Consider the following 57,355-nt stretch of genomic DNA (forward strand, 5'->3'; position numbering starts at 1 on the left):
TCTCGCCGTACTGCTCGTCTCCGACCCCCTTCCCGTGATCGACGAACTCGCCCAGGCCAAGGTGAAGTTCGCCGTCGCCTTCGCCTCCGGCTTCGCCGAGACCGGTGCGGATGGCTCGGCCGCGCAGCAGCGGCTGGCCGCCGCCGTGGCCCGCGCCGACGGCCTGCGGCTGCTCGGCCCCAACACCAACCTCAACGCCTTCGAGCGCTTCCGCGACGATCTCGACGGTCCCGCGATCGCTCTGATCACCCAGTCCGGCCACCAGGGCCGCCCCGTCTTCTCCCTCCAGGAACTCGGTGTCCGTCTCTCCCACTGGGCCCCCACCGGCAACGAGGCCGACCTGGAGACCGCCGACTTCATCTCCTACTTCGCCGAACGCCCCGAGGTGGGCGCCATCGCCTGCTACATCGAGGGCCTCAAGGACGGCCGCGCCTTCCTCCTCGCCGCCGACCGGGCCGCCCGGCGCGGCGTCCCCGTCGTCGCCGTCAAGGTCGGCCGCACCGAGACCGGCGCCCGCACCGCCGCCACCCACACCGGCAAACTCACCGGCGCGGACGCCGTGGTCGACGCCGCGATGCGCCAGTTCGGCGTCATCCGCGTCGACGGCCTCGACGAACTCCAGGACACGGCGACACTGTTGGCCCGGGCGGCTCGGCCGACGAGCCCCGGCGCCCGCTCACTCGCTGCCGGCGCCCACGGTGACGGTGTCGTCGTCTATTCGATCTCGGGCGGTACGGGCGCGCACTTCGCGGATCTGGCGACCGAGGCCGGGCTGTGTCTCCCCACGCTGTCGGAGGCCAAGCAGGCCGAGCTGCACCAGTGGATCCCGGAGTATCTGAGCGTGGCGAACCCCGTCGACAACGGCGGGCACCCGGTGGGCGACTGGCGTGGCCCCCGCATCCTGGACGCGATTCTCGACGACCCGGCGGTGGGGGTGCTGATCTGCCCCATCACCGGGCCCTTCCCACCGATGAGCGACAAGCTCGCCCAGGACCTGGTGGACGCGGCGGAGCGGACGGACAAGCTGGTGTGCGTGGTGTGGGGGTCGCCCGTGGGCACCGAGGCGGCGTACCGCGAGACGCTGCTCGGGTCCTCCCGGGTGGCGACCTTCCGTACCTTCGCCAACTGCATCACGGCCGTCCGCGCCCACCTCGACCACGCCCGCTTCACCGCCGCCTACCGCTCCCCCTTCGACGAGGCCCCGCGCTCCCCCTCGCCCTCCTTCCGCAAGGCACGGGCGCTGATGCGGCCGGGACAGCAGCTGAGCGAGCACGCGGCGAAGCAGCTGTTGCGCGCGTACGGGATACGTGTGCCGCGCGAGCAGTTGGTGACCAGCGCGGCGGCGGCCGTGCGCGCGGCGAGCCTCGTCGGCTACCCGGTGGTGATGAAGGCGTCCGGCGCGCGGATCGCCCACAAGACGGAGCTCGGCCTGGTGAAGATCGGGCTGACCTCCGCCAGCCAGATCCGCGACGCCTACCGCGAACTCACCGACATCGCCCGCTACGAGGACGTCTCCCTCGACGGCGTGCTCGTCTGCCAGATGGTCGAGCGGGGCGTGGAGATGGTCGTGGGCGTCACGCACGACGACCTCTTCGGGCCCACGGTCACGGTCGGGCTCGGCGGTGTCCTCGTCGAGGTGCTGCGCGACTCCGCCGTACGCGTACCGCCCTTCGGTGAGGACCAGGCCCGCGCGATGCTCGCCGAGCTGCGCGGGCGGGCCCTGCTGGACGGGGTCCGCGGGGCTCCCCCGTCCGACGTGGACGCCCTGGTGGAGGTCATCCTCCGGGTGCAGCGCATGGCGCTCGAACTCGGGGACGAGATCGCGGAGTTGGACATCAACCCGCTGATGGTGCTGCCGAGGGGGCAGGGGGCCGTGGCGCTGGACGCGCTGGCGGTGTGCCGCTGAGCACCACCGCACACGCAGAACGTCCATCCACACACCGAGGACATTCATCACTCCCCGTGAGAACAGGAGCATCCACATGTCCGCTTCCCCCCTTGAACCTCCCGAAAAATCCCGTGACTCATTGATACTGCACGCCACTGACAACGCCGTCTCGTGGATCACCCTCAACCGCCCCGAGGCGATGAACGCCATCACGCCCGACCAGCGGGAACGCCTGATCCGGCTGCTCTCGGACGCGTCCGCCGACCCCGCCGTACGCGCCGTCGTGATCACCGCGACCGGCCGCGGCTTCTGCGCGGGGGCGGACCTGCGCGGCGCGTCAGCCGGCACCGATGACCGCGTCCCCGGTGACGTGGCCCGCACCATCCGTCTCGGCGCCCAGCGCCTCATCTCCGCCGTGTTCGACTGCGAGAAGCCGGTGATCGCGGCGGTGAACGGCACGGCGGCCGGCATCGGCGCGCACCTGGCCTTCGCCTGCGATCTCGTACTGGCGGCCGAAGAGGCCCGCTTCATCGAGGTGTTCGTACGCCGCGGCCTCGTCCCGGACGGCGGCGGCGCCTACCTCCTCCCCCGGCTGATCGGCCTCCACCGCACCAAGGAGCTGATGTTCTTCGGCGACGCCCTGCCCGCCGCCGACGCGGAACGCCTCGGGCTGGTCAACCGCGTCGTCCCCGCCCAGGACCTGGAGAAGACGGCCCGCGACTGGGCCGAACGCCTCGCCACCGGCCCCACCCGCGCCCTCGCCCTCACCAAACAGCTCGTCAACGCCTCCCTCGACACCGACCGCGCCACCGCCTTCACCGCCGAGGCCGCCGCACAGGAGATCAACATGACGACGGCGGACGCCCGGGAGGGCGTGGCGAGCTTCGTGGAGCGCCGGACCCCGCGCTACGAGGGCCGCTGAGTCCCGTCCGCCGTCCCCGAACTCCATGACCACCGACCGCTTCACTTCTGACGCATCGTCAGTTTCAATGGGCGGTGTGATGGGACATGCGGGAATGGCAGCCGCCGCCGTGCGCTACCTCAAGGCGGACCGGGGTCGCGGTACGGCCGCGAGGCCGGTCGTCGAAGCGCTGCCGCGCCCCGAGCTGCGATGCGTCGGCGAGGACGAGCGCGCGCCGGTCGACCAGGCCGAGTTCCGCCGCGTACTGGGCAACTTCCCGACGGGCGTCACGGTGATCACCGCCCCGGCACCCGACGACGCCGACGGCCACCCCCACGGCCCCTCCGGCAGCCATTCCGACGGCGGCGGCGACAACCACCCCGCCGGCTTCGCCTGCCAGTCGTTCTCCTCGCTGTCCCTGGACCCGCCGCTGGTCGTGTTCATGGTCGGTCGTACGTCGACGACCTGGCCGCGCATCGCCCGTGCCGGTGTCTTCTGCGTCAACGTACTCGGCGCCCACCAGAGCGAGTTGTGCCGCCGCTTCGCGGTGAGCGGCGCCGACAAGTTCGCCGGCGTCGACCACACGCCGGCCCCCGCCACCGGCTCCCCACGCCTCACCGGCGCCACCGCCTGGATCGACTGCGCCATCCACGCCGTACACACCGGCGGCGACCACCTGATCGTGGTGGGCCGGGTGGAGGCACTGGGCACGGACGACGAGAACACCGCCCCGCTGCTGTTCCACCGCGGTCGGTTCGGGGAGCTCCGGCCCTGACGGATGGTCGCCCTCAGGCCACCATCACCCCGCCCACCACCATCACGCACACCACCGCCAGCCCACCCCACGTGAGGATCGCCCCGCAGGGCTGCACCGGGCGGCCCTCGTTCGCGCGTACGAGGGTGAAGTGGGCCGCGAGGGCCGGGGGCAGGACGGTGGCGTAGAGGGCGAGGGCCGGGAGGTGCCAGGAGGGGACGGCAAGGATCGGGAGGACCCAGAGCGTGGCGGCCGGGGGCACCCACCACCAGCCCGTACGGCCCGTGAGCTGCCGTCCGGTCCAGTGGGCCAGCATCAGGGCGGGCAGGACGTACGCGACGGTCAGGACCGTGCCGGCGAAGAGGACGAGCAGGAGCAGCAGCGGGGCCAGTACGAGCGTCGCGAGGGCACCGCCGTCGCCCCCCGGGCCCAGCCGGGCGTCGTACCCGACGACGAACAGCACCGCGCACGCCAGCGCGCCCTCCACGGACAGCACCGCCATGGACACGGCCGACGGCTCGGCGCCCTTGCGGACCGCCTCCCCGCCTCCGCTCCCGCCCGCGCTCGGCACACTCCCCGCCGCCATGTACATCACCAGAAATCCTCCCCGCCCACAGAGAGCGTTCCCCGGCGGGGAAGGTTGCACTTCGGGGCCCTCGGGTTGCCCATCCTCAGCCCCTCGGGCTGCGGATGCCCGGATCCACCGGGCACCCCGGTCAGGCCGTCGCCACTGTCCCCGCCGGCCGCCTCCGTATCACCAACGCCATCAGCGCCGCCGCCGCGCACAGCGCGCCCGAGGCGTACCAGACCACGTCGTAGGAGCCGAAGGTGTCGCGGGCGAGGCCGCCGAGGAAGGCGATGAGGGCGGCGCCGACCTGGTGGGCGGCGAGGACCCAGCCGAAGACGATGGCGCTGTCGTCGCCGTAGTGCGCGCGGCACAGGGCCATGGTGGGCGGGACGGTGGCGACCCAGTCGAGGCCGTAGAAGACGATGAAGAAGACCATCGGGAGGTGTACGGCGGGCGCCAGGAGGATCGGGAGGAACAGCAACGACAGGCCCCTGAACGCGTAGTACACGGCCAGCAGCCGCCGCGGTTCGAAGCGGTCCGTGAACCAGCCCGAGGCGATCGTGCCGAGGACGTCGAAGACACCGATGACGGCGAGGAGCGAGGCCGCCGCGGTGATGGGCATGCCGTGGTCGTGGGCGGCGGGCACGAAGTGGGTCTGGATGAGACCGTTCGTCGAGGCGCCGCAGATCCCGAAGGTGCCGGCCAGCAGCCAGAACGGTCCCGTCCGCATCGCCGAGAACAGAACCTTCACCGCCCTGGCCGCCGCCCCCGGCACCGGCGCCGGCTTCGGTACGAACTCCGTCGCCCCGTACGGCTTCAGCCCCACGTCCGCCGGGTGGTCACGCAGCAGCAGCCAGACGAAGGGGACGACGGCCAGCGCGGCGAGGGCCACGGTGACGGCGGCCGGGCGCCAGCCGCGCTCCGCCACGATCCACGACAGCAGCGGCAGGAAGATCAGCTGTCCTGACGCCGAGGCCGCCGTCAGGACGCCCGACACCAGGCCCCGCCGCTCCGTGAACCAGCGGTTGGTGACCGTCGCCGCGAACGCCAGCGCCATCGAACCCGAGCCGAGGCCCACCAGCAGACCCCAGCAGAGCATCAGCTGCCAGGCCGACGTCATCCACACCGTCGTACCCGCCCCGATCGAGATCACCGTCAGCGCGACCGCCACCACCCGGCGGATGCCGAAGCGGTCCATCAGCGCGGCGGCGAAGGGTGCCGTCAGGCCGTACAGCGCCAGGTTGATCGACACCGCCGAGGCGATCGTGCCGCGCGACCAGTGGAACTGCTGGTTGAGCGGATCGATCAACAACCCCGGCAACGAACGGAAGGCCGCCGCCCCGATGATCGTCACGAAGGTGACGGCCACGACGAACCATGCGCGATGGATACGCGGGCGCCTGAGACGAGGGGTGCGGCGGGACTCGGTGGGCTCCTGGTCGGTGGTACGGACGTCGGCGGTACGGGCGTTGGTGGTGCGGGCGTCAGCGGTACGGGCGTCGGCTGTCTGGCTCATGTCATCAAGCGTCCGACCTGCGGTCATCGCAAACGAGTGGCCGGAAGGACAGCATTCGTTAGGATCGGGCCATGGGCACTGAGCGAGCCGACCGAGCCAGCCGAGCCGACCGACCCGACCGAACCGACCGCCGCCGCCGGCTGGGCCCTGCTTCCGATCCCGGACCGGCACTCCACCGCGTCGTCGTGCTCGCGCTCGACGGGCTGCTCCCCTTCGAACTCGGCATCCCGCAGCGGATCTTCGGCAAGGCGCGGGACGCGGACGGTAGGCGGTTGTACGAGGTCGTCACCTGCTCGATCCGGCCGCCCGGCCCGGTCGGGACGGACGCCGACTTCGACATCCTCGTCGAGAACGGCCCGGAGGCCCTCGCCACCGCCGACACGGTCGTCGTCCCCGCGTCGTACGAACTCGGCCCGGTGTACGAGGAGGGGGTCCTCACCCCGGAACTGGCCGCCGCCTTCGCCCATGTCCGCCCCGGCACCCGGCTGGTCTCCATCTGCACCGGCGCCTACATCCTGGCCGCCGCCGGTCTCCTCGACGGCCGCCCGGCCACCACGCACTGGTACCACACCGAGCACTTCCAGCGGCTCTTCCCGAAGGTCGAGGTCAACGCGGACGTCCTCTTCGTCGACGACGGCGACGTCCTGACCTCCGCGGGCGTCGCGGCCGGGATCGACCTGTGCCTGCATGTCGTACGACGTGACCACGGCACCGGGGTCGCGAACCGCGTGGCCCGGCGTACGGTGGTGCCGCCGCACCGGGACGGGGGGCAGGCGCAGTACATCCAACGGCCGCTGCCGGAGCCGCAGTCGGCCACCACGACCGCCGCCCGCGCGTGGGCGCTCGGGCGGCTCCACGAGCCGATCCAGCTCCGGGACATGGCCGAGCAGGAGTCCATGTCCGTACGCACCTTCACGCGCCGCTTCCGCGAGGAGGTCGGCGTCAGCCCCGGCCAGTGGCTCACCCAGCAACGCGTCGAACGGGCCCGCCACCTCCTCGAATCCACCGACCTCTCCATCGACCAGATAGCCCACGCCGCGGGCTTCGGCACGGCCCAGTCGATGCGGCAGCATTTGCAGGGGGCACTTGGCGTGACGCCGACCGCGTACAGGCGAACCTTCCGTACAGCGGCACCCTGCACGCGCCGGTGAGCGGAACCCCGCCCGGCCGGCACCAGCCCAGGACGCCGAGGAACCCCGGCCCTGTCAGAACGTGAGTACCGCCCGCGCCACCCTCCCCGCCTCCGCGTCCGCCCGCGCCTTCGCGAAGTCCTCCACCGGATACGTGGCCGTGACCAACTCGTCCAGCAGCAACCGCCCCTCCCGGTACAGCTCGGCGTAGAGGGCGATGTCGCGTTGCGGTCTCGACGATCCGTACCGGCAGCCGAGGATGGACTTGTCGAGGTAGAGGGAGGAGACAAGGAAGGACGCCTCGGCGGTGGCGGCCGGAACACCGAGGAGCACCGCCTGGCCCCGCCGGTCGAGCAGATCGATGGCCTGGCGGATGAGTTCGACGCGACCGACGCACTCGAAGGCGTGGTCGGCACCGGTGGGAAGGACATCCCGCACGCCCCCCACCGACGTCAGGAAGTGCGTGGCCCCGAACCGCCTGGCCACCGCCTCCTTCTCCGGATTCGCGTCCACCGCGACGATCCGCACTGCCCCCGCGATCCGCGCCCCCTGGATGACATTGAGCCCGATCCCCCCGGCGCCGATCACCACGACACTGTCGCCCCGGTCCACCCGCGCCCGGTTCAGAACCGCCCCCACACCCGTCAACACCCCGCACCCGATCAACGCGGCGGACGGCAACGGAATCTCCTTCGGAATCCGCACCGCCTGCACGGCCTTGACCACGGTCCGCTCTGCGAAGGCGGAGTTGGCGGCGAACTGGAACAGTCCCCCCGTACCCCGCTCGCCACCGGTGGTTCCCTCCCCCCGTGCGAACGGCCGTTCCGGGCGACCGATCGCCCGGCGGCACATCGTCGGCCGGCCCCGGCCGCAGTCGGCGCAGGTCCCACAGTTGGCGAGGGTGGACAGCGCCACATGGTCACCGGGCCGGACATGGGTGACCCCGGCCCCCACCGCCTCGACAACCCCGGCTCCCTCATGCCCCAGCACCACCGGCACCGGGAACGGAATCGTCCCGTCCACCACCGACAGATCGCTGTGACAGAGTCCGGTCGCCGCAATGGCCACCAGCACCTCACCGGGCCCCGGATCCCGTACCACCAGGTCATCGACGACCTCGACCCGAGCACCGTCGAACACCACACCTCTCACACCCGCACCCCCTCAGCCCTTCGGCTCTCCCGGCCCTCGCGGACCCCTCGGCCCTCTCGGCTCCTTCGGCAGACCGAGCACCCGCTCGGCGATGATCGTGCGCTGCACCTCGTCCGAACCGCCGTAGATGGTGTCGGCCCGGCTGAACAGGAACAGATGCTGGAGCGGGTCGAGCCGGTACGGCTCGGTCGGCGACCAGTCGGCCGGCCCGACCGCCGCCCGCGCTCCCCGTACCTCCATGGCCAGCTCCCCGAGCCGCTGATGCCACCGCCCCCACAGCAACTTGGCCACGCTCGGCGCGCCGGGCTCCTCCGGACCGCCCAGCGTCCGCAGGGCGTTCCACCGCATCACGCGCAGCTCGGCCCACTGCCGTACGAGCCGATCGCGTACGACGGGGTCGGCGGCGGCACCGCTCTCCACAGCCGTACGCGTGACCGTACGCAACTCCTCCGCGAAGCCGATCTGTTGGGCGAGGGTCGACACCCCGCGCTCGAAGCCGAGCAGCCCCATGGCGACGCTCCAGCCGTTGCCCTCACCGCCCACCACGTGCTCCACGCGCGCGTGCGCCCCGTCGAAGAACACCTCGTTGAACTCGCTGGTCCCGGTCATCTGCCGGATCGGCCGTACCTCGATGCGGCCGGGCTGGTCCATGGGGACGAGCAGGAACGACAGCCCGTGGTGCCGCGTGGACCCGGCCTCCGTACGGGCCAGTACGAAGCACCAGTCGGCCTCGTGGGCGAGCGAGGTCCAGATCTTCTGCCCGGTGATCCGGTACGACCCGTCCCCAGCGCGCTCGGCCCTGGTGCGCACCCCGGCGAGGTCCGACCCGGCGCCCGGTTCGCTGTATCCCTGGCACCACAGCTCCTCGCCCCGCGCGACCGGCGGCAGAAACCGCCTCTTCTGTTCCTCCGTCCCGAACGCGATCAGCGTCGGCGCCAGCAGCTTCTCCCCGATGTGTCCCGACCTCGCCGGTACGTCGGCGCGGGCGTACTCCTCGGCCCATACGACCTGCTGGATCAGGCCGGCGGTGCGGTTGCCGTAACCGGCCTCACCCCAGCCGAGGCCGATCCACCCGGCGGCGCCGAGGGTCCGCTCCCAGGTACGCCGGTCCTGGCCGCCCCCCGCATGAGCGGCAAGCCAGGCCTTGACCTCCGCCCGGAACCCCTCGTCCTCTTCGCTGAACCCGAACTCCATGCGTGCCGCCCTAGGTTGGCCGACTGGAACCTTTGCCCTGAACGTTGTCGCCCCAGCGGCACGACTGCCCGCAGTGAAGCGGGACTTGGAGCCGCCGGATACCAAAGGGGCGCGGGACGGCACTGAATCCGCGGCTACCGCCGCGCGGGCGCGACCAGCCACACACCACCCGCAGTCGCCGATTCACCCGTACCCCCGAGCCATCAGGCGTTCGGTCGTTGCCCGGTCGCCGCCGCCCGGGCCATCTCCTCCACCCGCTCCAGCATCGGCATGGGATCCACCCCCACCACCCCCGGCAACGCCTCCGCGATCCGCTCGGGCGTCCACCCTCCGTCCGCGTACGCCGAGCGCAGCTCCCGCGGCTGCGCCCACACCGCGATCTTCGGCCCGGCAACCGTGTACACCTGCCCGGTGATCCGCTCCTCCCGAGCCCGATCCGACAGCAGGTACACCACGAACGCGGCCACATCCTCCGGCTCACCGATCTCGGTCAACTCGACCGGCACACCGGCCGACATCCGCGTACGGGCAACCGGCGCCACCGCGTTCGCGGTCACCCCGTACCGATGCAGCCCGAGCGCGGCGCTCCGTACGAGCGAGATCACCCCACCCTTGGCGGCGCTGTAGTTGGCCTGCGAGACGGACCCCTGGTGATTGCCGCTCGTGAACCCGATCAAGGTTCCGGCCCGCTGCTTCCGCATGACGGCGGACGCGGCCCGGAACACCGTGAACGTGCCTTTCAGATGTGTGGCGACGACCGGATCCCACTCCTCCTCGGTCATGTTGAAGAGCATCCGCTCACGCAGAATCCCGGCGACGCACACGACCCCGTCGATCCGCCCGAAGGACTCAATCGCCGTGTCGACGACCCGCTGCCCACCCGCCATCGTCGACACGTCATCGGCCACGGCGACCGCCTCGCCCCCGGCCGCCTCGATCTCCTTGACCACCGTCTCGGCGACGGAACTGGTCGGTTCGGAGCCGTCGACGGACACCCCGTAGTCGTTGACGACGACGCGCGCGCCCTCGGCCGCCGCGCCGAGGGCGACCGCGCGGCCGATCCCCCGCCCCGCGCCCGTGACGGCGACGACCTTGCCTGCCAAGAAGTTTCCCACCCCGGCCCCTTCCCCTCATCGCGGTTTCTGACGGACCGTTAGATCTGCACGCACGGCGATTCTACGACCCGTCAGATACACCCACACAAGCCCCGGGGAGGGCCGATGTCACCGCCCACCGAGTTCGCCGCGTTCACCGATATCGCCAAGCGCGTGAACAACTGGGGCCGGTGGGGAACGGACGACGAGATCGGCACGCTCAACCTGATCACCGACGAGGTGGTACGAGAGGCCGCCGCCCGCGTCCGCTCAGGGCGCCGCGTCCCGCTCGCACTCCCTCTCCAGCAGGACGGCGTGCAGACCGGGATGATGCCGGGCCGGGTCAACCCGCTGCACGTCATGGTGCAGATCAACCAGGAGATCTTCGGCCCGGGCACGGTCGCGTGCAGCGACGACGCCGTGACCATGGGGCTGCAGGCGGCCACCCACTGGGACGCCCTCACCCATGTCTCCCACTCGGGCCGCGTCTACAACGGCCGCCCGGCCGGCACGATCACCCCGCACGCCGGCGCCACGTTCGCCGGCATCGACAAGGCCCGCCACATCGTCTCGCGCGGCGTCCTCCTCGACGTCCCCCGAGCGCTCGGCCTGTCGTCCGGCGACCGTCTCCCCTCCGATCACGCCGTCACGCCCGAAGACCTCGACGCGGCCGAGGAGTTGACGGGCACCCGCGTTCGCGCCGGCGACATCGTCCTCGTCCGCACCGGACAGATCCAGGCCTACCTCACCGGCGACAAGCACGCGTACGCGTACCCCTCGCCCGGCCTGTCCCTGCGCACCCCTGAGTGGTTCCACGCACGCGATGTCGCCGCCGTCGCCAATGACACCCTGACCTTCGAGATCTTCCCACCGGAGATCGAGGACCTGTGGCTACCGGTGCACGCGCTCCATCTGGTCGAAATGGGCATGCCACAGGGTCAAAACTGGAATCTCGAAGAATTGTCCACAGCCTGTGGACAATCCGGCCGCTATGACTTCCTGCTCTCCGCGATGCCGGAACCGTTCACAGGCGGCACGGGAACCCCGGTGGCGCCGGTGGCGATCCTGTAACCCGTACGACTCTGCGTTCCCCTGGGATTCCGGGTCGGCTGGCGGCGCGCCTCTGCCCGCCCCGAGCACGGCACCGCGCGCCGCCATCCGGCTTCGGCGTACCCGCCCTGCTTCCCGGGCCCAGTCGGGAGCCGACGCCGAAACACGACCCACACTCGTCGAGGGCCTGCGTCACCGAAGCCCTCGTCGTCCCCTCACGGCGAATCGATGAACACAAGCGTGATCAAATGGACATGGCGCGTCAACACCCCTTCGGGGATTTACCGTTCGGCAGCTGCGCCGCGGCGCCGCGTACAGAAGCACGCGGCGGCGCACTCCGCCCCGGGCTCCGCCGACCCCATGCCACAACGCGCCGTACGCCGACGCCGCGCGCCGCCAAGTAGCTCGGGGGTACGGGTGATTCGGCGACTGCGGGTGGCGTGTGGCCGATCACGCAGCTCCCCGCGCCCACATAGCTGCGGGCAATCGTGCCGCTGGGGCGGCACGGGTGGGCGCAGCGGCACCCTGCACGCGCCGGTAAGCGAAACCCCGCCCCGGCCGGCACCACCCCCGGGCGCCAAGAAACCCCGGCCCAACCGAACCCAACGCCCAGCCGAACCCCGGCGGCGGCTACACCACCTCGTACGCCAACCCTTCCCGCACCGCAGCCCACCCCTCCCGGGCCAGCTCCTCGCGGGCCGCAGCCGCCACGCCGGTGACCGCACTGCCCGCCGGATGGACGACCGGCGTCACCACATCCCCCGCACCGGACGCACCGACCACCCCCGGCACCACCCGATCCAGCTCGCACCAGATCCGCTTGCCGGCGCCCTCACGACTCCACCCCCACCGATCGGCGAGCCCTTCGACGAGGGCGAGCCCCCGCCCCCCGGTCTCGTCCCTGTCGGCACACCGCGGAGCGGGAGCACAGGCACAGTTGTCGGCGACCTCCAACCGAACCGTGCCGATGGTCCCGTCCCGCCGCCCGGACATCAACAGCCGCAGCACGGCCGGACGACCGGTGTGCACCACGGCGTTGGTGACCAACTCGGAGACAAGCAGGATCAACGTCTCGGCCAGCGGCTCATCCGCCCCTATCCCGAACCCCGCGAGCCGTGAACGGGCCCATTTCCGGGCCCGACCCACCTCCGCGGGGTCGGGCCGGATCTCCAGCTGCACTTGAAGCACCTGCACCGCTCACACCATCCGAACCGGCGGACACATCTCCGCACGCCCCTCAGGGGCCACGATCGTGGTCATCTTCCGTCTGGCCGACTCCACCGTCGTCGGCACCGGAATCACGGAACGTGATTCCCTTAAAAGACAGCATGGTTGACGTACAGTCACCCCAACAAGCGCTTCGGGCATATTCCAGCGCGAAGGAGTACGCATACGGCATACTGTGCGACGCTCATCGCGGGGAGTCGAACAGACCGGAGCGACGAGGCTCCGACCCACTTCACCTGCGGCGCGCATCGCCGATCCCGGGGTCACCACAGGGGCAACACCGGACGGGCTCGACCTCGGAACCGCTCGCATCCCCCAGAAGGTACCGGAGCGGAACTCCGACTCCAGGCCGTGACAAGTCACACCTAGGACACAACCCGGTATCAACGCTCGGTAATTCCGGTATGCCACATTCCGCGGCACTCGGGCGATGCCGTGCCACACACTTCCAAGACGGCCCTGGTCAGCGACGATCGCCCGCCTCGATCAACAGTTCCCCCGCCAGCAACTCCTCACTGTCCGTGATCGATCCGCCACATTCTGCCCGTACCCACGCACGTTTCAGACACAGATGTACGTCGGCCTCCCAGGTGAACCCCATTCCGCCGTGGACCTGAAGACAGTCGCGGGCCCCGCGCACCGCGGCCTCGTCGGCCAACAGCCGGGCCGCCGCGATGTCCACGGGGTCGGCCGTCACGGCCGCCGCGTACACCGCCGCCCGAGCCACCTCCACGCGTACCAGCAACTCCGCGCACAGATGCTTGACCGCCTGGAACGCCCCGATGGGCCGCCCGAACTGCTCCCGGGTCCGCGCATGTTGCACGGCCGCCTCACAGCACCGCACGGCGGTACCGAGCTGTTCGGCGGCGGTCAACAGCACGAAGAGGGGATCCGGCTCCCCCGAGAGGCCACCCCCCGGCACCCGATGCAACGGCGTCAACGGATCGACCGACCGCAGCGGTACGGCCCCGCCCGCGTCCCCCCGTACGACATCCGCCGCGTCCAACCACGCCACCAGTCCCCCGGGCCCGACGACGGTCACCACGACCTCCCCGGTGGCCGCCCCCGGCACCGCGCCCGCCGCGAGATGCGTGGCCACCAACGGCCCCGGCACCAACGCCCGCCCCACCTCCTCGAACACCAACACGGCCTCGGGCAACCCGAGCCCCACCCCACCGTCGGTCTCAGGCACGCACAGAGCGAAAACCCCGGCGGCCCCCAACTCCCGCCAGAGCGCCCGGTCCAGTCGACCGGACTCATCGACGGCCGCCCGCAACGCCTCCCGCCCGAACCGGCGGGCCAGCAGCCCTCGGACGCCGTCCCGCAACGCCCGCTGATCCTCGCTGAGTTGAAACCGCATGACGAAAGAGCCCCTTGTCAGTGCCGAGTACGACCGCGCGCCCCCAACGAACCGTCACGTCACCCCTTCGGCAACCCCAAGATCCGCTCCCCCACGATGTTCCGCTGAATCTCAGAGGTGCCCGCAGCGATCGTGTACGACAACGAACCGAGCCGATCCAGCACCCACGGCCGCTCGAGATCCAGCGAGGCCGGCCCGAGAACATCCGCCGCCACGTCGTACAGCTCCTGACGCGCGCGCGAGTACCTCAGTTTGAAAACCGAACCCCCCACCCCCGGCACCCCTCCGGAGGACTCCGCCTCGCTCACGTTCCACTGGGTCAGCCGCCACAACGCCCGGAACTCGGCGTTCAACCGCCCCAGCCGCCGCCGTACGGCAGAGTCGTCCCAACGCCCGTTCGCCCGCGCCTCCCGCGCGACCTCCCCCAACACCCGTCCGCAGGCGACCACTTCACCCACGAAGGCCGTGCCCCGCTCGAACGACAGGGTCACCATGGTCACGCGCCAGCCGTCGTTCTCGTCCCCCACCCGGTTGGCCACCGGCACCCGTACCTCGTCGAGGAAGACCTCGGCGAACTCGGTGGACCCGGCGAGGGTGCGCAGGGGCCGTACGGTGACGCCGGGCGCGTTCATGGGCATGGCCAGCCAGGAGATACCGCGGTGCTTGGGGGCGTCCGCGTCCGTGCGGACCAGCAGCTCGCACCAGTCGGCGACTTCGGCGTGGGACGTCCAGATCTTGGACCCGGTCACCACGTACTCGTCGCCGTCCCGCCACGCGCGCGTGCGCAGCGCCGCGAGGTCGGAGCCGGCGTCCGGTTCGCTGAAGCCCTGGCACCAGACCTCCTCCCCGCGCAGGATCGGCGGCAGCCAGCGCGCCCGCTGCCCGGCCGTGCCCTCGGCGGCGATGGTGGGCCCGGCGTGCAGCAGCCCGACGAAGTTGGCGCCGACGTACGGGGCGCCCGCCTTCTCGGTCTCCTCCAGGTAGATCAGGTGCTGGGTGGGGGTGGCGCCCTGGCCGCCCGCGTCCACGGGCCAGTGCAGGCCGGCGTACCCGGCGTCGTACAGCATCCGCTGCCAGCCGAGGTCGTACGCGCGCCGTCCCGGCCAGTCGTCGGGCGACGGCTTCGGCGGCAGCGACGGGAGCGCCTTCGCCAGCCACTCCCTCAGCCTCGCCCGGAACTCCTCCTCCTCGGGCGTGTACGCGAGATCCATGACAGCCGACCCGCCCGGGGCTACTTGTCGAAGTCCAGGTCGAGCATGCGGATCGCGTTGCCGCGCATCAGCTTGTAGACCGTCTCGTCGTCGAGGCCCTTCACATGGTCGAGGGCGACCTCCTTGGTGTGCGGGAAGGTCGAGTCGACGTGCGGGTAGTCGGTCTCGAAGGTCGCGTTGTCCCGCCCGACGACGTCCAGCGAGGCGACCCCGTGCTTGTCGCGGAAGAAGCAGCAGAACATCTGCCGGTAGTAGTACGTCGACGGCGGCTCGGGGATCAGATCCCGCACCCCGCCCCAGGCGCGGTGCTCCTCCCAGACGTCGTCGGCGCGTTCGAGGGCGTACGGGATCCAGCCCATCTGCCCTTCGCTGTAGGCGAGTTTGAGGCGCGGGTACCGCACCAGGACCCCGCTGAAGAGGAAGTCCATCATCGAGGCCATCGCGTTGTTGAAGGACAGGGACGCCTGGACGGCGGGGGGTGCGTCGGGCGAGGCGGCCGGCATCTGCGAGCTGCTGCCGATGTGCATGTTGATGACCGTGCCCGTCTCCTCGCAGACGGCGAAGAAGGGGTCCCAGTAGCCCGAGTGGATGGACGGCAGCCCGAGGTGGGTCGGGATCTCGGAGAAGGTGACCGCGCGGACGCCACGGGCGGCGTTGCGGCGGATCTCCGCCACGGCCAGGTCGATGTCCCACAGCGGGATCAGGCACAGCGGGATCAGCCGGCCGCCGCTGTCGCCGCACCACTCCTCGACCATCCAGTCGTTGTAGGCGCGCACGCAGGCCAGCGCGACCTCCTTGTCGTGCGCCTCGGCGAAGGTCTGCCCGCAGAAGCGGGGGAAGGAGGGGAAGCAGAGGGACGCCTCGACATGGTTGAGGTCCATGTCCGCCAGCCGCGCCTTGGGGTCCCAGCAGCCGCGCCGCATCTCCTCCCGGGTGATCCCCTCCAGCGTCATCTCGTCCCGGTCGAAGCCGACGGCCGCGATGTTCCGCTTGTACGGGAACTTCAGGTCCTCGTAGATCCACCAGTCGGTCGGCTGCCCCTCCGGGTCCATCGTGATCCGGTACTTCCCGGCGATGTACGCGAGCTCACCGATCCCGGCGGTGAGCGGCTGGGGCCCCCGGTCCCGGTACTTCGCCGGCAGCCAGGTCTCGAAGAGGTGCGCGGGCTCGATCACATGGTCGTCGACGCTGATGATGCGGGGCAGTTCGGTCATGAGGTCCCCTCCGCCTGGAGTGCGTACCCGACGGGTACCCGATGACTTATCTGATGGTCCGTCAGATAAGTCTCCTCAAGAAGGCTAGTGGCCCGCCCCTGGACCGACAAGGCGCCCGGCCCTACGCTCTGCCCACTAACTGACACTCCGTCAGCTCTCTTTGGCAGGGGGCCGCCGTGAACGACACCGCCCACGCGCTCAGCGAGTCCCGCACCCTCTGGGAACTGGTCGCCCGTCGCGCCGACCTCACCCCCGAGCGGCCCGTCCTCCTCCAGGACGACCGCACACTGACCTTCGGCGAGCTGCGCGCCCGCGCCGAACGGGTCGCGGCCGGGCTGTACGACAGGGGCGTGCGCCCCGGCACGGTCGTCGCCTGGCAGCTGCCCACCCGTATCGAGACGGTCCTGCTCTCCCTGGCCCTGGCCCGCCTCGGCGCCGTACAGTCCCCGGTCATCCCCTTCTACCGCGATCGCGAAGTCGGCTTCGCGCTACGGGAGTCGAAGGCGGAGTTCTTCGCGGTGCCCGGCGAGTGGCGGGGCTTCGACCACACGAAGATGGCGCGGCGGCTCGACGCCGAGGGGATCTTCGAGGCGTACGACACGCTCCCGGAGGGCGACCCGGACGCGCTCCCCGCCCCGCCCGTCGACGGCACCGCCGTCCGCTGGATCTACTGGACCTCGGGCACCACCTCCGACCCCAAGGGCGTACTGCACACGGACCGTTCGCTCATCGCGGGCGGCTCCTGCCTCGCCCACGCGCTGCGGCTCACCCAGGACGACGTCGGCTCGATCGCCTTCCCGTACGCGCACATCGGCGGCCCCGACTATCTGGTGATGCTCCTGCTGTACGGCTTCCCGGCGGTGCTGTTCGAGCACTTCGCGCTGCCGGCCGCGCTGGAGGGCTACCGCAAGCACGGGGTGACGGTGGCGGGGGGCTCGACGGCGTTCTACTCGATGTTCCTCGCCGAGCAGCGCAAACAGCCGGGGACCCCGGTCGTCCCGACGCTCCGGCTGCTCGCGGGCGGCGGGGCGCCGAAGCCGCCCGAGCTGTACCACTGGGTCGTACGCGAGATGGGCGTGCAGCTCACCCATGGGTACGGCATGACCGAGGTGCCGATGATCACGATGGGCGCGCCGGACGACACGGTGGAGAACCTCGCGACCACGGAGGGACGGCCGCCGGAGGGGATGGAGATACGGATCGTGGACGGGGAGGTGAGGCTGCGGGGGGAGGCCGTCTGCCAGGGGTATCTGGATCCGGCCCAGACGGCGGAGGCCTTCGACGCCGACGGGTTCTTCGTCACCGGTGATCTCGGGCGTCTCACCGAGGAGGGCCATCTGGTCCTCACCGGCCGTCTCAAGGACGTCATCATCCGCAAGGGCGAGAACATCTCCGCGAAGGAGATCGAGGACCTGCTGCACCGCCACCCTGCCGTGGGCGATGTGGCGGTGATCGGGCTGCCGGACGCGGAGCGCGGGGAGCGGGTGTGCGCGGTGGTGGAACAGCCGCCGGGGGCGGCCGGGTTGACCCTGGAGGCGGTGACCTCGTATCTGCGCGCGGAAGGGCTGTCCGTGCACAAGCTGCCGGAGCGGCTGGAGGTGGTGGACGCCCTTCCGCGCAACGAGACCTTGCGGAAGGTCCTCAAGTACAAGCTCAGGGAGCGCTATTCCGGCACGGTGAAGTAGCGGGCGAAGGCCGTCACGATCTCCGTCTCGCTCACCTTGCCGTCGGCGTCGGTGTCGAGCGCGGCGGCGGTGGCGGAGGCGATGTGCTCGGGGACGCCGAGGGCCTTGAGGACCCGGGCGGTCTCCTCGACCGTGACCGCGCCGTCCCCGTCGGCGTCCGCGACGGCGAGGGCCGCGTGCAGGAAGGGGCGGGCGATCTCGGCGAACCGGTCGGGGGTGTCGCGCAGCCGCTTGACCGCGCCGTTCACGAACTCGTCCCGGGTGATGCGCTGGTCGCCGTCCCGGTCCGCTATCCCGGCCATGCCCTGCCAGAAGGCCTCGGCGCCGATGTACAGGGCCTGGCCCTTGTCGGACCGGGCGGTGGTGCCGAACTCGTTGAGTACCGCCTTGGTCGCCGCGCTGAAGTCCTCGCGGTCGATCCAGCCGTTGCCGTCCTGGTCGAAGGTGGCGAACCGGGCGGCGATCCTGCGCTCGTACTCGCTGCTGACCATGTGTTTCGGGCCCGCCTTACGTCAAGTGGGGTGCTTCTCGCCAGGGAGCGTACGACGTCGGAGGCCGGGAGGGAGCACGAAAGCGGCGCTTGTACCAAGACTGCGGGAATTCCAGGACAACAGTGTGGCCACCGGGACATCGTCGGGTGATGGACATCACACCAGCGCGTGCGGGGGACTTGGCGTACGAGGAGCGCGTCACATCGGCAGGAGCCCGGTCACGCCGAGAGGGGGTCGGCCTCGCCGTCGGATGCGGGGGCGACCGCCGAGTCCACGTCCGGGTGGACGTCGAAGAGGCGGCGGACGCCGAGGGCGGCCATGACGCGGTTGACGTGCGCGCCCTCCGCCGGGCCGCCGCCCGCCCTGCCGTCGGCCGGGAGGATCAGACGGAGCCGGCCCTGGCAGGAGCGGATGAGGCGGCGGGTGGCGATGAGGACGCCGACACCGCTGGAATCGCAGAAGACGACCCCCGACAGATCGAGGACGAGACTTCGGCGGCCGTCCGCCACCGCCTCGTGCACCCGTTGGCGCAGGACCGGAGAGGTGACGAGATCCATCTCTCCTGACACACGCAGCACGGCCCACTCACCCTGCTCGCCGTCGGTCACTTCGAACGTCACCGCGATGCCTCTCAGTCGCTGAACCGGAAGCCACAACACCGCTTCCTGCTGCGCGGCTGCCCCGCCGTCGTTCCATGAAACACCCGTATCGCACCGAAAGCGCATGGTAAGCAAGCCATTTCATGGACCTTTTCGGTGCGTTTTCCATCGAGTACGGTCGTACGTGATCACATATTGATCGAGAATGGACCAACAGCATTGCCATGTGGTCGATTTCGCGCAGGGTGGATATCGCACAGCGATGCGAAGAGGCCCGTAAGGGTGGACATGAGGGTGGACAGACGCCCACGTGGGCAGCCGGAAAGCGCTTCGCGGAGGAGCTCGGAGCAGATCCATACCATCTTCGGCCCCGCGGGGGGGCGCACATTGGCATAAAGGGGCGTGCGCGGTCAGCAGTGCCGACTACATTCGAGAAAGCAGTGCACACAGGCTGGACGCAGGCAGGACCGGGGCCGGGTCGATGGCTCGGCGATCAGGAACGGCGCAGGTACGAGCGGGGGCGAGGGGGCCGTATGGCGACGAAGGACGCACCACCCCGCTGGGACCGCAGGATGCAACAACGACTGACGCACGGCGAGGCGGCGGCGCTCGGTGAGCTGTACGACCGGTTCGCGTCCCTCGTGCACGGCCTCGCCCACCGCGTCCTCGACGACGAGCGGGCCGCCGACGGCATCACCCGCGAGGTGTTCGCCCAGGTCTGGGAGAACCCCGAGGCGTACGACCCCAAGGAGGGCCCCCTGCGCTCCTGGGTCGCGGCACTGACCCACCGCCTGGCCGTGCAGCGGTTGCGCGCCACCGAGACCGCCGCGCTGGCCCAGGGCGGCGAGGGCACCACGGAGGACCTGGAACGCAAGGTCCACCGCGCCTCGGTCGCCGCCCGCGCCGACTACATAGTGCAGGCCATGCCCACGCCCCTGCGGGCCGCCCTGGAACTGGCCTACTTCCAGCGCCGCGACTACCGCCAGACCGCCACCGACCTCGGCGTCACCGAGGACGAGGCCCGCCGTCGCCTCCGCCTCGGCCTCCAGCTCCTCGCCACCGCCCACGACACCCGCCTCTCCGGCACCCCACCCGAACACGGGGGTGCCGTGTGAACGGCGGCACCCACAGCTTCGACGCGTACGACGAGGGGCCGGAGGGCACCGACGGCGGGGCCGGGGAGCCTCGGGCGCCTGGTGGTCCGGCGGGTGGCGGCCCTGGGAGCGGCGGTCCCACCGGTGGGGGTCCTGTGAGCGACGGCCCCCTGGGTGGTGGTGCCGCGGGCGATGGCCACACGGGCGGCGGTGACGGCGACGAGCCGAGCAGGCCGCCGCGCATACCGCTGCCGCGAACCTCGGTGGAGGACACGGGACTTCCGCTGCCGGACGCGGTACCGGAAACGGCCCCCGCGCCCGAGGCTGAGTCCGAGGCGGAGGAGATGCCGCCCGCGCCGCCGGCACCTCTCGTACTGCCGCCGCGCATGCCCCACGTACCCCTCGTGCTGGAGCATCCCATACTGAAGGCGCTGCTCGGGGCCTGGGCTCTGACGGCGTGCTCGGCGGAGGAGGCGCTGGCGGTGGAGGAGCACCTCGGGGTGTGCGGGTCGTGTGCGGACGAGGCCCGGCGGCTACGGGAAGCCGTGGGCCTGCTGCAGCAGCCGGAGAGCCTCGACCTGGCCCCCTCCCTGCGCAACCAGGTGCTGGACACCTGTCTGGGCCGCCGACCTCCGCGTATCCCGGTACCGCTCTGGGCGGCCCCGTACGACGCGGAGGCGGCCCGGCTCGACGCGTTGCTCCAGGACATCGACAGCTCGGACTGGCACGCCCCGGTACAGCTGCGCTGGTTCGAGGGCGAGGGGCCGGTGAGCCGTCGTACGACCGTCGCCGGGGTCATCGCCCACCTGCTGAGCGTCGACGGTCTCGTCGCGACCGCGCTCGGCCTGGAGGACCCGCTCGACCAGCTCAAGGTGCCGGTCCCGGACGACCGTACGCCCGAGGCGCGCACCGAGGCGTTCTGGAAGGCGTCCCCCTTCCCGCCGAACCGCTCGATCCGGGGACCGTGGCGGGCGCAGAGCCGTGGCATCGTGCGGACGACGGCCTTCAAGGGCGCCGACGGCGTCGACAAGGCCTATGACACGGAGGGAACCGGTGGGACGGACGGGACCGGTGTTGTCACCGGCCCCGTGAGCGGGTCATGGGGCCCGGGGCGGCTGTGGGTGTCGTACGGCGGTTTCGAACTGCCGTTGCGGGATGCGCTGCTCGACCGCGCGTTCGAGTGCTGGATCCATGCGGAGGACATCGCGGAGGCGGTGGACTACCCGTACGAGGCACCCTCCGGGCGCCATCTGCACGGCATGATCGACCTGGCGGCCCGGATGCTGCCCCTCGTGCTGGCCGAGCGCCGCCGGGCGGGGCTGGCGTCGCCACCGTCCGGCCGCCATCTGACCCCGACCGGTGCGCCCGGCCGTACCCTCCGCCTGGAGATCGAGGGCTCCGGCGGCGGCGAGTGGCTCATCCCGCTCGACTCCCCCGCGGCCCTGGGCTCCGCCGACCACGAGGTCGCCCATGTGGCCCTCGACGGCGTCGAGTTCTGCCGCCTGGCCGCGGGCCACGTACCGCCGGAGGAGGCCGCCGCGGGTCAGCTGGGTGACCGCGCGGCGATCCGAGACGTACTGTTCGCGGCGGCGTCGTTGAGCCGCATGTAGCCACCGGCCACCTGGGCGCCCGGCAGCTTCGGTCGGCCGGGCCCCATCGCCCCAGCGGCACGACTGCCCGCGGCCAAGAAACCACCCGCAGTCGCAAACCCACAACACCCCCCGAGCTGCTAGGCGTTGACACCCCGCAACCCCAGATAGCGACTCAGATGCGTGGCCGCCCCGAGCATGGCCACACCCCGTGCCGTCAGCCTCCGCTGCCAGTCGTCCAGGGCGCTGGACAGGCTGTCCGTACCGCCGACCGTGCGGACCTGCTGGACCACGGTGGCGATGTGATCCAGCGGATACCCCCCGCGCCGCAGAAGGTGGGCCAGCTCGGCGTCGCGGATATCGGCCGCCCGGAACACGCGGTACCCGGTCACGGGGTCGCGCACGGGAGCGAGAACACCGGCCTCCTCCCAGTTGCGAAGGGTCGCCGGCGTGACCCCGAGCCGACGGGCGAGTTCCCCGACGGTTCGGGCGTCCGGCCCCGGCCCTGCCGTCGGGCCCGACGACGCGGCGACGGCATCGGAGGACCCCACCGCCAGATGGCCCACCCCCAGGTGCCCCACCGCCCTCCGCACCGCATCCAACGTCTCCCGATCCCGCAGCAACTGACCGTGCCCCCGGTCGATGATCGTCAACGCACCGTCGAGATCGTCCTCATGAACCGCGTTCATGATCCGGCCCCCGGCGCCATGACCGTACGCCGGAACAAGCGCGAGGAACGCACGCAGCGCCGCCGCGTGCACCTCCGTATAGACCCGGTAGCCACTCGGCGTCCGCTCGGCGGGCGGGATGAACCCGTCCCGCTCGTAGTTGCGGACCGCCTGGGTCGAGATCCCGTGCCCACGCGCGAGGTCGACCGGCCGCAAGCCTCTCACCGGTTTGAAGCTTCACAGCGGCACCAGGACGTTCGTACCCTCAAAGCCCCACGCATCCCACGTATAGCCTTCCCAAAGCCTCAACCGACTTTTCAAAGATACGCTTGAGGCCCATGACCCAGGACATCCGAACCTTCCTGCCCCCGTCATGCGACCTGCTGGGCCTCGGCGAGCCCACACACCTGGAACCGGCCTTCGCCCACATCCGCAACGAACTGTTCGCCCAGCTCGTCGACCACGGCTTCCGATCCATCGCCCTCGAAACCGACCGAGTGGCCGCGCTCACCGTGAACGACTTCGTCCAGGGGGGAACGGGCGACCTCGACACCGTCATGAGCGAAGGCTTCTCCCACGGCTTCGGCGAACTGGCCCCCAACAGGCGACTGATCGCCTGGATGCGCGACCACAACGAGACCCGCCCACCGGAGGAGCGCCTGTCCTTCCACGGCTTCGACGCCCCCATGGAGACGATGAGCGTCCCCAGCCCACGCCCCCACCTCGAACACACCCGCGACTACCTGAAGCGCGCCGACCTCGGCCTCGACGGAAGCGACCTCGCGAGCCTCCTCGGCGACGACGAACGGTGGAGCCGTACGGAGGCGGTCCTGGACCCGGCGATGTCCATCGGCGCCACACCGGAGGCCGACCGGTTGCGTACGATCGCCGACGACCTGCTCACCGCCCTCCACATGTACGCACCGGAACTGATCGCGGCGACATCACAGGACGAGTGGTCGCGGGCGAAGACCCACGCCACCGCCGCCCTCGGCCTCCTCCGCCATCACCGGCAGGCGGCACAACGCGTGCCGGACACCACTCGCTGGACCCGTCTGTGCGCCACCCGGGACGCGCTGATGGCCCAGAACCTCCTCGACATCCGAGCCATCGAGGCCCGCCGGGGTCCGACGCTGGTCTTCTCCCACAACGTCCACCTGCAGCGAAACCTCAGCAGCATGGACATGGGCCACATGCACCTCGTCTGGTCCTCCGCCGGCGCCATCGTGAGCGCCCTGCCGGGCAGCCACTCGTACGCCTTCGTCGCGGGCAGCCTGGGCAAGAGCGAGGCGATAGCCCTCGAGGCCCCCGCCCCGGACACGTACGAGGGCGCTCTGCAGACCCGTATCCCCGCATGGGGCCTGACAACGGCCATCGAGGTCCCGCCCGCCCGGAGCCGCACGGACGCCACCCCGCAACAGGGCTACTTCCCGCTGGACCGGCCGACCATCGACGCGGCGGACGCGATCCTGCACATCAACACAGGGGCAGCAGGCGCTCCGTAGGGGTGCGGGGTCGCTCTACGCGAAAACGACCGTCCGACGCCCGTTCATCAGAATCCGCCGCTCGGCATGCCACTTGACCGCCCGCGCCAGCGCCTGGCACTCCACATCACGCCCGATGGCGACAAGCTCCTCCGGCGTCACCCCATGTCCCACCCGCTCGACCTCCTGCTCGATGATCGGCCCTTCATCGAGGTCGGCGGTGACGTAGTGCGCGGTGGCGCCGATCAGCTTCACACCACGGGCGTGCGCCTGGTGGTACGGCTTCGCGCCCTTGAAGCTCGGCAGGAACGAGTGGTGGATGTTGATGATCCGGCCACTGAGCTGCTTGCAGAGGTCGTCGGAGAGCACCTGCATATAGCGGGCGAGGACGACCAGCTCGACGTCCTCCTCGCGGACGAGCTGCAGCAGCCGTGCCTCGGCGTCGGCCTTGGTGTCCTTCGTCACCGGAATGTGGTGGAAGGGGATGTCGTACGACGCGACGAGCTCGGCGAAGTCGGTGTGGTTGGAGACGACGGCGGCGATCTCGACGGGCAGCGCGCCGATCCGGGCCCGGAAGAGCAGGTCGTTCAGGCAGTGCCCGAACTTGCTGACCATCAGCAGGACCCGCATCCTCTCCTCGGCCCGATGGATCTGCCAGTCCATCTGGAAGGAGTCGCCGATCGCCGCGAAGCTGGCCCGCAGCTTGTCCACGGTCACCGGCGGCTCCGCCGAGAAGTGGACGCGCATGAAGAACAGACCCGTGTCGTGGTCGCCGAACTGCTGGCTGTCCTCGATGTTGCAGCCGGTCATGAAGAGGTAGCTCGACACGGCGTGCACGATGCCCTGCTTGTCGGGGCAGGCGAGGGTGAGGACGTACTGGTCGGCGGGCGCCGCCGCGGCTCGGGTGGACTGCTCGTTCATGCCGGACAGGGTCCCATACGGCCTGCCGATGGCGACAACCGTCCCGAAAGCCGGACCGGGTCGAAAGTCGCCCCCACCCGACCTCGGCTCCCCCACACGGTCCTCAGCTCCCCCACACGGCCCTCGTCATCCCCAGTGGCCCTACGCCGCCCTCGTCATGATCCGCAGCACCTCGAGCGTCCGCGGCGGCGTGTCCGGGTCCTCCCCGTCGCTCGCCGAGAGGCGCACATGGGCCTCGCGGGCCGCGCGGACCGCCTCGGGCCAGGCGGCGTGGTCGAGGTACGCGGAGACCGGCGCGTCGGGGCCGACCTGGTGCATGATCCGCAGGACGCGGAGTACGGCCGTGTCGACGAGGGCCGCCTCCTGGGCGTCGCGGAATATGGTGCCCACGTACTTGTCGGCGGACCAGTTGTCCAGCCAGGTGTCCTCGACCAAGCGGTACACGGCGTCGGTGACGTCACCGTAGCCGTCGACGCCGGCCAGCCAGACGTCCCGCTGGAAGACCGGGTCGGAGAGCATGTGCAGCGCGGAGCGCACATTGCTGCGCCAGCGCCACCACGGCATGTCGTTGAGTGGCATGCCGCCCATGGTGAATGAGCGACGCCCACGACGGGAAGGGGTCTCCGGACCTTGGACGGTCATCGATCTCGCATTCCTCTCTCAAACCTCTCGAATATACGATCGTAGCTTCCTGTAATTCACCTCCCGGTCACCACACGTTGACCATCCGTCACTCCCGGGTTGGTGATGTGACAGAATCGTGCGGAGCCATGACCGGCTTCCAGGCACGACGGAACCCCTTTGCCGAAGGCCTCGCCAGGGCCCTGGCCAGAGCCACCACACTGGCGGTGTGCGCGTCGCTCGCCGTCGGGTGCGGAGTCATCCCTGGTACCACGGGGGGTTCCGGGGACGGCCCCGTCACCGTCATGACCTGGGCGCCGGAGAAGACCGCCGCCACCAACAAGCCCGGCATGCCCGCCATGGCCAAGGCGTACGCCCGCTGGGTCAACGCCAACGGCGGCATCAACGGCCATGAGCTGAAGATACTCACCTGCAACGACCGCAACGACACGGTGACCGCCGCCAAGTGCGCCCGCCGCGCGGCCAAGGAGGACGTCGTCGCGGTCGTCGGCTCCTACAGCCAGTACGGCCGCGCCTTCCTCGCCCCGCTGGAGTCCGCCGGCATCCCGTACATCGGGGGCTACGGAGTCACCGACGACGAGTTCGCGAGCACCCTGTCCTACCCGGTCAACGGCGGCCAGGCCGCGCTCATGGCAGGCCTCGGCGAACAGCTCGCCAAGGCCTGCGGCCCCATCGCCCTGATACGCCCTGACTCCATAGCCGGCGACCTGCTCCCGCTGCTGATGAACTCGGGCCTGCGGGCCGGGGGCCACGACGAGGTCTCCGACCAGCTGGCCGCCGAGGACGCCACCGAGTACTCGAACCACTCCTCCGAGGCCCTGCGGCACGCCTCCACCGACCCGGCCAAGCAGGGCTGCGTGGTGCCCGCGCTCGGCGACCGCACCTCCACCTTCATGGACTCCTTCCGCCGCGACCGCGGGGACTACCCGGACGTGAGCATCGGAACCGTCATCGGCAGCATCGACCAGTCGATCATCGACTCGACCGGCGGCAGGAAGAGCCCCTACGAGGGCGCGCACGTCACCGGCTGGTACCCGGTGGAGAGCGACAAGCGCTGGGACAGGATGAAGGACGTCATCCAGGAGCACGCCTTCGGCGACAACCGCGTCGACCCGGCGGACCCGGGCGTGCAGACCACCTGGATCGCGTACACCGTCCTGACGGCCGCCATCGAGGCGCTCGGCGACGAGGAGGTGACCTCCGCCTCGATCCGCCGCGTCCTCGACGACGGCCTCAAGGTCGACACCGGCGGTCTGACCCCCACGCTGAGCTGGCGCTTCGAAGATCTCATCGCCGCCGCGAAGTTTCCCCGCCTGACCAACCCCGAGGTCACCTTCGAGGTCGTGCGCAAGGGGCAGCTGGTCGCCGCGCGGCGCGGTTTCGTGAACGTGGAGGAGACCCTGGTGGACGCCACCTGAGCGACCACCAAGGGCTGGGCGCCGCTACAGCTGCCCCGCCTGGCGTCGCGTCAGGCCGTACGTGGAGGCGATCGAGTTCCACAGCTCGGCGGCCTTGGTCTTCTCGGTGCTGGCCGTGGTGCTGGCCTTGTTGCCGGCCTGGGTCTGCGCGGTGGTGCGGGCCTGGCCCTTCTTGCAGCCCTTCTTTCCGGCGACCTGGTCGGCCCACGCGGCGTAGTGGTTGTCGGCGGAGGCGGAGGCCTTCCAGGCGTTGGTGAGGGAGGTGGTCAGGGCGGCGTGGTCCGGCAGCTTGTCGACGGACAGCTCGCCGAGCTTGGTGACCAGGTCGTTGCGCTGCTTGGCCGCGTTGCGAAGGTCGGTGGCGGCCTGGCCGAGGTTCTTGCAGCTGCGGATGTTCGAGACGGCCTTGACCACGGTGTTGCGGCTGGCGCCGCTGTCCGCCAGCAGCTTGTCCAGCGCGACGGCCTGCTCCTTCGCCGGGTCCGCCGACGCGGACGCCGACTCCTCGGGCGCGGCCTCGGTCGCCGACACGGGCAGGTTGTCGCTCTGTTGATCGCTCCCGGACCCGGAGCTCATCAGGGCGCCCGCCCCGATCCCGAGCGCCGCGATGACCACCCCGACGCCCGCGATCAACGGCACCCGGGACCTCGGACGACCGCCCCCGCCACCGCCGTCGCGTCTGCCGGAGCCCCGCCCGCCGTGGCCGGGCCCGCCGTGGCCGGGCCCCCGCGGCGGCTGCGGGGCGTCGTACGGCTGCTCGATCCGGGGCATCTGCTGCGTGGCCCCGGCGGCTTCCGGCTCACTCCGGAAGAGGCTGTCGAACACATCCGGCTGCTGGGCGTGCGCCTGGGGCTGCGGCTGCGGAGCCCCGTACGGCTGGGCCTGGGGCTGTGCGGCGACCGGCGGTATGTACTGGGTGGCCTGGGAGTCGGGGTGCATGGGCGGCGCACCGTGCGGGGGCTGCCCCGGGTGCCCGGGGTTCGCCGCGGGCGGCAGCGGCCCGGCACCGCCGTTCGGCCCGGCGCCGCTGTTCGGCACCCGACCCAGGAACGTCGTCGCGTCGGACGGCGCCTCCGGCGGCAAGGCCCCCGGCCCGACCGGCGGCAGATACTGCGTAGCGGCCTCGGCGCCCGGATCCCCCGCCGCCACGGGCGGTATGTACTGAGTGGCCGCGTCCTCCACGGGCTGGACCGGCGGCACATACGGGATGTACTGCGTGGCCCCCTCGTCGACCCCGGCGACCGGCGGCAACGGCGCACCACCCGGAGCCGGCGGCGCCACGTCCGACGGCAGCGACACCTCCCCGGCGACCGGCGGCAACGGCACCCCGAACCCGGCCCCGCCATAGGTCTGGACGCCGTACGAGCCCCCGGGCGTCCCCTCGGGCGGCAACGGCACTCCATGCCCGCCCTGAGCGCCCTGGCCCTCCGAATAATCCGGAAGGCCCTGAGCGCCCTGGCTCCCCCACTCCGGCATGGGAGCAGAACCAGCCCCGTGTACGCCGTCCACGCCGCTCCCGGCGCCCCAGGCATCGCCCGGCGGCTGGGCCGGAGGGGCCACGGCGTCCTGCCCGGCCCCCCACTGCTGTCGTCCCGTCGGCTGAACCGGAGTCGGAGGCAGATCCCCCGGCATCAGCGGCGCACTCCCGTCGGAGGGCAGCACGATGCCTTCGCGCGCGGGCCGCGCCGAGGGCTCCTCGCCCTGTCCACTCTGCGCCACCGAAACTCCTACGAATGAGCGACTTGCGGAATCAACGCCTCACGCTACCGGTTCCCCACAACCGACTGCCACGCAGCACCGCGCCCCCCAAAGGGGGCGCAGGTACCGGACGCCGACCGCGCCCCAAGTCAAGGGGCGCGGGGCCGTATCAATACGCGGCCCCGCCACGGGATCAATACGCGGCTCCGCCCAGGGATCAATACGCGGCTCCGCCGCGGGGCACGAGCAACCACAGACGACCCGCGGCCCGCAACGAACCCCGCCCCCACGGCACATCCCGGCACGGGCCCGCCCCAGCCGACCCGCACGTGCAAGCCGACACCCAGTGAACCGACGCCAGTGAACCGCCGCCCCAAGCGGAGCGCCTACGCCGCTTGCAGTTCCATCCGCGCCCCGAACTCCCGAACCACCGCCTCCTCCCTGAACGGCTCCAACCGCTGCTGGAAGTCCTCCAGATACTCCGCGCCCCGATTCGACCGCAGCGTCCCCAGCAACTCCACGGCCTTCAGCCCCGTACGACAGGCCTCCTCGACCTCCCGCTGCTGAACCTGGGCGGTGGCGAGGAGCACATACCCGATGGCCCGCCGCCGAGCACGGGACTCGGGATGCTTGGCCAGCGACTCCTCCGCGCGCCGTGCCGCAGCCGCGGCCTGCCCCAGATCCCGGTGGCAGTGCGCCAACTCGTCCGCGAGATAGGCCTCGTCGAAGTGCCTGATCCAGGTCGGGTCGTCCCCCGAGGCCGGATCGGCGGACTCCAACGCCGCCACGGCCCGCCCCGCCGCCTCCTGCGCGGACCGCGCGTCGCCCATCAGCGCATGCCCCCGCGCCTCCGCCGCGTAGAACATCGACTCCGCACGCGGTGTCACCCGCCCCCGCGCCCCTTCCTGCGCCGCGCGCGCCAACTGCGCGATCTCGCGCGGGTTCCCGAGCTGCGCGGCGAGGTGACTCATGGACGCGGCGAGCACATAGCCGCCGTACGCGCGGTCGCCGGCGGCCTGCGCGAGCCGTAGCGCCTGGATGTAGTACCGCTGGGCGAGCCCGGGCTGCCCGGTGTCGACGGCCATGTACCCGGCGAGTTCGGTCAGCCGCGCGACCGCGGCGAACAGCTCACGCCCGACCGCCTCCCGATACGACCCGGCCAGCAATCCGGAGACGACACTGTTCAGGTAGTGCACGACGACCGGCCGCACATGCCCACTGCCGTACTGGTGGTCGAGGTCGACGAGCGCCTGTGTCATCGCGCGTACGGCCGCCACGTCCGCCGACCCCACCCGGGGTCCCGCCGAGCGCGCCACCTGCGAGTCCGGCGCGGAGATCAGCCAGTCACGGCTGGGTTCGACGAGCGCGGACGCGGCGACGGACGACCCGGAGAGGAAGTCCCGCCGCCCCACGTCGCTGCGCCACAGCTCGCAGACCTGCTCGATGGCCCCGAGGACCGTCGGCGAGAACTGCAGACCGACACCGGACGCGAGGTTCTTGCCGTTGGCCATGCCGATCTCGTCGATCGTGACCGTACGGCCCAGCTTGCGGCCGAGCGCCTCGGCGATGATCGCGGGCGCACGGCCCCTCGGCTGTTGCCCCCGCAACCAGCGCGCGACGGACGTCTTGTCATAACGCAGGTCGAGTGCGTGCTCCGCGCCGCACATGTTGACCCGCCGGGCCAGCCCCGCGTTGGAGCAACCCGCTTCCTGGATGAGCGCCTGCAGTCGTTCGTTCGGCTGCCTGGCGACGAGCGGCCTTGCGGCCATGGCGTACCCCCTGTGGCTGTGGTGCCTGCCCACGCACCGAGTTGACGTGTCTTCAGCGGCCGAACCCCTTCGCTCACGCGGTCACACGCCACCGGCGCGCACGGCACTCCCGCACCGAACACGCGTACCGAAAAGGCGTGCCCACGTATCGAAAAGATCCGGCCTCGAAGATCAATGCCCCGCCGACATGACGAAGATGCGAGACATGCCAGGATTGCCGGGGTAAACACGCATGCTGTACCCCACACGTGGCTACCCGGCTCACGCCGCGATCCCTCCCGCGCGCCCCCGACGGTGCACCCATGCGCCCCAGCTCTGTGAATGATGCTCTCCCCCGCGCATGTGACATCCGTAACCACTGATGACCGCTAGAGTTGTGTTCATCGTGGAAGAGACCATCGCGGGCCCTGAAGCTGCCCAAATCCCGAAGCAGCGCGGTGAATCGCTGCTGGACACCGCCGTTCGATACGCCGAAGAGCGCCACTGGGACGTTTTCCCGGGCACATGGCTGGAAGCCGTCGACGGGGTGCAGCACTGCTCCTGCGGCAATGCCGCGTGTGCCACCCCCGGCGCGCACCCGGCGCGCGAGGACTGGGCGACCCAGGCGACAGGCAGTGCGACCGTCGCACGCCGACTGTGGTCGAAGCAGCCGACCGCGTCGATCCTCCTGCCGACCGGCCGTACGTTCGACACGATCGATGTTCCCGAGACCGCGGGGCTGCTGGCGCTGGCCCGTATGGAGCGCATGGAGCTGACGCTCGGGCCGGTGACCTGGACGCCGGACCGCCGTATGCATTTCTTCGTGCTGCCCGGCGCCTCGGTCAAGGCCCCCGATCTTGTACGGAAGTTGGGCTGGTCTCCGCTTTCGCTCGACCTCAAGGCGTTGGGGGAGGGCGAGTATGTGGCGGCTCCGCCGACGCGGTATGGATCTCGGGGAGCTGTGCAGTGGGCGCGTCGTCCCACTCCGGCCAACCGGTGGCTGCCGGACGCCGAGGAGTTGATCTCGCCGCTCGCTTACGCGTGCGGTAGGGATGGGCGCCGGTAACGCTCCGGGCGGGGGCTGCGGGTTGGTTTCACGACCGCGGGTCGGTCGTGGTGGCTCGCGCCCCGCGGCGGAGCCGCATATCGGCACTGCCCCGCGCCCCTGAAAGACTGGAGGCTCCATCGACCGGAAGGAGCCGTCGGCTTGAGTGCTGTCGCCGCCGTACGCGTGCACGGACTCTGGAAGCGGTTCGGGGCCCATGTCGCCGTTGCCGGGGTTGATCTGGAGCTGCCCGCGGGGCGGTTCATCGGGCTGGTCGGGCCGAACGGGGCCGGGAAGACCACCACGCTCTCCATGGTGACCGGGCTGCTGCGGCCCGATCAGGGGTCCGTCGAGGTCGTCGGGCACGATGTGTGGCGGGATCCGGTGGAGGTGAAGGCCCGGATCGGGGTGTTGCCGGAGGGGCTACGGCTCTTCGAGCGGCTCACCGGGCGCGAACTCCTCTCCTACACCGGCCGGTTGCGCGGGCTGCCCGGTGCCGAGGTCGATCGGCGGGCCACCCAACTGCTGGACGTACTCGATCTCGCGGGCGCCCAGCACAAGCTCGTCGTCGACTACTCGACCGGTATGCGGAAGAAGATCGGGCTCGCCGCGGCCCTGCTCCACAATCCCGAAGTGCTGTTCCTGGACGAGCCGTTCGAAGGCGTCGACCCGGTGTCCGCACAGACCATCCGGGGCGTGCTGGAGCGGTACACCGCCTCGGGCGCCACGGTCGTGTTCTCCTCCCACGTCATGGAGCTCGTCGAATCGCTGTGCGACTGGGTGGCCGTCATGGTCGCGGGCCGCATCCGCGCGCACGGCCCGCTCGCCGACGTACGAGGCGACGCGCCCTCGCTGCAGAAGGCCTTCCTGGAGCTGGTCGGAGCCGGTGAACGGGACGCCGGCGCGGAGCTGGACTGGCTGGGCGGCGGGACGTCACCGCGATGAGCGCGGCGGGCGGTACGAGTACGGGCACGGGTGCTACGGGTACGGGCGCCGCCTCCGTGACCTCCGTCGTCGTACGGCTGAAGCTGTCCCTGTTGCGCAACGGGCTGCGGCAGTCGGCCGGGCGGCGGGCGGCGTATGTCGCGTCCGCGGTGGTGACGCTGCTGTTCGCGGCGCTCCAGCTGATCGGGTTGATCGCGTTGCGGGGCGACGAGCACGCGGCGTCCGTGACCGTGCCGCTGGTGGCGGTGCTGGCGCTCGGGTGGGCGGTGATGCCGCTGTTCTTCCCGAGCGGCGACGAAACCCTCGATCCGACCCGGCTGGTGATGCTGCCGCTGCGGCCCCGACCGCTCGTACGGGCGCTGCTGGCGGCCTCGCTCGTGGGCATCGGGCCACTGTTCACGCTGTGCCTGCTGGTCGGGTCGGTGGTGGCGGTGGCACGGGGCGCGGTCGCGTACGTCACCGCCGTGGCCGCCGTGCCGCTCGCGCTGCTCGGGTGCGTGGCGCTCGCGCGGGCCGTCGCCGCCGCCAACATCCGGCTGCTGAGCAGCCGCCGGGGGCGTGACCTCGCCGTACTGAGCGGGCTGCTGATCGCGGTCGGCGTCCAGATCGTCAACTTCGGTGTGCAGCGGCTGGGGGCGGCCGGGCTCGGTCAGCTCGACCCGGCGGCGGACGTACTGAGCTGGGTGCCACCGGCGTCCGCGCTCGGCGCGGTGCACTCGATGAGCGAGGGCTCGTACGGCGTCGGGGTGGCCCGACTCACGCTTTCCGCCGGTGCGTTGGTGGTGCTGGTGCGGATGTGGGCGGCGAGTCTGACGCGGTTGATGACCTCGCCGGACGGGTCGACGCTGCTGGATGCCGGGGAGAGCTCGGCGGCCCGGACGCGTTCCAGCGGGCTGAGTCGGCTGCTGCCCGCCGGGCGGACGGGCACGATCATGGAGCGGAGTCTGCGGTACGTCTGGCGGGATCCGAAGACCAAGGCGGCGTGGGTGACGTCGTTGGCGATCGGGCTGATCGTGCCCGTCTTCAACGCGTTGCAGGGCACCGGGTCGATCTACTTCGCCTGTTTCGCCGCCGGGATGCTCGGGATCATGATGTACAACCAGTTCGGGCAGGACACCTCCGCGTTCTGGATGGTCGCCATGACGATCTCCTCCACGCGGGACGCGTATGTGGAACTGCGGGGACGGGCGCTGGCGTTGCTCGTCATCACGTTGCCGTACGCCACGTTCGTGACCGTCCTGACCACCGCTCTCCTCGGCGACTGGGGTGCCCTGCCCGAGGTGCTGGGCCTTTCGTTCGCGCTGCTCGGTGCGATGCTCGCCACCGGTGCCTGGGCCTCCGCCCGCTTTCCGTACTCCATCCCCCAGGAGGGCCACAAGAACGTGGCTCCCGGGCAGGCCGGGCTCGCCTGGATCTCCGTCTTCGGGGGGATGGTCGGAGCGGCGCTGCTCTGCGTCCCGGTGATCGCCCTGCTCGTCTGGCTGAACGTGGCGGAGGGTGGCGGTGCGTGGAGGTGGGTGGCGCTGCCGGTGGGGGCGGCGTACGGGGTGGGGATCACCGTGGCGGGGTTGCGCTTGGCCGCGCCACGGACGGCCAAGCGGCTGCCGGAGATTCTGGCGGCGGTGAGCAGGGCGTAGGTCTTTCGCCCCCGGCGACAAGGATCCGGCACCCGAGCCGGCGCCGGCGACGACGTGGAAGGGCCCCGGAAGCGGCGCATTCCAGGGGCCCCTTTGCTCGGTGCGGCTCCTCAGTCGCTGAAGCCGTCCAGGAACGGCTCTATCGCGGCGCGCCAGGCGTCGGGCTGGTCGTAGTGGACGAGGTGGCCGGCGTCGGCGACCTCGGCGTACTGGCCGTGCGGGAGGACGCGGACCATTTCCTGGGCCTCGGCGCGGCCCAGTTCGCCGTCGAGGCCGCGGACGACGAGGGCGGGGCACCTGACCTGGGTCAGCTCCTCCCAGTGCGCGTCGTACACCCAGGTCTCGCGGGTCTTGAGCATCAGCTCGGGCTCGAAGACGGGCCGCCAACCGTCGGGGCACTCGTGCATGACCTCGGCGTAGAACTCGCCCCGGGACGGGTTGGGGCGCTCCACCCAGGGGTCGTCCTCGCCGAACCACTTGCGCACGTCGGCGAGGGTGGCGAAGGGCAGCGGCCAGGCCTTGAACCAGCTCTCCCACTCACGCTGCGAGGCGGCGCCCAGCGCCGAGGCCCGCATGTCGCAGATGATCAGGCCGCGCACCAGGTCGGGGCGCTTGGCGGCCAGCTGCCAGGCGGTCAGCGCGCCCATGGCGTGACCGATGAGGACGACGGGGGCGAGGCCGAGCTGCTCGACGGCCGCCTCGGCGTCCTCCACGTAGGCCTCACGGGTGTACGCGGCCTCCTCGGGCTTCTGGCTCTGCCCGTGGCCGCGCTGGTCGAGCGCCACGGCGCGGCGCCGCTCGGAGAGCCAGCGGGCGGTGGGTGCCCAGTGCGAGGCGCGGCCCATGAGGCCATGCAATAAGAGCACCCCGGGCCCCGACTCGCTCCCGACTCCGGTCCCGCCGTCGCCGGCCCCCGCTCCGGCGCCGGTCCCGGTGCTGATGCCGGTTCCGCCGCCGGTCGGGGTTCCGCCGGCCTCGTCCCCGGTCTTGGGTGGGTCACCGAACTCCCAGGCAGCAAGGCTCACACCGCCCGCTCCGGTCACGTCGATGCGCCGCACCATTGGCACCCCCCAGGCTCCCGCTCGGACCGCTCGCCGCCGCCTCCCGCTCCTCGCTTCGAGGCGGCCGGTCCTTGTCGTCCTACCGCTGTCGTACCGCTGACCTGCTGTTGCTCCCGCAGTTGTTGCCATCGTGCGCGCCGCTCGGACGGCGAGCACGGTTGTTACAGCGTGCCCATCGGGTGACACGTTACGTATGCGGTGGCTGCGGCGGTACGGATACCGGCGGTAGCGCGCCGGTCCGTACGGGTCGTGCCTCGCCGCACCTCGTCACGCCACCCAGGTTATCGAATATGTATTCGAAGATGCCGTTCTCGGCGACAACACCCCTCGTTCGAGTGACCTCCCCCGAGGATTGCCCGCCGCCGTCGAGGGGAGATCTTCAGCGGGAGGCGGACCGCTCGGGGAAAACGGTCCGAGGGGGATGACCCTGAGAGCTCGGGGCTCCGGGTCAGCACAGGGGAGGACAGGCCCCGGCGCCACACGGCGCCGGGGCCCTCCCCATGTCCACGGCACATGCACATCCACCCGCCCCTTCCCCTGCCGCCACGCGCTCTCCGTCGCGGGCCGCCGAGAGCCCTCAGGTCATATGCCTCACGCGCAAGCCTCGCACGCGAACGGCCCGAGCGCTGCGATTCGGCGTACTGAATCTTGGAGTTGAGGCGGGCACGGCCCCCGCCGACGCACGTCCACACCGGCCGAGCTGGGGGGACGTGGTGGCCGCGCTTGGCGGGGGGGCCGGGCCCTCGGTCGGTCCGGGGGTGGTCACCCTCGGTCGGGGGCCGGGGTGGTCACCCTCAGCGGGGGGCCGGGATGCGGGATCGGCGGCCCGGCCGAGGGCGGCGATTGGTGGCCCGCCGACCACGGGAAGCCGATAGCCGGCGGCCTGCCGCCGACACGGACGCCTGCGGTCGGGTGGTACGCCGACGACCGGGACGCCGATGGTCACGTGGTCGGCCGACGGCACGGAAGCCGGCGGTCGGGTGGCCCGTCGGTGTCAGCGCTTGGCGACGAACACGTGGGAGGCGACGTCCGCGCCCAGTTCCGCGGCCTCGCCGCCGCTGCCCACGAGGACTCCGCCCGCCGCCTCCGTCACGCTCACCACGGAGCCGGGCTGCACGCCGGCCCGCCGCAACGTGTACATCAGCTGCGCGTCCGTCTGGATGGGCTCGCCGATACGGCGTACGACGACGGTCTTGCCCTCCGTACCCGGGTCGAGGTCCGCCAGCGACACCATGCCCTCGTCCAGGAACGGGTCCGCGCCGTCCTTCTCGCCCAACTCCTCAAGCCCCGGGATCGGGTTGCCGTACGGCGACTCGGTGGGGTGCCGGAGCAGTTCGAGCACGCGGCGCTCGACGGCCTCGCTCATGACGTGCTCCCAGCGACACGCCTCCGCGTGCACCTGCTCCCACTCCAGGCCGATCACGTCGACGAGCAGGCACTCCGCGAGACGGTGCTTGCGCATCACACGCGTCGCGAGGCGGCGGCCCTCCTCGGTGAGCTCCAGGTGGCGGTCCGGGGCGACCGACACCAGGCCGTCCCGCTCCATACGGGCCACCGTCTGGCTCACCGTCGGACCGCTCTGGTCGAGCCGTTCGGCGATCCGGGCGCGCATGGGGACCACACCTTCCTCCTCCAGCTCGAGGATGGTGCGGAGATACATCTCCGTCGTATCGATCAGTCCGGACATACGTGCCCCTCGATGAGATTCCGCCGGAAGCGTCGCTGTGGCCCACCGGCATGCGCTGGCCCTGGCCTCAATTCTTACGCATCGGACCGACAACGGGGTTATCGCCGCCGATTTCCGGGGGTTGCCGCCCGAGTACCCCCGCTCGGGGCCATGGGATGGGCGCGGTGCGAGGACATGCGCGGGTTGTATGTGGCTGTTCGCGAGGCTGGATTGATCTGCGGCTCCGCCACGTGGGCGCGAGCAACCACGAACCACGGCCCACCCCATGGCCGTATTGACACCCCACTGGTCCAGACCTCTAACGTGATCCACCGGAACGGACGAAGTGGAGGATCAGGCATGGTCGAGGGCACCCCCGCAGGCCGGCGTTTCTTCAACTCGGCGATCGAACTGCTGGAGCGCGTACGAGACGAGGAGGCCGAGAACATCACCACGGCCGGAAACCTGATCGCGGACACCGTCACCGCCGACGGCCGCCTGTTCGCCTTCGGCGCCGGCCACTCCTCACTCGCCGCACAGGACCTCGTCTACCGGGCCGGCGGCCTCGCACTGATGAACCTCCTGCCCGTACCCGGCGCCGTAGGCGTGGACGTCATGCCCGCGACCCTGGGCTCCGCCCTGGAACGCGTCGACGGCCTGGCGACCGCCGTACTGGACGCGAGCCCCCTGCGCGCCGGCGACCTCCTGGTGATCATCTCGCTCTCCGGACGCAACGCCCTCCCCGTCGAGATGGCCATCCACGCCCGCGAACTGGGAGTGAAGGTCATCGGCGTCACCTCCGTCGCATACGCCACCGAGACGAAATCCCGCCACTCCTCCGGCACCTTCCTCAAGGACCACTGCGACCTCGTCCTCGACTCCAAGATCTCGATCGGCGACGCGGAACTCACCCACGACGCCGTACCCGCGCCCTTCGCCCCGGCCTCCACCGTCGTCACCTCCGCCCTCCTCCAGGCGGTCATGGCCACCGCCGCCACCACCCTCGCCGACCGGGGCATCCAGCCCCCGCTGCTCCGCTCCGGGAACGTCGACGGCGGCCTCGACTGGAACGACCGGGTCATGCGGGAGTACGGCGACCGGATCTTCTACCTGCGCTGACGAGGCCCACGGCGGCTGCGTGCGGCACACACGTGCACAGGGGTACGCAGGGGCGCCCAGTGGTCCATGGAAAACCATGAGGAAGAAATCCGGCGCACAACTGTTTCGTCCAAATCTTGCGGGAAACAGATGTGGGCTGGGTCACGTTCGAGTTGAATGATGGCGAGTGAGCGAACCAACGCGCCGTACATGCCGTACATGCGGACGCAACGCAGCCTGCAGGGGGTTCAGGTGAGTGCTTCCCGGCGTAGTGGGACCACCGACGAACTCGGACCCGACGAGCCCGAGCGGGACGGTCCGACGGACGAGAACAGCGAGAACAACGAAGAAACCGACGACACGGCAGCCGACCCCGAGGACACGGACGGCCTCAAGGACACCGAGGACTCCATGGACTCCGGCGGTTCGGACCTGCTCGCCGCCCTGCTGGACGGGATGGACGCGGCGCTGTGCGCCTTCGACGTCGACGGCGTCGTCACCCACTGGAACCGCGAGGCCGAGCGAATCCTGGGCTGGAGCGCCGAGGAAGCGGTCGGCCGCCGCGGGTTCGCCGGATGGGCCGTACGGACCGCCGACGCCCAGGAGGTCGAGGGGCGGCTGATGGCCGCCATGCACTCCCCCGGACGCCAGGTCCACGAGTTCGCCCTGCTCACCAAGGACGGCGGACGGGTACTCGTACGGACCCAGTCCGCCGCCGTACCCGGCCCCGACGGCAAGCCCGCCGGACTGTACTGCGCCTTCAGCGAGGTCCACGCCCAGATCGACCTCGAACGGTCCATCGCCCTCAGCGAGGCCCTCTTCGACGACGCCTCCTGGGGAGTCGTCCTCGTCGACGCCGACCTGCGCCCCGCCGTCGTCAACTCCCACGCCGCCCGCTCCCTCGGCATCGGCCGCACGGCGGTCCTCGGGCGCCCGCTCGGCGAACTCCTCACCCAGGGCGTCGAGGAACTGGAGAGCGCCCTCACCCACGTACTCGCCGAAGGCGCACCGCCCGCCCCCGCCGAGATCTGGGTCGGCGTCCGCACCCCCGACGGGGAGAAACGACGCTGCTGGCGCAGCGGCTTCCTCCGCCTCGCCTCACCGCTGGCCGAGGAACCGGTACCGCTCGGCGTCGGCTGGCTCTTCCAGGACATCACCGAGGCCAAGCAGAGCGAGCAGGAAGCCGCGCTGCTGCGCTTCCGCGTCAACCAGCTCCACCGGGCCTCGCGCGCCGCCGCCGAGTGCGAGGACCCCGGCGAGGCCGCCACCATCCACCTCGACTTCGCCCTCGCCGGCTTCGCCGACCACGCCCTCATCGACCGGGTCTCCGGCGGCACCCTCATCGACGGCGAAGGCCCCACCCGCCTCGTACGCGCCGCCGCCACGCCCTCCGGCACGCCCGGCCCCAGCAACCTCACCGGCCACGCCGGCCTCCCCGTCCGCTACGGCCAGGGCCACCCCGCCCTGCAGTGCGTGGAACGGGCCGGCTCGGTCCGCGCCAGCGCCGGCGCCGCCACCCCCGAGGCCGCCCGCACCTGGGCCACCGACCGCCAGTGGCCCCCGGACACCGTCCACGCCCTCTGCGCCGTACTCCGCAGCCGCGGTCGCACCCTCGGCGTCGTCACCTTCCTCCGCGGCGCCGGCCGCAACCAGTTCGAACGCGCCGACGCGGTGTACGCGGAGGACGTGGCGGTACGCATCGCCGCGGCCCTGGATCTGGAGGCACTGGAGAGGTCGTCGGACTAGCACCGTCGCAGTACTGGATCCGACCGGATCGGATCCAGATCGGCCCAGGCCGGACCGGACGCCGATGGACCTGCGGCACCGCGCGGGCGCACGGCGACGTACGGGCACACGGCGACGCGCGGGGTCATGGCGCCGCCAGAGGTCTGCGGCGCCACTGGGGCACGGCGCTGTCACGCGTCAGCGGCACCGCAATGGGCCACGCCGCCGTCAAGGTCCCCGCCGCCACCAGGGGTTCCGCATCACCGTCACGGGCACCACCGCCAGGGGCGCCGGCACGGGCCCACGCCGCCGGCATGGACGGATCCCCCGGGGAGGTGGCCGGGCCTCGCCTTAAAGCACTCGCGTCCGTTCATCGGCCCGGCGCAGAATCCCCACCATGGCCCTCATCCACCACACCACCCTCAAGCCCACCAAGCTCGAACTCCTGGCCTCCTGGCTCCCCACCCGCCCGTGGTACGCCGACGGCCCCGGCGAACCCCGGCTCACCAAGGCCGGCGGCTTCCGGCTCGACGACCCCGAGGGCGAGGTGGGCATCGAGTTCATGGTCGCCACCGACACCTCGGGCTCCACCCCGGTCCACTACCTGGTCCCGCTCACCTACCGCGGCGCCCCACTCGACGGCGCCGACCACGCCCTCATCGGCACGATGGAACACGGCGTCCTGGGCAAGCGCTGGGCCTACGACGGCTGCCACGACCCCGTCCTGCTCACCCAGCTCCTGGCCCTCTTCGAGGGCAACGCCGAACCCCAGGCCCAGAGCCTCACCGACACCCCGGACCCCGAGATCACCCGCTCATACACCGGCGACGGCTCTCTGTCCCTGGGCGCCCTCACCCCCGCGGACGACGACAAGAGCACCAAGCTCTCGCTACGACCGGGCACGACCCTCCACCTCAACCGAACCCTCCAGCCCGGCCCGGACACCCTCCCCGAAGGGGCAACGGGACACGTCGCCGGCCACTGGAACCTCCCGGACGACACCCGCGCCCGCGCCGTTTTCGCCGTACTGCGGTAAACCCCTCGAAAAATCGCTTGAGCGCCACGAGAACGGTTCTTAAGGTGTGCGGTACACGAGAAGGGAGGTGGTTCGGCAGATGTATGACAACCGGACGCGTGAGGTGGCTGCGGGCTAGCGGCCTGTCACCACACTCGGTGCGGTGCCGGACCAGTGCGTGAATTGAACGCGCAGCCGGCCCAATCTCAAGCAGTCACCCGACCCGTGGGCTCGCCGGTACGTCCGGCCGGCTTCTCCGTCGTTGAGATGGGGGACCTGAGCTCGCGGGTCGTCTGCGTTTGTGGGGTGGGGAGTGAGGGGGGCCACGCGGGGCTGGTCGGTCCCGCGTGGCGTGAGGGTCGGATTTCGTCAGTGGGCGGCGATGTCCTCGTAGCCCTCGATGTCCCGGGGGTCGCGGGGGCCCGGGCCGATGTAGCGGGCGGAGGGGCGGACGAGGCGGCCGGTGCGCTTCTGTTCGAGGATGTGGGCCGACCAGCCCGCCGTGCGGGCGCAGGTGAACATGGATGTGAACATGTGGGCCGGGACCTCGGCGAAGTCCAGGACGATGGCCGCCCAGAATTCGACGTTCGTGGCGAGGACACGGTCGGGGCGGCGGGCGTGGAGTTCTGCCAGGGCCGCCTTTTCCAGGGCTTCGGCGACCTCGAAGCGGGGGGCGCCGAGGTCGCGGGCGGTGCGGCGGAGGACTCGGGCTCGGGGGTCCTCGGCGCGGTAGACGCGGTGGCCGAAGCCCATGAGGCGTTCGCCCTTGTCGAGGGCTCGTTTGACATAGGCCTCGGCGTCGCCCGTGCGTTCGATTTCCTCGATCATGCCGAGGACGCGGGAGGGGGCTCCGCCGTGCAGGGGGCCGGACATGGCTCCTACGGCGCCGGACAGCGCGGCTGCGACGTCCGCGCCCGTCGAGGCGATCACGCGGGCGGTGAAGGTGGACGCGTTCATGCCGTGTTCCGCAGCCGAGGTCCAGTACGCGTCCACGGCTGCCACGTGCTTCGGGTCGGGCTCGCCGCGCCAGCGGATCATGAAGCGTTCGACGACGGACTGGGCCTTGTCGATCTCGCGCTGCGGGACCATGGGCAGGCCCTGGCCGCGGGCGGACTGGGCGACGTAGGAGAGGGCCATGACGGCGGCGCGGGCGAGGTCCTCGCGGGCCTGTTCCTCGTCGATGTCGAGGAGGGGTTTGAGGCCCCAGACCGGGGCGAGCATGGCCAGGGCCGACTGGACGTCGACGCGGATGTCGCCGGAGTGGACGGGGATCGGGAACGGTTCGGCGGGGGGCAGGCCGGGGCGGAAGGCTCCGTCGACGAGCAGGCCCCAGACGTTGCCGAAGGAGACGCGGCCGACCAGGTCCTCGATGTCGACGCCCCGGTAGCGGAGGGCGCCGCCCTCCTTGTCCGGTTCGGCGATCTCCGTTTCGAACGCTATGACTCCTTCGAGCCCGGGTACGAAGTCGGACATCAGGCGGCTCCTCTTGATGTGTGCGACAGGGGGCGGCTGGTGGATGCGGCCGGAGGGGCCCAACCAGAATGTTCCAGCACCTTACGCCTGAGTGCCAGGTTTGGGGAGAGTGTGCGGCACTCAGTGCCACCAGCCTTCCGGTCGGCCGTCCATGCGGCAGGATGGCCCCGTGAACGATCCCGGTCTCGTACCCATGCCCGATCCCGCTCTGATGCGCAAGCAGTACCGGGCCGACGGGCTCGACGAGAGCGAGCTGGCCGATGATCCGATGGAGCAGTTCGGGCGGTGGTTCCGGCAGGCCGCGCAGGACGGCGCGATGTTCGAGCCGAACGCCATGGTCGTGTCGACCGCCGACGCCGAGGGGCGGTCCAGCTCTCGTACGGTGCTGATGAAGGCGTTCGACGAGCAGGGCTTCGTCTTCTACACGAACTACGGCTCCCGCAAGGCCCTCGATCTCGCCGGGAACCCGTATGTCTCGCTGCTCTTCCCGTGGCATCCGATCGCCCGGCAGGTGATCGTGAGCGGTACGGCGCGGCGGACGGGGCGGGACGAGACGGCGGCGTACTTCCGTACGCGTCCGCATGGTTCGCAGTTGGGCGCGTGGGCCAGCGCGCAGTCCTCCGTCATCGCCTCGCGGGCCGAACTGGACGCCATGTACGAGGAGTTGGCCGCCCGTTATCCGGAGGGCGAGCAGGTGCCGGTGCCGCCGAACTGGGGTGGTTTCCGGGTGGTGCCGCAGAGTGTGGAGTTCTGGCAGGGGCGGTGGAATCGGCTGCACGACCGGTTGCGGTATGTGGCGGAGCCGGATGGGTCCTGGCGGGTGGAGCGGCTGAGTCCATGAGGCCGGGGATCAGCCTGTCCGTGGTCCGAGGATCAATTCGCCGATGGCCGGGCGCGGTCCGAGGATCAGTTCTCCGATGGCCGGGCGTGGTCTGAGGATCAGTTCTCCGATGGTCTGCGGATCGGTTCGCCGACGGCCCGTGCGTGGCCTGAGGATCAGTCCTTCGATCGGTCCAGCGCCTCGTCGAGGAGTGCCGCCCACTGGGCGACGACCTTGTCGCGGCGTGCGGTGTCGTCGGTGAGGAGGTTGGCGAGGCCGAGGCCGCGGGCCATGTCGAGCATGCCCTGGACGGTTTCGCGGACGCCGGGGGCGGTCTCGTCGGCGCCGAGGAGATCGACGGCTATGCGGTGGGTCTCGCGGCCGACGTGGGCCTCCAGTTCGGTGACCCGGGGGCGGAGCTGGTCCTCGTTGGAGGCGGCGACCCAGAGGTGGAGGGCGGCGCGGAAGAGGGGGCCGGTGTAGAGGTCGACGAGGGCGGCGACGACGGCCCGGCGGTCGGTGGCGCCTTCGGGGAAGAGGGCGCGCAGGGCGGTGGAGCGCTCTTCGGCGACGTACTCGACGGCGGCGGTGAAGAGGTCCTCGCGGGTGCGGAAGTGGTGCTGGGCCGCGCCCCGGGAGACGCCGGCGCGTTCGGCGACGACCGACACCGTGGAGCCGGCCCAGCCGTGTTCGGCGAGGCAGGCCACGGCGGCTTGGAGCAGCCGCTGCCGGGTGGCTCGGCTGCGGTCCTGTTTCGGAGCGGCGGCGCTCGGTCCGGCCGTGTTCACAACACCCATTCCGGTTCCCGTCTTTCGAGGAATGCCGTCATGCCCTCGCGGGCGTCGGCGGAGGCGAACAGCCGGGACGAGAGGCGGGTCAGTTCGCCTGCGTCCAGGTCGAAGCTCTCCAGCACCTTAGCCGTGAGCAGGTGTTTCGTCTCCGCCAGGGCCGTCGGGGAGGCTCGGCGGAGTCCGTCGAGGACGGGTTCGAGTATGTCGTCGACGTCGGCGCCGGCGGCGGTGAGCAGGCCGACGCGGGCGGCCTCGGCGGGGCCGAACGTCTCGCCGGTGAGGTAGTAGCGGGCGAGGGCGCGGGGGTCGGTGCGGGGCTGGAGTGTGAGGGAGATGACGGCGGGGGCGACGCCGATGCGGACCTCGGTGAAGGCGAAGGTGGCCTCGGGGCCGGCGGCGGTGATGTCGCAGGCGCCGAGGAGGCCGAGGCCGCCGGCCCTGACGTGGCCGGTGACGCGGGCGACGACGGGTTTGCGCAGCTTGAGGATCTGGCGGAGCAGCTTGACCAGGTCCTTGGGGTCGGGCGGGTCGCGCAGGTCGGCGCCCGCGCAGAACGTGTTGCCGGTGTGGGTGAGGAGGACGGCGCGTGCGTCGTCGTCCTTTCCGCATCGGGTCAGGGCGTCCGACAGTTCGCTCACCAGTGCGGCCGACAGGGCGTTGCGGTTGGCCGGGGAGTCGAGGGTGAGGGTGGTGATGCCGCGGTGGTGTGCGGAACGGATGAGGGGGGCGGGGTCCGTCATGGGGTCCGTCATGGGTGCTCCTGGGTCGCGGCGGGGCTGAGGTCGCGACGGGTTCGCGGTGGGGCTGAGGTCGCGGAGGTTCTTTCTCGGCTCAGTACGACTTGGGCAGGCCCAGGGTCTGGTGGGAGACGTAGTTGAGGATCATCTCCCGGCTCACCGGGGCGATACGGGAGACCCGGGCCGCCGTCACCAGTGAGGCGAGGCCGAACTCGTTGGTGAGGCCGTTGCCGCCGAGGGTGTGCACCGCCTGGTCGACCGCCTTCACGCAGGCCTCCCCTGCCGCGTACTTCGCCATGTTGGCCGCCTCGCCCGCCGCCGCGTCGTCCCCCGAGTCGTACAGGTATGCCGCCTTCTGCATCATCAGACGGGCCAGTTCGAGTTCGATGTGGGACTGGGCGAGGGGGTGTGCGATCGCCTGGTGGGCGCCGATGGGCTGTCGCCATACGGTGCGGTCACGGGCGTATTCGACGGCCTTGGAGAGGGCGTAGCGGGCCATGCCGATCGCGAAGGCCGCCGTCATGATGCGTTCGGGGTTGAGGCCGGCGAAGAGCTGCAGCAGGCCGGCGTTCTCGTCGCCGACCAGGGCGTCGGCGGGGAGCCTGATGTCGTCGAAGGTCAGCTCGAACTGCTTCTCCGCGGCCTGGAGCTCCATGTCGATCTGGCGGTACTCGAAGCCGGGGGTGTCCCTGGGGACGATGAACAGGCAGGGTTTCAGGGTGCCGTCGCGGGCGTCTTCCGCGCGGCCGACGATCAGGGTGGCGTCCGCCTTGTCCACGCCGGAGATGAAGACCTTGCGGCCGGTGAGCAGCCAATCGACTCCGTCGCGGCGGGCCGTGGTGGTGATGCGGTGGCTGTTGGAGCCGGCGTCGGGTTCTGTGATGCCGAAGGCCATGGTTCGGGTGCCGTTCGCCAGCGCGGGCAGCCAGGTTTGTTGCTGGGCCTCGGTGCCGAAGCGGGCGATGACTGTGCCGCAGATGGCCGGCGACACGATCATCATCAGCAGTGGGCAGCCTGCGGCGCCGAGTTCTTCGAGGACGATGGAGAGTTCGGCTATGCCGCCGCCTCCGCCGCCGTATGCCTCCGGCAGGTTGACGCCGAGGTAGCCGAGCTTTGCCGCCTCGGACCAGAGTTCGTCGGGGTGGCGGCCTTCTTTGGTGACGGTTGTGATGTATTCGCGGCCGTAGCGCTTGCCGAGGGCGGAGACTGCGGCTCGTAGGGCCTTGTGTTCTTCGGTTTCGATCACAGGGGACACGGAGGACATGGGGCTCCTGAAGGGGAGGGTGCGTCGGTTCGTTGGAGGGTGCGGGTTTGTGGGGGTTGTTCGCGCCCACGCGGCGGGGCCGCATATCGATACGGCCCCGCGCCCCTTCAGCGGGGGTTGTCCTCGACCATGGCCAGAAGGGCGCCCATTTCCACCTGCTGTCCAATGGCTGCGTGCAGGGCCGTCAGCGTTCCCGCGACCGGGGCCGTGATCTTGTGTTCCATCTTCATCGCCTCCAGCCAGAGGAGGGGGTCCCCGGCCTTCACCGCGGAGCCCGGCTTCAGGCCCTCTGCCACTCGTACGACCGTTCCCGGCATGGGGGCCAGTAGGGAGCCGGGTGCCTGGACGGTGGTCGGGTCGGGGAAGCGGGGCAGGGCTGTGAGCCTGGTGGTGTTCACGTAGCGGGCGTCGCCGTACCTCGCCACCTCGAATTTTCGCCTTACGCCGTCGACCTCCAGTACGACCAAGTGGGCGTCCGCGTGGGCCACCGTCACGCCGTCCGCCTTCAGGCCCCTTCGGGTGTGGCGGTACGTCGCCTCGTGTTCCTCGCCCGCCATCGTGTAGCGCCTGGTCCGGGGTTGTGAGGGGATGTTGCGCCAGCCGCCGAAGCGGGAGTGGCCCTGGGCGTCGGCGAGGGCGGCGGCCAGGGGGGCGTACGGGTCCGGGGTCGGGGCGGTCAGGTGGGGCAGGTGGCGGTCGTAGAAGGCCGTGGTCATGCGGGCCTGTGTGAACTCGTCGTGGCGCAGGGAGCGGATCAGGAGGTCGCGGTTGGTGGTCGGGCCGTGGATCGTCGTGTGCTCCAGGGCGCCGGCGAGGCGGCGGATCGCCTCCGCGCGGGTGGGGGCGTGGGCGATGATCTTGGCGAGCATGGGGTCGTAGTGGACGCCTATCTCGTCGCCGTCGGTGTAGCCGGTGTCCAGGCGGACGGCGTCGGGGGCGGTGAGGCGGTGGAGGGTGCCGGTCTGCGGGGACCAGTCGTGGGACGGGTCCTCGGCGTAGAGGCGGGCCTCGACGGCGTGGCCACGCGCGCGTGGGGGGTCGGTTTCGAGGGCGTGGCCTTCGGCGACGCGGATCTGGAGAGCGACCAGGTCCACGTCGAACACGGCTTCCGTCACCGGGTGTTCGACCTGGAGGCGGGTGTTCATCTCCAGGAAGTGGGCCTTGCCGTCGGCGATCAGGAACTCGACGGTGCCCGCGCCGACGTAGTCGACGGCGTGGGCGGCGCGTACGGCCAGCTCGTGCAGTTCCGTTTCGAGTGCGGGGGGCAGGGCGGGGGCGGGGGCCTCCTCGATGACCTTCTGGTGGCGGCGTTGGAGGGAGCAGTCGCGGGTGCCGAGGGTCCAGACCGTGCCGTGGGTGTCGGCGAGGATCTGCACCTCGACATGGCGGCCGTTCTCGACGTAGGGCTCGACGAAGACCTCGCCGTCGCCGAAGGCGCTGAGGGCTTCGGCGCGGGCCGCGGTCAGTTCCGTGTCCAGGTCCTCCAGGCGGCGTACGACACGCATTCCGCGCCCTCCGCCGCCCGCCGCTGCCTTCACGAGGACGGGTAGGTCGCCCTCAGTGACCTCATCCAGGGGTTCGAGGCCCATCAGTGCCTTCGCGCGCGTCTTGGAGGCCATCGCCTCGATCGCGTCCGGGGGCGGTCCGATCCACATCAGGCCCGCGTCGAGGACGGCGCGCGCGAAGTCGGCGTTCTCGGAGAGGAAGCCGTAGCCGGGGTGGACGGCGTCCGCGCCGGCGGTGAGGGCGGCCTTGACGATCAGGTCGCTCCGTAGATACGTCTCGGAGGGGGCCGCTCCTGGGAGCCGTACCGTCGCGTCGGCCACGCGCGCGTGGAGGGCGTTTTCGTCGGCGTCGGAGTGCACGGCGACCGTTTGGATTCCCCACTCACGGCAGGTGCGGAAGATCCGGCAGGCGATCTCGCCCCGGTTGGCCACGAGGAGTGTCGAAATCATGTGGTCCCTCACATCCGGAAGACGCCGAAGCCACCGCGTGTGCCCTCGTAGGGGGCGGTGTGGATGGCGGACAGGCACAGGCCGAGGACGGTGCGGGTGTCGCGCGGGTCGATGACGCCGTCGTCGTACAGCCGTCCGGACAGGAACATCGGCAGGGACTCGGACTCGATCTGCTGCTCGACCATGGCGCGCAGGGCGGCGTCGGCGTCCTCGTCGTACGGGCGGCCCTTCGCGGCGGCGGACTGGCGGGCGACGATCGACAGGACGCCGGCGAGTTGCTGTGGGCCCATCACCGCCGACTTGGCGCTGGGCCAGGCGAAGAGGAAGCGGGGGTCGTACGCCCGTCCGCACATGCCGTAGTGCCCGGCGCCGTACGAGGCGCCCATGAGCACGGAGAGATGGGGCACGCGGCTGTTGCTCACCGCGTTGATCATCATCGCGCCGTGTTTGATGATGCCGCCCTGCTCGTACTCCTTGCCGACCATGTAGCCGGTGGTGTTGTGGAGGAAGAGGAGGGGGATGTCGCGCTGGTTGGCGAGTTGGATGAACTGGGCGGCCTTCTGGGACTCCTCGCTGAAGAGGACGCCTTGGGCGTTGGCGAGGATGCCGACCGGGTAGCCGTGCAGGGTGGCCCAGCCGGTGGTGAGGCTGGTGCCGTAGAGGGGCTTGAACTCGTCGTAGTCGGAGGCGTCGACGACGCGGGCGATGACCTCGCGGGGGTCGAAGGGCGTGCGGAGATCGCCGGGGACCACGCCCAGCAGTTCCTCCGGGTCGTACTTGGGTGGGGCGGCCGGGGCCGGGTCGGCGTACGCCTTGCGGTGGTTGAGGCGGGCGACGACGCGGCGGGCCTGGCGCAGGGCGTCGTGCTCGTCGACGGCGAAGTGGTCGGCGAGGCCCGACACGCGCGCGTGCATGTCGGCGCCGCCGAGCGACTCGTCGTCGCTCTCCTCGCCGGTGGCCATCTTCACCAGGGGTGGGCCGCCGAGGAACACCTTCGCGCGTTCCTTGACCATGATCACGTGGTCGGACATGCCGGGGATGTAGGCGCCGCCGGCGGTGGAGTTCCCGAAGACGACCGCGATGGTCGGGATTCCGGCCGCCGACAGTCTGGTGAGGTCCCGGAAGATGGCGCCTCCGGGGATGAAGATCTCCTTCTGGGAGGGGAGGTCGGCGCCGCCGGACTCCACGAGGCTGATGCAGGGCAGTCGGTTGGCGAGTGCGATGTCGTTCGCGCGGAGGGCCTTCTTCAGCGACCACGGGTTGCTGGCGCCGCCGCGTACGGTCGGGTCGTTGGCGGTGATCAGGCACTCGACGCCCTCGACGACTCCGATGCCGGTGACGAGGGAGGCGCCGACCGTGTAGTCGCTGCCCCAGGCGGCCAGCGGGGACAGCTCCAGGAAGGGGGTGTCGGGGTCGAGGAGCAGTTCGACGCGCTCGCGGGCGAGGAGCTTGCCGCGTTCGCGGTGCCGTTCGACGTACTTCTCGCCGCCGCCCGCGAGGGCCTTCGCGTGCTCGGTGTCGAGTTCGGCGAGCTGCGCGAGCATGGCCTCGCGGTTCGCCGTGTAGTCGGGGCCGCCCGTGTCGAGGGCGGAGTTGAGGACCGTCACAGGAGGATCTCCGGTATGTCCAGGTGGCGGGAGCGCAGCCATTCGCCGAGGGCCTTGGCCTGGGGGTCGAAACGGTGCTGGGAGGCGACGCCCTCGCCGAGGATTCCCTCGACGGTGAAGTTGAGGGCGCGGAGGTTGGGGAGGGTGTGGCGGGTGACGGGCAACTCGGCTGTCTCCGGGAGGAGTTCGCGAATCCGGTCGACGGTGAGGGTGTGCGCCAGCCAACGCCAGGCGTCGTCCGTGCGGGCCCAGAGGCCGATGTTCGCGTCGCCGCCCTTGTCGCCGCTGCGGGCGCCGGCGACGAGGCCGAGGGGGGCGCGGCGGGTGGGGAGTCCGGTGGGCAGGGGCTCGGGCAGGGGTGGTTCGGGTACGGCGTCGAGTACGAGGGTGTCGTGCGCCGGGGGGACGGGGAGTCGGCGGCCGTCGTGGAGGACCGCCGTATGGTCCACGGCCCCTTGACCTGTGTGGATGGCTTCGAAGACCCCGTAGGGCGTGCCCTTTCCGGGTGGGGCGAGGACGTGGAAGCCGGGGTAACTGGCGAGGGCGAGTTCGACGGCGGCTCCGCTGAGGGCGCGGCCGACCGTGTTCGGGTCGGGGTCGCGTACGACGAGGCGAAGCAGGGCGCTCGCGGTCTCCTCGGTGGGAGCGTCGGGGTGGTCGGTGCGGGCCAGTTCCCATGTGATGTGCGCGGGGCGGGACTTGGTCAGGGCGTCGGTCAGCTGTTCGCGGACGAGGGCGGCCTTCGCCTCGATGCCGAGGCCGGTGAGGACGAAGGTGACCTCGCCCCGGTGCCCGCCGAGTCGGTTGAGGCCGACCTTGAGGGTGGGGGGTGGGGCCTCGCCGCGTACGCCGTCGATACGGACGCGGTCGGGGCCGTCCTGGGTGAGTCGTACGGTGTCCAGGCGGGCGGTGACGTCGGGGCCGGCGTATCGGGCGCCGGACGTCTCGTAGAGCAGTTGGGCCGTCACGGTGCCGATGTCGACGAAGCCGCCGGTGCCGGGGTGTTTGGTGATGACGCAGCTGCCGTCCTCGTGGAGTTCGGCGAGGGGGAAGCCGGGGTGGCGTACGTCGCCTTCGTGGAAGAAGGCGTAGTTGCCGCCGGTGGCCTGTGTCCCGCACTCCAGTACGTGTCCGGCGACGACGGCGCCCGCGAGGCGGTCGTACTCCCCCGGGTCCCAGCCGAAGTGGGCGGCGGCGGGGCCGGTGACCAGCGCCGCGTCCGTCACCCGGCCCGTGACGACGACGTCCGCGCCCTCGCGCAGACAGGCGGCGATACCGAAGCCGCCGAGGTAGGCGTGGGCGGCGAGGCTGCCGGGGTGCCGGGCGGTGAGGTCGTCGCCCTCGACGTGGGCCACGCGGACCGGGATGCCGAGCCGGTCCGCCAACTGCCGTACGGCATCGGCGAGTCCGGCGGGGTTGAGGCCGCCGGCGTTGGTGACGACGCGGACGCCCCGCTCATGGGCGATGCCGAGGCATTCCTCCAGTTGGCGGAGGAAGGTGCGGGCGTGGCCGGCGGTGGGGTCGCCGGGGTTCTTCAGGCGGTCGCGGCCGAGGATCAGCATCGTCAGCTCGGCCAGATAGTCGCCGGTGAGGACGTCCAGGTCGCCGCCGGTGAGCATCTCGCGCATGGCGTCGAAGCGGTCGCCGTAGAAGCCGGAGGCGTTGCCTATGCGGAGCACGCTCACTGGACGGTTCCCTTGGGCGTGCGTCCGGCGCCGGGTGGCCCGGCGAAGGCCTGGGCGATGTCCAGCCACTGGTCGGCGTCCGTGCCTTCGGCGCGTAGGGCGAGGTCGGTGCGGTGGGCGCGTTGGGTGACCAGGAGGCAGAAGTCGAGGGCGGGGCCGGTGACGCGGTCGGTGGCGTCCTCGGGGCCATACGTCCACAGCTCGCCGGAGGGGCCGCGGAGTTCGACGCGGAACTCCTCGAACGGTGGGGTCAGTCCCTGTACCCCGAAGGCGAAGTCGCGGGTGCTGACGCCGAGGCGGACGATGTGCCGGAGCCGGTCGGTGGGGGCGCGGGTCACGCCGAGCGCGTCGGCGATGTCCTGGCCGTGGGCCCAGGTCTCCATCAACCGGGCGCTCGCCATCGAGGCGGTGGACATGGGCGGCCCGAACCAGGGGAACCGCGCGCCCGCGGGCGCGGCGCGCAGCGCGTCCGCCAGGGCCCGGCGCCCGGCCCGCCACTCGGCCAGCAACTGGACGGGCGAGGTGCCGGCGCCCTCCTCGGCGCCGTTGTCCACGAAGTCCCCGGGCTGGAGCAGGGCGTTCTCGACCTCCCCGGCGAAGGCGCCCTCATCGGTGACGGCGAGCAGGGACGCGCGGTCGGTCCAGGCGAGGTGCGCGATCTGGTGGGCGATCGTCCACCGCGGCGCGGGCGTCGCGAGCGCCCAGCGCTCGGCGGGCACCTCGGCCACGAGCGCGTCGAGTTCATCGCCCTCGGCGCATAGATCGTCGATGACGGGCGTGGGGTCGGCCATGGAGGGGAGCTTGGCAGGCGGACCAGAAACAATCAAGCGCGCTTGCATTCTTCACTGCGGCACGACAACCGTCATTGGTCAGTGGCCGATCCACAACGGGCGTTGACCATGATCTGGCCGCCGGCGGCGAGCGGTCGACGATGCCGGACAGACAGGTCACCACACGGGTCATCAACTCGCGGGTGCGTGAGGGTCGGCGACGGAGGGGCGGGCACCCAGGACCTCGATGAGGCGTTCGGCGCCGGCGGTGGCGGCGGCGAGGAGGAGGAGGCCGAGCCGGGCGGGGAGCGGTAGCCGAGGAGGCCGGAGGCGACCATTTGTTCGAGCGGCGTAAGTTGCAAATGAGGTTTACAGGCCTGACAGGGTCCACTATCATGGACTACTCAGCCCACTAGGCTGAACCATGCTCCATGCCTTGGTTCTCCGCTCATCCTGGACGGCCCCCGTGACACTCCCCAGCGCTGACCGACCCGTGCACGCGTCCGCGGCCTCGCCCACGCGCACGACCCCGTCGGCTTCCGCGCGGCGGGGCGCTCTCGGGCCGGTGGGGCTGGTGCTGGCCGGGGGGATCTCGGTGCAGTTCGGCGGGGCGTTGGCGGTGAGTCTGATGCCTCGGGCCGGGGCGCTCGGGGTGGTGGCCCTGCGGCTCGCGGTGGCCGCGTTGGTGCTGCTCGTCGTCTGCAGCCCCCGGTTGCGCGGGCACTCGCGCACCGACTGGGGCACGGTCGTCGTCTTCGGGATCACCATGGCCGCGATGAACGGCCTCTTCTACCAGTCCGTCGCCCGCATCCCCCTCGGCCTCGCCGTCACCCTGGAGGTGCTCGGCCCGCTGGCCCTGTCCGTCCTCGCCTCCCGCCGGGCGGTGAACCTGGTGTGGGCCGGGCTGGCGCTGTGCGGCGTCTTCCTGCTCGGCGGCGGGGGTGGCGGCGGCTTCGGCGACCTGGACCCGGTCGGCGTGGCGTTCGCGCTCTCCGCCGGGGCGATGTGGGCCATGTACATAGTCTTCAGCGCGCGTACGGGCCGACGGTTCCCGCAGGCCGACGGGCTGGCGCTGGCCATGGCGGTCGCGGCGGTGCTGTTCCTGCCGCTCGGGGTGATCGAGTCCGGGACGCGGCTTCTCGACCCGACGACCATGGCTCTGGGTGCCGCCGTCGCCGTACTGTCCTCCGTCCTCCCCTACACCCTCGAACTCCTCGCCCTGCGCCGCCTCCCCGCCTCCACCTTCGCCGTCCTCATGAGCCTGGAGCCCGCCATCGCGGCGACCGCCGGGTTCCTCATCCTGAACCAGACCCTCTCCATGACCGAGTCCCTGGCGATCGCGCTGGTCATCGGGGCGAGCATGGGGGCGGTACGGACACAGGTGGGGCGGGGGAAGGCGAACCGGTGACCCCTCGGCCCCAGACGGGCACGAGGGACGTTCCAGGTGGAAGCCGCGGGACACATCGCCTCCCACGCCCAATCGTTCAGCGGCGGAATTGACGAGTCGGGCCAGGTGGGTGGTGTCGCACTGCGCCGCAGGGGCGAACCGGGACGATACACCCCATGGCTCGCAGGCTGCCGATGACGACGTCCGACGGGTCGTCATCATCGGGCCTGAGACACGGGGTCAATCTTCGACGGGCCCGATGTTGGCCTTGAAGTCCTGATTGCACTCCACGGCCTGAAGGTTGCCGATGACGACGTCGGCCTCGTCGTCGCGCCTGCGGTCATCGTCGGCGCCGGACCCGATCACCGCGCAGAAGCTGCCGATCGCAGGGTTGTCGTCGGCGTGCGACGTCACCGCGCCGCCGAGAGCTGTGCCACCGACCATGATCGCTACGGCCGCGGCCGTCTTGAGCTTGTTCGTCACGTCTCTGATTCCTTCGTGCGCCGGGTCCTTAGCGGACTACATATGGACAGAAAATGTCTGATTACTTACCTATTGGCGCTTTTATACATGATCTGGAGTAACTGGACACTCTGGAACGCCCGGCAGGACGGCAAGCCACCCCGGCGGGCAACACCAAGCGAACGGTGACGGCCGTTGCTCTTCTTTCGGGCGTCGTAGCCGCGTGAGGCGGCCGGGACGACGACAGGAGCCGGCACGAATGGGCTGAGTCCGGCGTCGCCCTCCTGCGGTGCGGGACGCCCTTCGGCGTCATCCGTCTCTCCGCCGAAGTCGTGCACGCGGCGGCCCGGACGGAGGACCCGGGCGAGGCCGAACTCGCCGCCGAACCGCCGGTGTCCGTTCCCGTCGTACGTCACCTGTCACGCGTCGTGCGCGCAGTTCACGACCCTGTCCCGGGTGCGGCAGCGCACGGGGCACCTGTTCGTGCACAGCACCGTCAACAAGCACCCGAACGCCACCCAGTGGCGGGCGGGCGACTTCACCCACCGGGCGCACAGGGCGGCGTTCGGGCCCATTCGTCATCGGTCACGAAAGGGCGCTCCATGACCGGAGCCGGCGGGCCCCGCACGGGGTCCGGGGTCGCACGCAACCCACTGGGCGCCTCGTACCGTACGCGGCACCCGCGCAAGTTCCGGGCGACGGAGGTGACAGACCGTCGCCCGGATGGTTCCTTCAAGCGGATCAGAACCGCAGACCGGTTCATCGACCGCGTCTGCCGCTACTGCCGCTACTGCCGCTACTGCCGCTACTGCCGCTACTGCCGCTACTGCGACAGGATCTCCCGATCGGGGGACACTAGCGCTGCACGCCGCCCGGTACGAAGTGCACCGGGATGTACTGGTCGTAGAGGCGGCTGTTCGTCGCCGTGAAGTCGGCGCGGGTCACGATGGCGCAGCGTACGGTCTGGCCGCACACCTTGCCGTCGGCGATCTCGGGCCGGAGGTTCAGTGTCGTACGGAACCGGCCGCCCTCCTCGTACGGGATGGTGATGCCCGGCGTGCCCGTGCCCGTGTCGGTGATGCGGCGCGACGAGCCGTCCTGGGCCTCACGGCCGCCGAGGCAGGGGCTGGGCAGCGTGGTGTACGTCGAGGGGTCGCCGACCTTGACGCCGTCCGGGATGACGCAGAACGCCAGGAAGATGCCCTGGGCCCGGTTGTATCCGGCGCCCTTGACCTTGACGGTGCCGCCGGTGGCGGGCAGGACGACGGGGCTGGCCTTCAGCCGCAGCCGGAACGTGTCGCCGTCGGCGGTGGTGACCGTCCGCTGGGCCTTGCCGGACAACGGCGTGGCGCCGGCCGTCCCCGCCAGCGGAAGCACGGCGGCGAGCCCGGCGGCGGTGACGGCGAGGGCGCCGCGCAGCAGCGCCTTCCTGGACTTCAGGGGCCTCTTGGTGGGGGGTTTCATGGGGGCGGAGGCCGTCCCTTCGATTGTGTGTTGCTTGAGATCTGAACTTCTTGATCCCATGCCTAGAACACGACTGATCAGTAGGCAACACCGATCAAATCCATTCACAACCTGCCCGCAAGACCACCACAACAACGGGCCCCGCCCACGATCACTCTGGCGTGAACTCGTACTGCAACTCGTACAGATGCCCCGCCTTCACCATCACCGTCGCCTCGATGGGACGTTCGTCGTCGCTGTAGACGACACGGAGGGTACGCAGGACCGGCAGGCTGCTGGGGAGGTCCAGTGCCCGGTACTGGCCCTGGGTGGGGATCCTGGCGGAGACTCGGTCGACGCTCAGCCTGGGTGGGTAGCCCAGGTCCGCGAGGAGGGTGGGGGTCCCGCCCTTGATCTTGCGGTGATCCATCATCGCCGTCCCTCGGGCGATGTCCAACGGGTAGTACGAGTCCACGAGTTCGGCAGGCTCGTCGTCGATCAGGAGCAGTTGCCTGCGGAGCAGGGCGTGGCCACTCTCCGGGAGACCGAGGGCGGTACGGACGTCGACGGGCGGACGGCTCTCCCTCACGTCGAGAAGCTCGCTGCGGGCGCTCGTACCATGCTTGGCCGCTTCCGTGAGCCAGCGGTACGGCTCTCCGGGCGCGGCCGGCGCCATGAAGGCGGCTGGCCGTATGGTGCGCTGACGGTGCTCCCGTACGGTGACTGCGGCACCCGCCCGGCCAACAACCAGGCCTTCGTCCTTGAGGAGTTGGAGTGCCTTCTGCACCGTGGCGTTCGAGGCGTCGAATCGCACCTTGAGGTGGGCGGTGGAGGGCAGCTTGCCTCCCGGCGGGAGTTCGCCGCTCATGATGTCGTCACGCAGGTCGGCCGCGATCCGCTCGTGGAGCGAACGGCGGTCGGGGGCATCGGGTTCGGCCTTGGGCACGGTCAGTCCCGCCCTTTCTCGAGCGTCATCTCGTACCGGAGGCGCTGTCGCAGAGCGGGCATCACCATGCGGTCGACCTGGATCGGCCGGTCGTCGCGATCCAGGGTGACCCTGGTGAGCCGCAGGACGGGTTCGCCCGGTGCGGTCCGCAGGGCTTCGCGCTCCTGCTCGTCCGGGACGTCGGCCGTAACATCCTCCCGGACCCAGGCGCCGACATAACCCAGCTCGGCGAGCAGCGTGACGGCTCCACCGCGGATCTTGGCGGTCCCGGCGAGCCCGGTGCCGCGCGCGATGTCCACGGGGTAGTACGTGTCGGTCAGTTCGTTCGGCTGGTCGTCGAGCAGGATCAGACGACGGCGTACGACCACCGACTCGCCCTCGACGAGCCCGAACAGCCGCGCCACCTCGGCGGGAGCCGGCACTTCACCGGCGTGGAGGATCCGCTGGGTGCCTCTGCGCCCCTGGGCCGCCGCGTCGGCGCCCCACGCATCGCCCTGCTCCTCCCTGCGCGGCGTCAGATACGGCATCGAGGTGCTGGTCCACCTGTTCGCGCTCATGACGTCCTCTCCATACGACCGACGATGCGAGCTTGCCGGTTTACACGGTAAGCGACGCGATGACGGCCCCTCCCAAGAAGAGATCTCTCCGCAATTCGCGAATAGCGGTACGTTGGTCGGGCGCTGGATGGCCTCCGCTGACCTTGCGCTGGGTCTGCAACTCTCATCAGGCCCACGAAATGACATGCGACCCCGCAACGGGAGCGAGCCGTCCAGGTAGGGCGGCCACGAGCCGAACCACAAGGAGTTGCTGACATGACCGATCTCATCCGCCGCCTCGCCACGCGGCTGGGCCTCCTGTCCAAGCCGCACGGCAGGCATCGCGCTTCGTCTCCCGGCTCACGGCCCACGCTCGCGGTCCCACCCCCACCAGCGCCCGACACCTCCCTTCCCACCCACCGCAGCCCTTACGGTCTCGCCACCCCCCTCGACGGCGCCGCCACCGTTGCCGTGCGTCCGTACGTCACCGCACACGAACAGCGTCAGCGGCGTCGTGAACTTGCCATGGCGGCCATGGGGTTGGACATGCCGGGGCCGCACTGGATCCACGGGACGGAGGTCGCGTGATGGGGGCTGGAGCGGACACGGACGCGTTCGAGCCCCGAGGCGATGTACGTCTGCCGCCTTGGACCAGCCTTGAGGGCAAACCCTGCTACGTCGTCACCGACGAGCAGGGCGGACCGGTCTCCCGGCTCGCCGACGCCACCGAAGCCATCCAACTCGGCATGGGCACGGAACTCCTCGCGCACGCCAGGAAGTTGCTCCCGGAAGCACCGCGAGGCGAACTACGGTTCCTCGCCGAGCGGTTGACCAAAGCGCTCGGGGACGCACTTCGTGTGGCCGAGAGCCGTGGACAGCGGTTGGAGAATCCGAGCTGAGTGCGGTCGCCGACGCGCTTTGCGGGCCGCCTGGCCAACCAGGAAAGGTCAGAGGGCGACGTCACGCGCTGGCACAAGACGCACACCAAGTC

50 protein-coding genes are annotated in these 57,355 nt (G+C 70.9%); 20 read left to right on the plus strand and 30 right to left on the minus strand.

Features of this window, described 5'->3' with window-relative positions:
* The 3 genes from STRIP9103_RS41110 to STRIP9103_RS41120 form a co-directional block, all read left to right on the plus strand.
* Positions 1-1,906, plus strand: a 1,906-nt coding sequence (locus tag STRIP9103_RS41110) for an acetate--CoA ligase family protein (RefSeq protein ID WP_009338810.1), incomplete at its 5' end; no start/stop codon positions are given.
* Positions 1,907-1,982: 76 nt separating this feature from the next.
* Positions 1,983-2,810: an enoyl-CoA hydratase/isomerase family protein gene (locus STRIP9103_RS41115; RefSeq protein WP_009338906.1), complete on the plus strand. Its 828-nt coding sequence runs from the start codon at positions 1,983-1,985 to the stop codon at positions 2,808-2,810.
* Positions 2,811-2,889: 79 nt separating this feature from the next.
* The gene (locus STRIP9103_RS41120) at positions 2,890-3,564 is read left to right on the plus strand and encodes a flavin reductase family protein (RefSeq protein WP_181811106.1); all 675 of its coding nucleotides are present in this window, start codon (positions 2,890-2,892) and stop codon (positions 3,562-3,564) included.
* A 13-nt stretch (positions 3,565-3,577) separates the two neighbouring features.
* Here STRIP9103_RS41120 and STRIP9103_RS41125 read toward each other — a convergent pair whose 3' ends face one another.
* Complete coding sequence (locus STRIP9103_RS41125) at positions 3,578-4,135, minus strand: hypothetical protein (protein WP_078614220.1); 558 nt, start codon at positions 4,133-4,135, stop codon at positions 3,578-3,580.
* Positions 4,136-4,259: 124 nt separating this feature from the next.
* Entirely contained in the window at positions 4,260-5,627 is a 1,368-nt protein-coding gene (locus STRIP9103_RS41130; protein ID WP_078614221.1) for an MFS transporter, read from the minus strand.
* Positions 5,628-5,698: 71 nt separating this feature from the next.
* On the opposite strand from STRIP9103_RS41130, the gene STRIP9103_RS41135 reads away from it, so the two are divergent.
* On the plus strand, positions 5,699-6,778 hold the full coding sequence (locus STRIP9103_RS41135; protein ID WP_009338859.1) for a GlxA family transcriptional regulator: 1,080 nt from the start codon (positions 5,699-5,701) through the stop codon (positions 6,776-6,778).
* Between the two features lie 54 nt (positions 6,779-6,832).
* Here the strand turns inward: STRIP9103_RS41135 and STRIP9103_RS41140 are convergent, their stop codons facing one another.
* From STRIP9103_RS41140 to STRIP9103_RS41150, 3 genes are all read right to left on the minus strand, one after another.
* Positions 6,833-7,909 (minus strand): Zn-dependent alcohol dehydrogenase, encoded by a 1,077-nt coding sequence (locus tag STRIP9103_RS41140; protein WP_048821949.1) that lies wholly within the window; start codon positions 7,907-7,909, stop codon positions 6,833-6,835.
* A 12-nt stretch (positions 7,910-7,921) separates the two neighbouring features.
* Positions 7,922-9,103, minus strand: coding sequence for an acyl-CoA dehydrogenase family protein (locus STRIP9103_RS41145; RefSeq protein ID WP_009338909.1), 1,182 nt, complete (start codon positions 9,101-9,103; stop codon positions 7,922-7,924).
* A 203-nt stretch (positions 9,104-9,306) separates the two neighbouring features.
* A complete protein-coding gene (locus STRIP9103_RS41150; RefSeq protein WP_009338874.1) occupies positions 9,307-10,218 on the minus strand; it encodes an SDR family oxidoreductase in 912 nt (303 codons plus the stop codon).
* 105 nt (positions 10,219-10,323) lie between these two features.
* On the opposite strand from STRIP9103_RS41150, the gene STRIP9103_RS41155 reads away from it, so the two are divergent.
* Positions 10,324-11,268 carry a cyclase family protein gene (locus STRIP9103_RS41155; protein WP_009338821.1) on the plus strand — a complete coding sequence of 315 codons (945 nt, stop codon included), beginning with the start codon at positions 10,324-10,326 and terminating at the stop codon, positions 11,266-11,268.
* Between the two features lie 609 nt (positions 11,269-11,877).
* Here the strand turns inward: STRIP9103_RS41155 and STRIP9103_RS41160 are convergent.
* The 4 genes from STRIP9103_RS41160 to STRIP9103_RS41175 all read right to left on the minus strand — a co-directional run bounded on the left by STRIP9103_RS41160 (position 11,878) and on the right by STRIP9103_RS41175 (position 16,259).
* On the minus strand, positions 11,878-12,441 hold the full coding sequence (locus STRIP9103_RS41160) for an ATP-binding protein (RefSeq protein WP_086019393.1): 564 nt from the start codon (positions 12,439-12,441) through the stop codon (positions 11,878-11,880).
* A 496-nt stretch (positions 12,442-12,937) separates the two neighbouring features.
* Positions 12,938-13,834, minus strand: coding sequence for an acyl-CoA dehydrogenase family protein (locus STRIP9103_RS41165; RefSeq protein WP_009338904.1), 897 nt, complete (start codon positions 13,832-13,834; stop codon positions 12,938-12,940).
* Positions 13,835-13,893: 59 nt separating this feature from the next.
* A complete protein-coding gene (locus STRIP9103_RS41170; RefSeq protein ID WP_009338898.1) occupies positions 13,894-15,045 on the minus strand; it encodes an acyl-CoA dehydrogenase family protein in 1,152 nt (383 codons plus the stop codon).
* 20 nt (positions 15,046-15,065) lie between these two features.
* On the minus strand, positions 15,066-16,259 hold the full coding sequence (locus STRIP9103_RS41175) for an amidohydrolase family protein (RefSeq protein ID WP_009338830.1): 1,194 nt from the start codon (positions 16,257-16,259) through the stop codon (positions 15,066-15,068).
* Between the two features lie 176 nt (positions 16,260-16,435).
* Between STRIP9103_RS41175 and STRIP9103_RS41180 the strand changes: the two genes are divergently transcribed.
* Entirely contained in the window at positions 16,436-17,944 is a 1,509-nt protein-coding gene (locus STRIP9103_RS41180) for a class I adenylate-forming enzyme family protein (protein WP_009338845.1), read from the plus strand.
* Here STRIP9103_RS41180 and STRIP9103_RS41185 read toward each other — a convergent pair.
* Positions 17,923-18,435, minus strand: a complete 513-nt coding sequence (locus STRIP9103_RS41185; protein WP_009338900.1) for an EF-hand domain-containing protein — start codon at positions 18,433-18,435, stop codon at positions 17,923-17,925. The two genes, STRIP9103_RS41180 and STRIP9103_RS41185, sit on opposite strands and share 22 nt — an antisense overlap.
* A 218-nt stretch (positions 18,436-18,653) precedes the next feature.
* Entirely contained in the window at positions 18,654-19,061 is a 408-nt protein-coding gene (locus STRIP9103_RS41190) for an STAS domain-containing protein (RefSeq protein WP_048821962.1), read from the minus strand.
* 506 nt (positions 19,062-19,567) lie between these two features.
* Here STRIP9103_RS41190 and STRIP9103_RS41195 point away from each other — a divergent pair.
* Both STRIP9103_RS41195 and STRIP9103_RS41200 read left to right on the plus strand, forming a co-directional pair.
* Positions 19,568-20,149, plus strand: coding sequence for a sigma-70 family RNA polymerase sigma factor (locus tag STRIP9103_RS41195; RefSeq protein WP_009338911.1), 582 nt, complete (start codon positions 19,568-19,570; stop codon positions 20,147-20,149).
* On the plus strand, positions 20,146-21,738 hold the full coding sequence (locus tag STRIP9103_RS41200; RefSeq protein ID WP_009338828.1) for a zf-HC2 domain-containing protein: 1,593 nt from the start codon (positions 20,146-20,148) through the stop codon (positions 21,736-21,738). Before STRIP9103_RS41195 ends, STRIP9103_RS41200 begins: the two co-directional genes overlap by 4 nt.
* A 119-nt stretch (positions 21,739-21,857) precedes the next feature.
* Here STRIP9103_RS41200 and STRIP9103_RS41205 read toward each other — a convergent pair whose 3' ends face one another.
* The gene (locus STRIP9103_RS41205; RefSeq protein WP_009338864.1) at positions 21,858-22,601 is read right to left on the minus strand and encodes a TioE family transcriptional regulator; all 744 of its coding nucleotides are present in this window, start codon (positions 22,599-22,601) and stop codon (positions 21,858-21,860) included.
* A 122-nt stretch (positions 22,602-22,723) separates the two neighbouring features.
* On the opposite strand from STRIP9103_RS41205, the gene STRIP9103_RS41210 reads away from it, so the two are divergent.
* Positions 22,724-23,890 carry an erythromycin esterase family protein gene (locus tag STRIP9103_RS41210; RefSeq protein WP_009338840.1) on the plus strand — a complete coding sequence of 389 codons (1,167 nt, stop codon included), beginning with the start codon at positions 22,724-22,726 and terminating at the stop codon, positions 23,888-23,890.
* A gap of 15 nt (positions 23,891-23,905) precedes the next feature.
* Here the strand turns inward: STRIP9103_RS41210 and purU are convergent, their stop codons facing one another.
* The gene (gene purU / locus STRIP9103_RS41215) at positions 23,906-24,790 is read right to left on the minus strand and encodes a formyltetrahydrofolate deformylase (RefSeq protein ID WP_009338903.1); all 885 of its coding nucleotides are present in this window, start codon (positions 24,788-24,790) and stop codon (positions 23,906-23,908) included.
* 141 nt (positions 24,791-24,931) lie between these two features.
* Positions 24,932-25,432: an SCO4402 family protein gene (locus STRIP9103_RS41220; RefSeq protein WP_009338879.1), complete on the minus strand. Its 501-nt coding sequence runs from the start codon at positions 25,430-25,432 to the stop codon at positions 24,932-24,934.
* A 128-nt stretch (positions 25,433-25,560) separates the two neighbouring features.
* Between STRIP9103_RS41220 and STRIP9103_RS41225 the strand changes: the two genes are divergently transcribed.
* Positions 25,561-26,850, plus strand: coding sequence for an ABC transporter substrate-binding protein (locus tag STRIP9103_RS41225; RefSeq protein WP_009338913.1), 1,290 nt, complete (start codon positions 25,561-25,563; stop codon positions 26,848-26,850).
* Between the two features lie 24 nt (positions 26,851-26,874).
* On the opposite strand, the gene STRIP9103_RS41230 is transcribed toward STRIP9103_RS41225, so the two are convergent.
* Positions 26,875-28,569, minus strand: a complete 1,695-nt coding sequence (locus tag STRIP9103_RS41230) for a hypothetical protein (protein WP_048821952.1) — start codon at positions 28,567-28,569, stop codon at positions 26,875-26,877.
* Positions 28,570-28,934: 365 nt separating this feature from the next.
* Positions 28,935-30,317, minus strand: coding sequence for a hypothetical protein (locus STRIP9103_RS41235; RefSeq protein WP_009338893.1), 1,383 nt, complete (start codon positions 30,315-30,317; stop codon positions 28,935-28,937).
* 385 nt (positions 30,318-30,702) lie between these two features.
* Between STRIP9103_RS41235 and STRIP9103_RS41240 the strand changes: the two genes are divergently transcribed.
* The 3 genes from STRIP9103_RS41240 (at position 30,703) to STRIP9103_RS41250 (ending at position 33,923) form a co-directional block, all read left to right on the plus strand.
* Positions 30,703-31,362, plus strand: a complete 660-nt coding sequence (locus STRIP9103_RS41240) for a bifunctional DNA primase/polymerase (RefSeq protein ID WP_374011076.1) — start codon at positions 30,703-30,705, stop codon at positions 31,360-31,362.
* Between the two features lie 141 nt (positions 31,363-31,503).
* Positions 31,504-32,286 carry an ABC transporter ATP-binding protein gene (locus STRIP9103_RS41245; RefSeq protein ID WP_009338824.1) on the plus strand — a complete coding sequence of 261 codons (783 nt, stop codon included), beginning with the start codon at positions 31,504-31,506 and terminating at the stop codon, positions 32,284-32,286.
* Complete coding sequence (locus tag STRIP9103_RS41250; protein ID WP_009338847.1) at positions 32,283-33,923, plus strand: hypothetical protein; 1,641 nt, start codon at positions 32,283-32,285, stop codon at positions 33,921-33,923. Before STRIP9103_RS41245 ends, STRIP9103_RS41250 begins: the two co-directional genes overlap by 4 nt.
* A gap of 110 nt (positions 33,924-34,033) precedes the next feature.
* Here STRIP9103_RS41250 and STRIP9103_RS41255 read toward each other — a convergent pair whose 3' ends face one another.
* Together STRIP9103_RS41255 and STRIP9103_RS41260 are read right to left on the minus strand one after the other, a co-directional pair.
* Positions 34,034-34,984, minus strand: coding sequence for an alpha/beta fold hydrolase (locus STRIP9103_RS41255; RefSeq protein WP_048821956.1), 951 nt, complete (start codon positions 34,982-34,984; stop codon positions 34,034-34,036).
* Positions 34,985-35,978: 994 nt separating this feature from the next.
* Positions 35,979-36,671, minus strand: a complete 693-nt coding sequence (locus STRIP9103_RS41260) for a metal-dependent transcriptional regulator (RefSeq protein ID WP_009338889.1) — start codon at positions 36,669-36,671, stop codon at positions 35,979-35,981.
* Between the two features lie 339 nt (positions 36,672-37,010).
* Between STRIP9103_RS41260 and STRIP9103_RS41265 the strand changes: the two genes are divergently transcribed.
* The 3 genes from STRIP9103_RS41265 (at position 37,011) to STRIP9103_RS41275 (ending at position 40,509) form a co-directional block, all read left to right on the plus strand.
* Positions 37,011-37,769 carry an SIS domain-containing protein gene (locus tag STRIP9103_RS41265; protein ID WP_009338812.1) on the plus strand — a complete coding sequence of 253 codons (759 nt, stop codon included), beginning with the start codon at positions 37,011-37,013 and terminating at the stop codon, positions 37,767-37,769.
* A 231-nt stretch (positions 37,770-38,000) separates the two neighbouring features.
* A complete protein-coding gene (locus STRIP9103_RS41270) occupies positions 38,001-39,494 on the plus strand; it encodes a PAS domain-containing protein (protein ID WP_048821963.1) in 1,494 nt (497 codons plus the stop codon).
* A 376-nt stretch (positions 39,495-39,870) separates the two neighbouring features.
* Positions 39,871-40,509, plus strand: a complete 639-nt coding sequence (locus tag STRIP9103_RS41275) for a maltokinase N-terminal cap-like domain-containing protein (RefSeq protein WP_009338897.1) — start codon at positions 39,871-39,873, stop codon at positions 40,507-40,509.
* 348 nt (positions 40,510-40,857) lie between these two features.
* On the opposite strand, the gene STRIP9103_RS41280 is transcribed toward STRIP9103_RS41275, so the two are convergent.
* Positions 40,858-41,961, minus strand: coding sequence for a citrate synthase 2 (locus tag STRIP9103_RS41280; protein WP_009338890.1), 1,104 nt, complete (start codon positions 41,959-41,961; stop codon positions 40,858-40,860).
* Positions 41,962-42,112: 151 nt separating this feature from the next.
* On the opposite strand from STRIP9103_RS41280, the gene pdxH reads away from it, so the two are divergent.
* Positions 42,113-42,802: a pyridoxamine 5'-phosphate oxidase gene (gene pdxH, locus STRIP9103_RS41285; RefSeq protein WP_048821958.1), complete on the plus strand. Its 690-nt coding sequence runs from the start codon at positions 42,113-42,115 to the stop codon at positions 42,800-42,802.
* 155 nt (positions 42,803-42,957) lie between these two features.
* Here pdxH and STRIP9103_RS41290 read toward each other — a convergent pair whose 3' ends face one another.
* The 7 genes from STRIP9103_RS41290 to STRIP9103_RS41320 form a co-directional block, all read right to left on the minus strand.
* Positions 42,958-43,578 carry a TetR/AcrR family transcriptional regulator gene (locus STRIP9103_RS41290; RefSeq protein WP_048821960.1) on the minus strand — a complete coding sequence of 207 codons (621 nt, stop codon included), beginning with the start codon at positions 43,576-43,578 and terminating at the stop codon, positions 42,958-42,960.
* The gene (locus STRIP9103_RS41295; protein WP_048821965.1) at positions 43,566-44,312 is read right to left on the minus strand and encodes an enoyl-CoA hydratase family protein; all 747 of its coding nucleotides are present in this window, start codon (positions 44,310-44,312) and stop codon (positions 43,566-43,568) included. The genes STRIP9103_RS41290 and STRIP9103_RS41295 overlap by 13 nt, the downstream gene beginning before the upstream one ends.
* Before the next feature lie 91 nt (positions 44,313-44,403).
* Positions 44,404-45,564: an acyl-CoA dehydrogenase family protein gene (locus STRIP9103_RS41300; protein WP_048821966.1), complete on the minus strand. Its 1,161-nt coding sequence runs from the start codon at positions 45,562-45,564 to the stop codon at positions 44,404-44,406.
* 116 nt (positions 45,565-45,680) lie between these two features.
* Positions 45,681-47,528: an acetyl/propionyl/methylcrotonyl-CoA carboxylase subunit alpha gene (locus STRIP9103_RS41305; RefSeq protein WP_009338902.1), complete on the minus strand. Its 1,848-nt coding sequence runs from the start codon at positions 47,526-47,528 to the stop codon at positions 45,681-45,683.
* A gap of 8 nt (positions 47,529-47,536) precedes the next feature.
* Entirely contained in the window at positions 47,537-49,135 is a 1,599-nt protein-coding gene (locus tag STRIP9103_RS41310; protein WP_009338894.1) for an acyl-CoA carboxylase subunit beta, read from the minus strand.
* Positions 49,132-50,820, minus strand: coding sequence for an acyclic terpene utilization AtuA family protein (locus STRIP9103_RS41315; RefSeq protein ID WP_009338910.1), 1,689 nt, complete (start codon positions 50,818-50,820; stop codon positions 49,132-49,134). The genes STRIP9103_RS41310 and STRIP9103_RS41315 overlap by 4 nt, the downstream gene beginning before the upstream one ends.
* Entirely contained in the window at positions 50,817-51,611 is a 795-nt protein-coding gene (locus STRIP9103_RS41320) for a TIGR03084 family metal-binding protein (protein ID WP_009338914.1), read from the minus strand. Before STRIP9103_RS41320 ends, STRIP9103_RS41315 begins: the two co-directional genes overlap by 4 nt.
* 472 nt (positions 51,612-52,083) lie before the next feature.
* On the opposite strand from STRIP9103_RS41320, the gene STRIP9103_RS41325 reads away from it, so the two are divergent.
* Positions 52,084-52,998: an EamA family transporter gene (locus tag STRIP9103_RS41325; protein ID WP_009338870.1), complete on the plus strand. Its 915-nt coding sequence runs from the start codon at positions 52,084-52,086 to the stop codon at positions 52,996-52,998.
* A 219-nt stretch (positions 52,999-53,217) separates the two neighbouring features.
* Here STRIP9103_RS41325 and STRIP9103_RS41330 read toward each other — a convergent pair whose 3' ends face one another.
* The 4 genes from STRIP9103_RS41330 to STRIP9103_RS41345 form a co-directional block, all read right to left on the minus strand.
* On the minus strand, positions 53,218-53,460 hold the full coding sequence (locus tag STRIP9103_RS41330; protein ID WP_009338867.1) for a hypothetical protein: 243 nt from the start codon (positions 53,458-53,460) through the stop codon (positions 53,218-53,220).
* A gap of 834 nt (positions 53,461-54,294) precedes the next feature.
* Positions 54,295-54,903, minus strand: a complete 609-nt coding sequence (locus STRIP9103_RS41335; protein WP_009338825.1) for a hypothetical protein — start codon at positions 54,901-54,903, stop codon at positions 54,295-54,297.
* A 151-nt stretch (positions 54,904-55,054) separates the two neighbouring features.
* Positions 55,055-55,834: a GntR family transcriptional regulator gene (locus tag STRIP9103_RS41340; protein WP_048821961.1), complete on the minus strand. Its 780-nt coding sequence runs from the start codon at positions 55,832-55,834 to the stop codon at positions 55,055-55,057.
* Positions 55,831-56,385: a GntR family transcriptional regulator gene (locus STRIP9103_RS41345; protein WP_009338895.1), complete on the minus strand. Its 555-nt coding sequence runs from the start codon at positions 56,383-56,385 to the stop codon at positions 55,831-55,833. The genes STRIP9103_RS41340 and STRIP9103_RS41345 overlap by 4 nt, the downstream gene beginning before the upstream one ends.
* Positions 56,386-56,640: 255 nt before the next feature.
* Here STRIP9103_RS41345 and STRIP9103_RS41350 point away from each other — a divergent pair, with 255 nt between their 5' ends.
* Both STRIP9103_RS41350 and STRIP9103_RS41355 read left to right on the plus strand, forming a co-directional pair.
* On the plus strand, positions 56,641-56,952 hold the full coding sequence (locus STRIP9103_RS41350; protein WP_009338887.1) for a hypothetical protein: 312 nt from the start codon (positions 56,641-56,643) through the stop codon (positions 56,950-56,952).
* The gene (locus STRIP9103_RS41355) at positions 56,952-57,263 is read left to right on the plus strand and encodes a hypothetical protein (RefSeq protein ID WP_009338875.1); all 312 of its coding nucleotides are present in this window, start codon (positions 56,952-56,954) and stop codon (positions 57,261-57,263) included. The genes STRIP9103_RS41350 and STRIP9103_RS41355 overlap by 1 nt, the downstream gene beginning before the upstream one ends.
* Positions 57,264-57,355 lie beyond the last annotated feature (92 nt).

This window comes from Streptomyces ipomoeae 91-03 (assembly GCF_000317595.1).
Lineage (GTDB): Bacteria > Actinomycetota > Actinomycetes > Streptomycetales > Streptomycetaceae > Streptomyces > Streptomyces ipomoeae.

Coding starts and splice junctions, on each gene's coding strand:
- STRIP9103_RS41165 (WP_009338904.1), bottom strand. CDS start 13,834: ATGCGGTTTCAACTCAGCGAGGATCAGCGGGCGTTGCGGGACGGCGTC.
- STRIP9103_RS41195 (WP_009338911.1), top strand. CDS start 19,568: ATGGCGACGAAGGACGCACCACCCCGCTGGGACCGCAGGATGCAACAA.
- pdxH (WP_048821958.1), top strand. CDS start 42,113: ATGCGGCAGGATGGCCCCGTGAACGATCCCGGTCTCGTACCCATGCCC.
- STRIP9103_RS41260 (WP_009338889.1), bottom strand. CDS start 36,671: ATGTCCGGACTGATCGATACGACGGAGATGTATCTCCGCACCATCCTC.
- STRIP9103_RS41290 (WP_048821960.1), bottom strand. CDS start 43,578: ATGGGTGTTGTGAACACGGCCGGACCGAGCGCCGCCGCTCCGAAACAG.
- purU (WP_009338903.1), bottom strand. CDS start 24,790: ATGAACGAGCAGTCCACCCGAGCCGCGGCGGCGCCCGCCGACCAGTAC.
- STRIP9103_RS41220 (WP_009338879.1), bottom strand. CDS start 25,432: ATGACCGTCCAAGGTCCGGAGACCCCTTCCCGTCGTGGGCGTCGCTCA.
- STRIP9103_RS41135 (WP_009338859.1), top strand. CDS start 5,699: ATGGGCACTGAGCGAGCCGACCGAGCCAGCCGAGCCGACCGACCCGAC.
- STRIP9103_RS41355 (WP_009338875.1), top strand. CDS start 56,952: ATGGGGGCTGGAGCGGACACGGACGCGTTCGAGCCCCGAGGCGATGTA.
- STRIP9103_RS41350 (WP_009338887.1), top strand. CDS start 56,641: ATGACCGATCTCATCCGCCGCCTCGCCACGCGGCTGGGCCTCCTGTCC.
- STRIP9103_RS41280 (WP_009338890.1), bottom strand. CDS start 41,961: ATGTCCGACTTCGTACCCGGGCTCGAAGGAGTCATAGCGTTCGAAACG.
- STRIP9103_RS41210 (WP_009338840.1), top strand. CDS start 22,724: ATGACCCAGGACATCCGAACCTTCCTGCCCCCGTCATGCGACCTGCTG.
- STRIP9103_RS41185 (WP_009338900.1), bottom strand. CDS start 18,435: ATGGTCAGCAGCGAGTACGAGCGCAGGATCGCCGCCCGGTTCGCCACC.
- STRIP9103_RS41335 (WP_009338825.1), bottom strand. CDS start 54,903: ATGAAACCCCCCACCAAGAGGCCCCTGAAGTCCAGGAAGGCGCTGCTG.
- STRIP9103_RS41130 (WP_078614221.1), bottom strand. CDS start 5,627: ATGAGCCAGACAGCCGACGCCCGTACCGCTGACGCCCGCACCACCAAC.
- STRIP9103_RS41225 (WP_009338913.1), top strand. CDS start 25,561: ATGACCGGCTTCCAGGCACGACGGAACCCCTTTGCCGAAGGCCTCGCC.
- STRIP9103_RS41295 (WP_048821965.1), bottom strand. CDS start 44,312: ATGACGGACCCCGCCCCCCTCATCCGTTCCGCACACCACCGCGGCATC.
- STRIP9103_RS41115 (WP_009338906.1), top strand. CDS start 1,983: ATGTCCGCTTCCCCCCTTGAACCTCCCGAAAAATCCCGTGACTCATTG.
- STRIP9103_RS41345 (WP_009338895.1), bottom strand. CDS start 56,385: ATGAGCGCGAACAGGTGGACCAGCACCTCGATGCCGTATCTGACGCCG.
- STRIP9103_RS41235 (WP_009338893.1), bottom strand. CDS start 30,317: ATGGCCGCAAGGCCGCTCGTCGCCAGGCAGCCGAACGAACGACTGCAG.
- STRIP9103_RS41255 (WP_048821956.1), bottom strand. CDS start 34,984: ATGGTGCGGCGCATCGACGTGACCGGAGCGGGCGGTGTGAGCCTTGCT.
- STRIP9103_RS41175 (WP_009338830.1), bottom strand. CDS start 16,259: ATGACCGAACTGCCCCGCATCATCAGCGTCGACGACCATGTGATCGAG.
- STRIP9103_RS41320 (WP_009338914.1), bottom strand. CDS start 51,611: ATGGCCGACCCCACGCCCGTCATCGACGATCTATGCGCCGAGGGCGAT.
- STRIP9103_RS41145 (WP_009338909.1), bottom strand. CDS start 9,103: ATGGAGTTCGGGTTCAGCGAAGAGGACGAGGGGTTCCGGGCGGAGGTC.
- STRIP9103_RS41305 (WP_009338902.1), bottom strand. CDS start 47,528: ATGATTTCGACACTCCTCGTGGCCAACCGGGGCGAGATCGCCTGCCGG.
- STRIP9103_RS41250 (WP_009338847.1), top strand. CDS start 32,283: ATGAGCGCGGCGGGCGGTACGAGTACGGGCACGGGTGCTACGGGTACG.
- STRIP9103_RS41155 (WP_009338821.1), top strand. CDS start 10,324: ATGTCACCGCCCACCGAGTTCGCCGCGTTCACCGATATCGCCAAGCGC.
- STRIP9103_RS41120 (WP_181811106.1), top strand. CDS start 2,890: ATGGGACATGCGGGAATGGCAGCCGCCGCCGTGCGCTACCTCAAGGCG.
- STRIP9103_RS41125 (WP_078614220.1), bottom strand. CDS start 4,135: ATGTACATGGCGGCGGGGAGTGTGCCGAGCGCGGGCGGGAGCGGAGGC.
- STRIP9103_RS41275 (WP_009338897.1), top strand. CDS start 39,871: ATGGCCCTCATCCACCACACCACCCTCAAGCCCACCAAGCTCGAACTC.
- STRIP9103_RS41265 (WP_009338812.1), top strand. CDS start 37,011: ATGGTCGAGGGCACCCCCGCAGGCCGGCGTTTCTTCAACTCGGCGATC.
- STRIP9103_RS41170 (WP_009338898.1), bottom strand. CDS start 15,045: ATGGATCTCGCGTACACGCCCGAGGAGGAGGAGTTCCGGGCGAGGCTG.